Genomic DNA, 56,100 nt, shown 5'->3' on the forward strand with positions numbered 1-56,100 from the left:
CCGCACCCAAGTCGCCGTGGCGCCCGAGGAACTGTGCTCGCGCCGCGTGCCCGGCGGCGCGGGCTCCACCGACTACAGCCGCTCCAGCGCCGCCTGCAACGCCGAAGGCAGCGTGAGCGCGCGCGGCGGCGACATCCAGCAACTGGTCGCCCAGGCGTACCTCGACGTGGCCAACGCCCGCTACGGCGGCGCCGACATCTCGCTGCAAAGCGGCGGCGGCGTGCGCATCCCCCTGCAGGGCACCGTCTCGGCCGCCCAGGTCATCCAGGTGCTGCCCTTCGGCAACATGCTTTTCCGCCTGGACGTGACCGGCACGGAAGTGAAGGCCATGCTGGAAGACGGCATGGAGGCCGTCTTCGGCACCGGCGGCTCCACCGGCCCCTACCCCTACACCGGTGGCCTGCGCTTCGACGTGAACGCCGCTGCCGCGGCGGGGCAGCGCGTCTCCGGCATCGAGGTGCGCAATGCCGCCTCGGGCGCGTGGGAGCCGCTGAATGCCGCGAAGACGTACAAGCTGTTCGTGCTGAGCTTCAATGCCACGGGCGGGGATGGGTACAAGACACTGGCGGCCGTGCCTGCCGCGCGGCGGCTGGATATCGGGGTGCTGGATGCGGATGTGTTTTTCAGCTACATCGAAAAGCAGGGGAAGGATGGGGCGACCGGGTTGCCGACGCTCAAGCGGTTGCCGCGGGACCTGTACAGCACGAAGACGTTCCAGGGGCTTGGCGCAAAGTAAGAGGAGCACCGGGACGGAAGCTACGGATCACCGTTTTTTGAAGCGTCACCACCGAAGCAATACCGCAAAAACGCCTCGCCCCCCGCCCCCAGCGTCCGCTCCCGGTGCGTCACCACCGCCAGCGTGCGCGTCGCGCGGGGCAGCGCGGTCGGCAGTTCCACCAGGTCGCCGCGGGCCAGGGCCGAGGCCACGCTGTGGCGGGGCAGCAGCGACAGCGCGTCCCCCGCGGCCACCAGGGCCTTGACCGCTTCGGGCGTTCCCAGCTCGAAGTCGATCCGCACCTGCCCCAACTGCGCCAGCAGCCAGCGGTCGGCGGCCTCGCGGGTACCGGAGCCGCGCTCGCGCAGGGCCCAGCGGGCGCCGCGCAGGGCAGCCCGGGTGGCCGACGGCTTCTGCGCGAGGGAATGGCCCGGCGCCGCCACGATCACCATCTCGTCAGCCATCCACTCACGCACCACCAGGTCGGCATGCGTCTGCGGCCCCTCGATGAAGCCGATGTCGGCGTCGAAGGCCGCCACGGCGGCCAGCACCCCGGTGGTGTTCGCGATCTGCAGTTGCACCGCGCTCTGGGGGTGCGACACCTTCCAGCGGGCCAGCAGGGGCGGCAGGATGTGTTCTCCGATGGTCATGCTGGCGGCCACCCGCAGGGGCGCGGCATGCCGGCCCTGGAAGAGGTGCTCCAGTTCACCGGCCGCTTCCACCAGGGACGCGGCCCGGGGCAGGAAGGCGCGGCCGTGCTCGTTGAGCACCAGGCGGCGCCCCACGCGGTCGAACAACGCCGCGCCCAGCAGCGACTCCAGTTCCACCAGCGCGCTGCTGGCAGCCGATTGCGAGCGGGCGATGCGCTCCGCGGCAGCCCGCGTGGAGCCGTCGTGCGCGGTCGCCAGGAACACTTCCAGGTGCCGCAGCGTCATGCGCAGCCGGTCCGGCCATTGACCTGATTTTTGGTTCATGGTGATCTGAATTATCTGTTTTTTGCTTTATGCGAAAAACATATGCTCATACGCCATGAAGACATATGGCACGCCCTCCGGTTTCTTCCCCCGCTGGCGCTGGTCCGGGCTCGGCCCCGCGACGGCCCGGGCGGCCGCTCTGTGGCCCGGCCTGCTGGTGTGTGCGGTCATCGCGCTCGCGGCCACGTTCATCGCGGAGCACCAGGGCGGCCCGCAGCTGCTCTACGCCCTGCTGATCGGGCTGGCCTGCAATTTCCTGGCCGGCGTGCCGCGGGTGGCGGCGGGGGTGGCGGCCTGCGCCCGCACGGGGCTGCGCTGCGGCGTCGCACTGCTCGGCGCCCGCATCACGGTGGGCCAGGTGGCCAGCCTGGGGGCGGCCACCGGCATCGGCATCGCCTGCTCGGTGGTGGCGACCATTCTTCTCGGGGTGTTCCTGGCCACCGTCATGCAGCGCCCGCGCGAAGAAGGCGTGATCTCCGGCTGCTCCGTCGGCATCTGCGGCGCCTCGGCCGCGCTCGCGGTGGCGGCCGCCCTGCCCCCCACGAAAGAGAACGAGCGCTTCACCCTGCTCGCCGTGGTCGGTGTCACGCTGCTGTCCACCGTCGCCATGGTGGTGTATCCGCTGCTGCTCAGCGCCGTGCACGCCTCGCCCCGGGCGGCTGGCATCTTCCTGGGCGGCACCATCCACGACATCGCCCAGGTGGTGGCCGCCGGGCTGATCCTCGGCCCCCAGGCGGGCGAGACCGCCACCATCGTGAAGCTCTTCCGCGTGGCGATGCTGGTGCCCATCGTGGCCACCATCGCCCTGATCTACCGCGGCCGCCCGGGCGCGCCGGTGGGCTCGCGCATCCCGGCCGTTCCGCCGTTCCTGCTGTGGTTCCTGTTCTTCGTGGCGCTCACGTCCCTGGGCGTGATCGGCCCCGCCACCACGGCGGTGGCCGACGAGACCTCGCGCTGGCTGCTGGTCGCGGCGATCGGCGCCGCGGGCATCAAGACGCACTTCTCCGACCTGCTGCAGCTCGGCTGGCGGCCCGTCGTGCTGCTGCTCGGCGAGACGGTGTTCATCGCGCTGGCCGTCTTCGTGTGGTCGATGGCGTGAGGCGCGCTTCTGGCCGCCGCTAGCGCAGGTAGTCGCCCTCGGCCTCGGGCTGGTGCTGTATGCCCGCCACGGTGGCCTCGCAGGCCTCGCCGCGCGGCGTGCACCACCGCGCGGTCTGCCCGACGCGCAGACCCAGCAGGCTGCTGCCCACCGGCGACAGCACCGAGACGAAACCCGCCGCGAGATCGGCATCCCGCGGGTAGCAGATCGTCAGCACCTGGCGGGCGCCGGCCGCGGTGTCCACGAGTTCCACCCGCGAGTACATGGTGACCACGTCCGCTTCCACGGTCCGGGAACTGGTGACGTCCGCGTTCTCCAGCAGGTCCGCCAGGGACGGGGGGGCGGGCTGCTGGCTCGCGAGGCGCGACAGGCGCGCGAAATCGAGATCGGTGAGCACGCGCTCGCCGTGAACCTGAACCGCTGCATGCATGGGAAGGCACTCCATCGTGGGGTGCGGCGGCCCGCTGCCATCCAGCGCAAAAGGGGCAGCCGCGTTCGTTCGCGCAAGGCAGGAGCCCGGCGGCGGAGGGTTGCGCAGAAGAACGGTGAAGAGGGGAAGGGAGCGGGCCGCCGGGCTCAGGAATGTGCAGGCAGGAGCGGGCGGCGCATCCGCCTGGCGGCCGCTCGCGCGCCGGCCGCTGCGTGCAGCAGTGCGGCCAGGGTGGCGAAGGCGCAAGCCAGGGAGTTCATGGGCGCCAGTGTAGGCACGATCCGGTCCGCTGGCAGCCAAGCCCCCATGCGCCGTGCCAGTATCCAGGGGTTCGCCGGCGCAGCATGCAGCACCGGCCGGTTCAGCGTGCGGCGCGCGGGTGGGCAAGGAAGAAGCGCAGCATCTCCGCGCTCGCATCCACGCCCGACGGGTCCGTGTAGCTGCCGCTGGCGCTGCCGCCCGACCAGGCGTGGCCGGCGCCGTGCAGTTGCCAGTATTCGAGCGAATCGCGGCCGGCGGCGTCCGTGTAGACCGTGCGCGTGTGCCGCGCGCCGCGGCCGGACTGGCCCCGGGTCACACGCGGGGCGGATGCTGCACCGGAAGCCGCGCCCTGCCCCGAACCGCTGCGCAGCGCCGCCACCAGCGACTCCGCATTGCGGACATGGACAGTGCTGTCTGCATCGCCGTGGAACACGATGGTGGGGAGCGCCGTGCTGCGCGCCCCTGCAGTGGCCCCTGGCGCAGGCCCCGGGCCGCTGCGCATCGCCGACAGCGCGGAGGCGACATCCGCCGCGCAGCCGTATGGCAGGCCGGAATGCACGCCCACGGCAGCGAACACGTCCGGATAGCAATGCCCGACCACATCCGCCATCGCGCCGCCAGCGGACAGGCCCGCGACGTACACCCGCTGCGGATCCACCCGGTGCGCGGTGGCGATGGAGCGCGCGAGGGCGGCGATCACCGCCGGCTCCCCGCGCCCGCGCTGCTGGTGCTGCGGTTTGAACCAGTTCCAGCATTTCTGGGCATTGGCGCGCTGCGTCTGCTCCGGATAGAGGACTACCACGCCGAGCTCCCGCGCGAGCGCGTTCATGCGCGTGCCTGCCGCGAAATCCTCCGCATGCTGGGTGCAGCCGTGCAGCATGACCACCATCGGCCGCGGCGCACCATCGCCCGGCACTTCCGGCGGGAGGTAGAGGCGGTAGGCCAGCGTGCGGTTCTGGTGGCTGAAACTACCGGATTGCCATTGTTCGCCGCTGCCCTGGAGGGGCGCAGTGCTCCCGGGCCGGCGCGCCTCGCGGGCCTCACCTGCCGTGTTCGGATCGTGCACCTCGCGGACCAGTCCATCGAGCACCCTGGGGTCCGCCGCCGGGCCCGCGGCACCGCGGAACACCGCAGCCGACGCGGCAGCCGCCTGTGCGTGTGCGGCCGCCCCGCGCAACGCGCGCTGGATGGCCTCGGTGGCTTCGCCGAGCCGGCCGCCGCGCGTGGAACGCGTGGCATCGGCCATCAGTTGCTGGAAAAGTGGGTTCACAGGGTACTTTCGTGGGGGGGGTCAATGGATGCGTCCGGCCAGCGCGGTCTTCACGGCGCTGCTGGCCTGCAGCGCACCGAGCACGGTGAGGGAATCGATGGTGGCCAGCGCCAGTTCCGGCGTGACGTCGGGGTCGATCGTGGCAAGGCCGAGCACGCGGATCTGCAGCCGCTGGCCCGCAGCGCGCGCGGCCTCCAGATCCGCTGCCGAGAAGCGCTGCAGGCCCAGGACCAGCATCTTGCGTGCCACCACCTGCCGCAGCGCGTCGGCGTGCACCGCGAGCTGGTTGCGTATCGCCGTGCGGATGAAGTCCGTGCGGTTGCCGTAGAAGCTCTCGGCCACCAGCAGGTCGATGTGGCCGAGGTCAACGTATCCGAGGTTGATGGTGATCTTTTCGGAATCCCCGACCTTGGGCGGGCGCTGGGCAGTTGGGAGCGAAGTCATGCGCCATCCTATTACCATCCACATGGATGGTCAATGGATGTTTTGGTACCCATCCTGGACGGTGAACAGCACCGCGGTGATCGCGGCCCCTTCCATAGGGTTGACAGGCCCCAGGGCACGGGCACGGCCTGACCGAAACAGGATCGTCGAGGCCCGGGCGCAGGTCCGACAATCCAGCGTTCCCGCCACCGGCGAACATCCGCACGTTTTCAGGAGACCCCCATGGAAATCGAATTCAAGTTCCTGATCCCCGCGCACCGCCTGGAAGGCGTGGAAGCCGCACTGCAGCAAGGTCCCTTCACTGCGTGCCGCATGGAAGCGCATTACTTCGACACGCCCGAGGGCGACCTCGCCCGCCACGGCATCGCATGGCGCGTGCGCAACGAAGGCGGGGCCTGGGTACAGACCGTGAAGACCCTGGGCGACGGGCCTCTGGCGCGCGGGGAGCACAACGCGCCCGTGCCGCGGCCCGCCGATCCGGCGGGCATTCCCCGCCCCGACCCCGTCCTGCATGCCGGCTCCACCGCAGGCAGGCAGCTCGCCAAGGTGCTGGCGGGCGCCAGGGCCGCGCCTGTTGCGACCTATGGCACCGAATTCGAGCGCGTGGCGCGCGACATCCCCCTGCCCGGCGGCGCGATGGAAGTGGCGCTGGATGTCGGCCGCGTGGTGGCCCGCCGCGGCGGCGCAGACGAGGTGTCCGAACCCCTCTGCGAACTGGAACTGGAACTGAAGCAGGGCTCCGTGCCCGCCCTCGTGGCGGCCGCCACCCAATGGGCGCGTACGCACGGACTGGTGCTGAGCACCCTGTCCAAGGCCGAGCGGGGCGAGCGCCTGCGGGCCGGGCAGGCCGCCGGCCCCGCGGCCAAGGCCGGCCCGGTCCGCGCGCCGAAGGGGCATCTCCCCGCAGGACAGGACCTGCAGCGGACCGTGGTCGCCCACTGCCTGGAACAGATCCTGGCCAACGCGAGCGAGATCGCGCACGGCCACGCCGATGACAGGCACATCCACCAGCTGCGCGTGGGCCTGCGGCGCCTGCGCACTGCCCTGCGCGAGTTCGACCGCGTGGCGCCCGGCCGATTCGATCCCGCGTGGCAGGCGCCACTGCGCACCGCCTTCCGCCGCCTGGGCACCCTGCGGGATGGCGGGCTCGTGCTGGAGCAGATCGGCGAGGCGCTCCGCCAGGCCGGAGCGCCTGCCGTGGACACCGGCGGCGCGCCGTCCGAATCCCCGCAGCACATCGTGGCCGATGCCGCGTTCCAGTCCACCCTGGTCGCGCTGATGGGATTCGCGGCCACGCCGGGCCGCCCGCCACAGGCGCGCAGCAGCGAGGAACGCGGGCTGGACGCGGACGCCACACGGCGCGCGTTGCGCAAGGCCCTGCGCAAGCTGCACCGGGGCATCGCCGAAGATGCGGCCTCGTTCGGCAGCCTGCCGGCCGAACGCCGCCACGGCGTGCGCAAGCGCGTCAAGCGCCTGCGCTACATGGCCGAATTCCTCGCGCCCGCGCTCAAGGGCGGCGGCAAGGATTTCCTGCGCCACCTGGAGCCCGCGCAGGACGCCCTGGGCCGCCTCAACGACGAACAGGTAGCGGAGGCACGGTACCGCCAGCTCGCGGCGAAGCACCCGAAGGCCTGGTTCGCCGTCGGCTGGCTGGCGGCACGGCGCGAGCTGCTGCTGGCGGAGTGCGAGCGCGCGCTGGGGCGGCTGAAGGAGGGGCCGGAGGTGCGCAAGGGCGGGTTCCGCCAGGCCGGAGACGGTGTGAGAATGGAACGATGAGCACTTCGACCTCATCCTTCCCTTCCGATGCCGACGGCACCCCCGTCGCGACGTACACCTGGGCCGACGTGTCCGGCACACCCACGGGCGTGGTGCAGATCGCCCACGGGCTGGCCGAGCACGGCGAGCGCTACGACCGCTTCGCCAAGGCACTGAACGCCGCCGGGTTCCTGGTCCACGCGGTGGACCACCGCGGCCACGGGCGCACCGCGGGCGGACGCATGGGCGACTTCGGCAAGGCCGGCTTCGAGGGCCTGATCGCCGACGTGGCCCAGTTCGGCGCCCTGCTGCGGGCCCGGCACGGGCAGCTGCCCCTGTTCCTGTTCGCCCACTCGATGGGCTCCTTCGCCGCGCAGGCCACCCTCCTCGACCATTCGGCAACGTGGTCCGGCGTGGTCCTGTCCGGATCGACCGCGCTGGACCTGTTCGCCGCCGACCTGGCGAATCCCCCGCCAGGCGCTCCCGCAGGCCTGGCGGCGCTCAATGCGGGCTTCGCGCACCGCACGGGCTACGAGTGGCTGTCGCGCGACGCGGCCGAAGTGGACGCCTACGTCGCCAACCCCTGGTGCGGATGGGACCTTCCCCCCGACGTGTTCCCGGCCTTGATGGCGCCCGCCCCCCGCGTCGCCGATCCGGCCCGGCTGGCCGGCATCCGCAGCGACCTGCCCATCCTCATCGCGTCCGGCGACGCGGATCCGCTCGCCGGCGGCGGCGAGCGGCTGAAGATCCTGGGCCGGCGCTACCGCGACGCGGGCATCGCCGATGTAACCGTGAAGCTCTACCCGGCCGGCCGCCATGAAATCCTGAACGAAACCAACCGCGACGAGGTGACCGCCGATATCGTGGCCTGGCTGCGCGCGCACGCGGCCTGACGCGCCGCCCGGCGGTCAGAAGGCGCCGTACCGGTAGGCGAAGTACAGCGCGGCCAGCACGCCGGCCACCGAGAGGAAAGTCATCAGCCTGGACATCCGGGCTCCTGGGAAAGAAGGACCTGCATCGTCAGGTCGGGTTGATGCTGTGCTGCGCGAGGTAGATCTCGACCAGCATGAGCGTATAGGTGGCCACCAGCCCCAGCATGGCCAGCACGAAAAGGCCGGCCACCGGCCGGTCGAAGGCGATGCCCAGCTCGTTGCCCACGAAGAGCGACACGATCAGGAAGCAGACCAGGATCGCGCAGACGGCAGCCACCGTGATGGCGGCATTCACCACCTTCGCGCGGCGGTTGAGCGCCTGCAGCTCCTGCTGCAGCACCGGCCCCGCCTCGGCGCCGGCATGCTCCAGGTCGTCCCGGCGCTTGATGGTGCGGTCATTGATGCGGGCCAGGCGGTTGGTCAGCACGGTCAGCGTGCTGCCGATGGCGGCCAGCATGAAGGCGGGCCCCACTGCGAGCTGGATGACGTGCGAGGTGTCGGCGTGGATGGTCAGCATGGGTGGACGTGATTGTCCACCGGCTCGGCGACCGGGCCCACCATCCATTGGCCGATCGCTGGACTGCTCAGCCCCCGCACGAGTCCACAGCGCACCAGCGCCCTCCCTCGCACCGCTCCAGCCCCGCATCCCCGAACCGCCACAGATGCAGCCACCCGTGGCCCAGCAAGTGCTGCAGCACCGCATGCCGGGCGATGACCGCCTCGATGGCTGCCGCGGGCGCATCGATGACCACGGTGAGCCGCAGCGGCTCGTGCACCCAGCGCCGGCCGTCGTGCAGCGACTGGCGCGACAGGCCGATGCGCAGGTCGCCGCCGTTGCCCTCGAACACGCCGATGTGCCCGCCCACCACGTTGTGCAGCAGCTTGTTGCCGCTGCCCAGGCGCTCGGGGTCGCAGGTGGAGGCGTGGTACTGCCAGTTGATCCAGTGCGTGACGAGCATGGGCGCCGTCATCAGCAGTTCCAGCAGGCTGCCGTCGGTATCCTGGGCGGGGTCGTAATCGTGCAGGAAGGCACGGCCGCCCAGTTCCGCGCCCCGGGTGCGCGCGCGCGGCGCGATGACGAAGGCGGCATTGCCGGCCAGGCCCCATTCGGGGCGGGTCTGGGCGCCGTCGTTGGCGCGGCGGCGCAGCGTGGACAGCAGATCGCCGGCTGCGGCATGCGGGTCCAGGCCCAGCGAGGGGGCGCGTTCGCGGCGCACGCGGTCGCCCGCGGCAGCGAACACCGGCTGCCAGCGCTCCCAGCGCGCACGCGCCCCGGGCGGCAGCAGATCGAGGTCGAAGCCCTCGATCTCGTCGGTCGTCGTGTTGTGCAGCGCGGCGACGAAACACGTGGCCTCGGGCAGCGCGATGCCCAGGGAAGGCAGCGCGGCACGCACCTCGGCCTCGTTGAGCAGCAGCGCCAGGGCACGTGCATTGACCTCGCCGGTCTGGCCGCAGCAGGCGCCGCAGTCCAGCGCCGCGGCCTGGGCGTTGTTGGCCGACTGGCTGCCATGGCCCACCAGCATCACCAGCGGCGCGGCGCCGCGGGCCAGGCCCAGGGCCTTGAGCACGCGCGCAGCAAGCGCTGCGCGCTCCTCCAGAGACAAGCCGCTCAGCATGGGCCGGCAGACGGGGCGGTAGCGCGCCGGCAGGCCTTCATGGTCGCCGCTGTCGCGCGCATGTTCGCGCGGCCACAGCCAGCCGCCCAGCTTGCCGAGGTAGCCGGCGCCCAGCGCCTCGACAAAGGAGAAGGCCGCGCCGGGCCAGCGCGTGGTGGACTCCCACTGCGCCGCCCAGGCCAGGCGGCGGTGCCGGGCGGTGACGGCGGCCGCGGGCTCGGGCAACTGGTCGGTCACCTCCATCGCGGGCGGCAGCAGGCCCGGCAGCTGGGGCCGGCGCGCCGTGGTGCCCAGCGGCGTGTACGCCGCCGGCACCCCGAAAAAGCCGGCAAAGCCCAGCGTCTGCAGCGTCGGCGCGGTGGTTTCCAGCGCGCGGCGCAGCGGCTCGCTGCGCACGTCGATGCAGAACACGGCCTGCGCCTCGGGTTCGGCGCTCGGCAAGCCGGGCGCCCGGGCCAGCCGCCCGGCCAGCTCGCGCTGGTAACCCAGCTCCAGCGCGAGTTGCCACACCTCATCGACGACCAGCACCTGCTCGGCCCGCTGCAGCCGCTCGGGAGCGCGGCCCCATTCGGCCTGCAGCGCGGCAAAGGCCTGGCGCGCAGCGGCGTCGTCCTTGCACTCCAGCAGCACGGCCCCCCATGCCAGGCGGATGGCCAGCAGGTCGCGCAGGTGCTCGCGCTCCGGCGCGCCCTCGGGCGCCTGCCAGGCGAGGTACGCGCACCACGAGGCCCAGCCGTTGACGGTGAGCAGCACGGCCTCCAGGTAGTCGGCCCAGGCGCCATCGGGCAGCTGCAGGTGGTGCATCGCCCAGGCCTCGGCGTCCTCGCGCGTCGCGGGCAGGGCCTGCACGCCGCGGTGCAGGCCGGGCAGCCCCATCAGCGTGCCGATGCCGTGGTCATGCGTCAGCGTGTCGCGCCAGAAGGCGTAGAGGCCCGGACCGCGCTCGGGCTGCCAGTCGGCCTGGGCCCGGTCGAAGAAAGCGGCGCAGGTCTGGCTGACCTGGTGGGTGATGGCCTGGCGCCATGTCAGGCGCGTATCGCGGGCAGGATCGTTGTCCAGCACATCGATCAGCAGCGGCAGCGGCTGCAGCCCGCCGGAGCGGTCCAGCGCGGCGACGCAGTCGGCCTCGCCCAGGCCGGCCGCATCCGGCAGGCGCTGCAGTGCCAGGGCCAGGTCCTGCGAGGCGATGCGGCCGCCCTGCCAGGCCTCGCGCTGGCGCTCGCGCGGCGGGAAGACCTGGATGCCGCCCAGCAACGCCATGCGCGCGGCGACGCGGCGCAGCGGCTGGCCGGTACGCTGCCAGTGCGGGTTGACGGCGATGGCGCGGTCCAGCGGCCAGGCGGGAGCGATCGCGCCGCAGGCCTGGGCACAGGCGGCCTGGATGCGGGCGTGCGCCCCGGCCCGGGCCAGGGCGTCGTGTTCGAGGGTGTCGGTGTGCATGGTCTTCTTCTTTCTCTGTCAGATCGTGGCGGGGCGCGGTGGGGGCGGCGTGGGTGTCCAGCGGCGCGGCCACAGGCGCAGGCTCCAGCGGGTGTAGAACTCGTCGAGGTAGAAGCCGGCGTAGCTCCAGCGGCGCGCAGTCAGCAGTGCCTGCGGGCGCATCTGCATCGCGACAAGCACGGCGTAGAGCGCCGCCATGCCGGCCAGGGCCAGGCATCCCAGTGCGCCCTGCGGCGCATCGTGCAGGCCCAGCGGCAGCGCGTGGGCGGCGCGGGCCACGGCCGTCAGCAGCGCCGTGGCGGCCAGGCCGGTGGCCAGCTGCCGCAGCGCCGATGCCCACAGCAGCGGCGCCCAGGCCAGCGCCATCACGCCCGTCCACCACAGCGGCCAGCCACCGCCCATGGCCGCGACGACCGTCCCGGCCAGCAACGGTGCGGCCAGCAGGCTGGCGCGGGCCGGCATCTGCGGCGGCCGCAGCGCCCGCGCCCGGGTCTGCCGCACCACGTCGGACGCGGCCAGGAAGGCATGCGCCTTGTAGATGGAATGGCCCAGCAGGTGCAGTGCCGCGAGGGTGTACAGCCCCAGGCCGCATTCCACCAGCATGAAGCCCATCTGCGCGACGGTGCTCCAGGCCAGCCGCACCTTGATGCTGATGCGGGTCAGCATCACCAGGCCGGCGCCCAGCGCCGTCGCCAGCCCCAGCGCGACGAGGAGGGCGCGCGCCGGCATGGCGTGTTCCAGCAACGGCGCGCAGCGGATCAGCACCACGCCCCCCAGGTTCACCACACCGGCATGCAGCAGCGCCGACACCGGCGTGGGCGCCTCCATCACCTGGATCAGCCAGCCGTGCACCGGCATCAGCGCGGTGCGCAACACGACGGCGGCCACCAGCAGCACGGCGGCCACCTGCAGCGGCGCGGACAGGCCCGCAGCCTGCACATGGGCCGCCAGGTCACTCAGCGAGCCGCTGCCCACCGCATGCCAGCTCAGCGCCGCGGCACCAACCAGCAGCCCATCGGCCGCGCGGTCGGCCACGCGCTTCTTGTGCGTGGCCAGCAGCGCGAACGGTCGGTCGGCATAAAAGCACAGCAGCCGCTCCAGCGCCAGGCCGATGCCGGCCCAGGCGGCTATCAGCACGGCCCAGTGGTCGGCCAGCAGCAGCACCTGCACGCCGCCCAGTACCGCGGCCAGCGCGGCGGCGTAGCGGGCCTGGCGCGCCTCGCCGTCCAGGTAGCGGGCAGAGAACACGCCCACCACCCCGCCCAGTGCCTGCACGAGCACCGCGACGGCGGTGCCGGGCAACGTGGGGCGCAGCCAGGGAGCGAGCGGTGTGGAAGCACCCATGGCCACGGCGACCAGCGCGGCCACCGCAGCCACCAGGCCCAGCGCAGACGCCGCGTGCAGCGCCCCCCGGTGAAGCGACAGCCCGGCGGCGGTGCACAGCATCAGCGCCGCGGGCAACAGGGCAGCGATGGAAGGAAGAAAGTCGAGGTCTTGCATGGGTCGCCATGGTGGCCGTGCACACATGTTCTGTAAAATTCATTAAAAGAAACGAATTAATCTTTTAATCAGAACAATGCGTCTCGAGCAGCTCAACTTCCACCACCTCTTCTACTTCTGGCGGGTGGCCAAGCTGGGCCACCTGACACGGGCGGCCGAGGAAGTGCATGCCTCGCAGTCGGCGCTCTCCGCGCAGATCCGCCAACTGGAGGAGCGACTCGGCGAGCCGCTGTTCACGCGCGAGAACCGGCGCATGGTGCTGACCGAGGCCGGGCAGGTGGTGCTGTCGTATGCCGAGGACATCTTCGGCCTGGGCCAGGAACTGCTGGGGCGGCTGCAGGGCCGCAGCCAGGGGATGACCCGGCTGCGCGTGGGCGCGGTCGCCACCATGTCGCGCAACTACCAGGAGAACCTGCTGCGCCCCCTGCTGGCCGACCCCGACGTGGTGCTGACCCTCGAATCGGGCCTGCTGGACGACCTGCTGCAGCGACTGCTCGAGCACCAGCTGGATGTCGTGCTGGCCAACCAGAGCGTGCCCGCCGACCCCGGCCGCCCGCTGCACTGCCGCTTTCTGGCCAGCCAGGCCATCTCGATCGTGGGCCCGGCCCACCGCTGGCCGGCCGGCGGCCTGCGCGTGCCGCAGGACCTGCACGGCATGGACATCGCCCTGCCCGGCCCCCGCCATGCCGTGCGCGGGCCTTTCGATGCACTGTGCGCTTCGGCCGGCGTGGCGCCTCGCCTGCGCGCCGAAGTGGACGACATGGCCTTGCTGCGGCTGATCGCCCGCGACAGCGGCTGGCTGTCACTGCTGTCCGAGGTGGTGGTGCAGGACGAGCTGAAAAGCGGGCTGCTGGTGATCGCCGGCCAGTCGAGCGAACTGACCGAGAGCTTCTACGCCATCACGGTGCCGCGGCGGCACCGGGTGGAGGCGCTGGAGAAGCTGCTGGGGGCGTAAGGCACACGACGCATCCGGCCCAGGGAATGCCGAGGAATCCCCGGGACCGGCATGCCGTATCGAACTCCTGTACAACATCTGAATGACCACCAACGAAGACATCATCAGGCAACTCTATGCACTGGCCGAAGGCACCGGCCGGGACGCGGACAAATTCGCGGCCCTGTTCCATGCCGACGGCTTCTTTCAGGACGAGTCCTCCGGAATGCGGCTGTACGGTCGGGGATGTTGGCCAGCTGATCCATGCCATCTCGGCAGCCTTCCCTGACATGCACCGCGAATTGTTGCGGTTCTACACGGCAGGCGACGCAGTGATCGTCGAACTCAAGCTGCAAGGCACGCACCAGGGTGACTTCATGACCAGTGAAGGCGTCCTGCCGCCAACGGGGCGCACCTTTGACGTACCCTGTTGCGACGTGTTCCGCCTTCGGGATGGCAAGGTGGAGGCATTCCACTGCTATAACCAGTTGTCCGTCTGGTTGAAGCAACTGGGCGCCCTGGGCAATCTGGGCGCGGCGGTGAAACGATGAACGTTGACGGGCGAGCCAAAGCGCCACCGTCCATTCGCTTCCCGGAGCGGCCAACAGGCACTGTTGGTTCTGATGGCCGCCCCATTCCATCAGCCATCAATCGCCCGCTCAGCCGCTGAGCCCTCCGTCCGCCGCCTCTCCCGAGGCGAAGGCGTGCGGTCCAGAAACAGAACCTGAAATGACCACCCGCAGATAGTGAAATCGAGTGCCCCGGCAGTTCGCCAACTCCTTGTCAACAAACATATTTCGAGCATTCTGGGAGTTCACTGCGACCGTTGCGATGAGGTTAGGTACCCCCCTGAACTTCGCTCGATTCGTGAGCCGGTGGCAGCCCCCTCCGCTCGGACGCCTCGCCTTCCAGAAGAACGGCTCCTTTCGCGTCATCGCGCCCAAGGGCCCGAGTCGAAAACGTCGCGGCTATCTACCAGAAGGTGCCTCAGCTCGGCGGTGACGTGCAGGCCGGTGCCGTGATTGCGTATCGAGTCGTCTGTACCTGCCAACACGACAAGGCATCCATACCTTTCACGGGAGTGCAGGCGGTTCCATAGGTTGACCAGGGCGTATTGGTTCAGTTCACGCACGTCAGCGCGCAACTGCTGGATGCTTTCGGTGCCTTTAAGGACCAAAAGCACACCGGGACACCCGGCCAACCGGACGACCCGTGCGAAATCTAGCAACCGGACGACCACGTACGAGCAATCAAGCAGTGACCGGACACCCAGGAACTTGCACTCGTCGCGTGCCAACGTCTCACCGCCAAGCCAGGCGAGACAGAGCTGCTTCTTCTTGTCAGCGTTCGACCTTGCCGCGAGGCAGTACGCACGCACAACGTCCGAGTAGCGGTAGTCACTCACGCCGGTAAGTGATGCTCCGCCGGTGCCAAACAGCCGTTCTGGGTCCACAGCAGCAAGCTGGTCGAGCACACGGCGAAGGCAGCCCCACTCTCCAGCCCGTGTAGCTACGCTCTTCATGAGCTTTACGTTCTTTCGAGTGTACAGCCGGGGTTTTAGCCTGGGCCCCACCGTCTTGCCTTCCGGCGCTTCGAGTCAGCTCGCCTGGCGCACGACGGCGTCCAGAGTCTTGCCGTCCTTGTTCTTCCAAGAAATCCACCCGTTCATGTTGTTGCCGACGACGATGGCTGCCGCGGCGCTGGGCGACTTGAAGACATAGTCCTGCGTGAACACCAGCTGCTGGCCGGCAGGCTTCAGCACTCCGGCCGCTTCCAGCTGCTTGCGAAGCACGTGGAAGCCCTTGTCCTTGAAGCTGTCGGTGACCTGGCCGCGAGCCTTCGAGCCCTTGAGGACGGCCATGCCTTCAGGGGTGTACTGCGCTCTGGCGTCTGTCCCGGAGGCGGTGCAAAAGTACAGATTTGAGGCCTCCGCCGGCTTCACGGGCTTCTCAAAAACCTGGAAGCCGAGGGTGGACATCAACGTCTCCCCCGTCTCGAGTAGCTCTTCGCATTCGGCCTCCATGGGCTTAGTCGTGTTCAGCTTGTTGCCGTTCGTGTCGTTTTCCACGACGTACCGGCTGGCCTCCTTTGCGCGCTGAATGCAAAGGCCCTCCAGGTACAGGGAGTGCGTGGTCGTCAGGCTGTCCGCGCGAGAAAGCATGACCACCGCGCGTTGCCAGAAGTCCTTCTCTTTCTGGTGCTTCACGAGCCGCTTCTTCAGGTCTGAGGTCTGGCCGATGTAAACCTGCGGCTTGACCGACTCCTCGGCGTCTCCGAACAGAAAGTACACCGCACCACCTGCCGACTCTGGCATGGCTAAGAAGTTCTTCAGCAACGCCCGCGGCACTTCGATGAGACGCACGATGCGCGTGGTGATTTCCGCTTGGCGTATTCCTTGGGGGTCGCCGGACGGCAGGAAAATTTGGATGGTCTTTGCGCTGGATGCCACGGTCGTACGCCTCAGTTCCGAGGATGTATTGGGGGGTGGAGGTTCGTGTCGTAGAGGAGGCGTGCCTACGAAGCGGGCAACTGCATACGCACAGACACGCGCTCCGCGGCGTCGACGACGTTCGCAATCAGCGCAGCCGAGCGCCCCGTAACGCACACGCCTACTTCCAGCGAGTACTCGAGCGACCATCGGTTCATGTTGAGAGAACCGACGTAGGCCGTGTGACCATCGGCCAGAACCACCTTGGCGTGAGACGTCTCGTTCCCAGCAAGCCCCTCTCGCTCAAGGCGAAAGCTCAAGACACTGACATTCAGTGCCGCCAAGTCACCCGCGGCATTCCTGAGCCCTGTGGGCAGCTGGTATGCAGCGTCGGCGCGGCAGATGAGGACGCGGCGCGCGCCTCTCGGAACCCGAGCGAACAGATTGACTAGCATCGGCGCGCCTATTTCGTCCACATAGGGTGTCATCACGCAAAACCGCGCACGAGCCGCTTCTGCGATGCCAGGCAGCGCCTCCTTGGTGTCGACTATCCCCCACTCTCCCGCGGTCGCCAGCAGCTCCTTGGTAAACCGGCTCGGCGCCGGTGGTCTGGTGACGACCACCTGTACCATGTCCTCATCAGAGTGGACCTCAGAGCGGTAGAGGCACGCGCCGGTAAACAGAGGGGCAAGTTCAGCGTGAAGAGCACGCGACAGGGGTCGCCACGTGAGTTGCGACGACCTCTCGAACAGTCCGGCAGTTGCACCCGCTTTCAGAAAGTCCTCCACTTCTCCGACGCGTGCCAGCGAGATGCCAGCACCAGTGCAGATTCTCCTGACGTCCGTTGCCTCGTTGAACTGGCCGGCGGCAACACTGGCGCAGACAGCTCCCGCAACGTCGCTGTGGCGGGCCATCCGTACGAACGCCTCCCGGACCTCAGGTCGCAGGTGCATTGAGAAAGTCCAAGAACCCGGGGATGCGCTGTCCCTTGTGAGTCAGGTCTTCACGTGGAGCGTTTCCTCCGAGCAGTACAGACCGGGACAGCAACCGATTCTGCGCAATGCAGGAAGTCTCCGGAACCATAATACAGTCGGGACAAGCACCGCCATGAAGGTCACACAGGCTGCCCGAGTTGCACCGGTGCGTCGACGTCTCGAGCAGATGCCCCAAGAAGCGATTGTGCTCATTTCGCCATAGCGACGAGAGGTTCCCAAGGTCCATCGTGGTGCCGTTCCGGTACACGACGAATGCGAGGTCCGCCGGAAACAAGTACTCGCCCAGTGACCCAACATCGAGGCCGGAGAATTCAGCAATCGACTTCATCAGCACGTGCGCGTAGCTGTGAAGCAGCGTGTAGACGTAGCGATAGGTTGACGCGTCGGCTTCGTGGAGAGCGGAGAAGAACCTGCCGAATGGCTCCGCGACCTCCAGGAGGCGGCCACCGAACTTGACGCTGTCCTTCTGCGACCACTCAGGCAGGTTGGGGATGCCTACCGCTGAGAGCCATCCGTACACCGCCTGCGGGTCCAGCTGAACGTACAACGCCTCGTTGGCCTGGGTGACCACGTAAATCGGCCGCTTGCCACCTTCCAATGGCTCGAACAACCGGAGGCGCACCGGCATGTCGGTGCCGTGCTTCTCGATGGTCGGGGTCGCGCCGACACGGGTGTAGCCGTGTGTGAAGCGGCACAACTCAAAGTCCCGGACCAGGCCGAGCTCCGCCATGCCAAGCTTCTTAATCAATCTAGCCGTCTCGGCCTCTTGCCGCTCCTTGTCTCCGGCGTCTTTGGGCGCCAAGTCTCGGTCGAGATGCTGAAAGCGAACAAAGGGCGAACGACCGGAATCGTCCCGCGTCCTGGAAAGCTTGCTACGCCGAAGCGCCTCATGCTCAACGCTGAGGCTGAACGGGTCATACCGACTCGAGAATTCGGAGCGCCTCGCAATCTGGGCTCGCAGGACGTCTGGGAGTTCCGCCTTCGCTGCCACCAGGCCCGCATCGAACCAACCATTCACCAGCTTCTGCAGCTCTTTGTCGAGCGTCGCCACCATGTCCGCTTGACCAGTCGCCTGGAAGGCCTCACGCATCTTGCTCAGGCTCTCATAGCTCTCCCACTTAGCAGCATGACCACCCTGCAGCAGCACGTCGCGCATTTCTTCAAGGGACGGCTGCGCGCCCCCATATCCGAAGTGGGTTGCGATAAATTCCTGCAGCGCCCGCCGCTTCCCCTCTTGCAGCAGCTCCAGCAGCCCCTGGTCTCTCTCCGAGAAGACGACGAACTGCTCCGACTGCGCATAAAACGCCGAGGACGCACGGTAGGAAATCGGTTCCATGCGCCGGGCGTCAATCACGCGATTGCTGTCCGGGCCCAAGACCTCAGTAGTCCACTTGTCGTTTTGTCTCCAAGCGTCGCGGCGGTCGTTGCATTGAGGATTCGCGCACTGGAACGACCATACACCAATCCGGGGAGACTGGGTGTGGAGCAAGAAGCGGTCTCCGTGGCAGAGACCACAGACCCGCCGAGTGAGCCGAACCTCGGCCGCCTCGTCGTTCCACTCCCACCGGCCCGGCATCGCAGGCGACCACTCCCCGGACCAGTGGACGAAGACGACATCAAGCTGGCGCCATTGGCACGACTTGCCAGGCCTGCCCCTGCACGATGGCGTCTCGAAGCTTGTTCGGTCGCGAGCCAGGTCCCCCGGGGTGTCGTAGGCCTTGAACAGACCACAGTGGTTGCAGACGAACGTGAGCGGCGCAGGCACATACGACATGCGCAGCGGATTCACAAATGTCAGATTCGCGGCGCCCAAGTGCTGAACTCCACCGCCCGGCGCCAGAAGTCGCTGGTCGATGCACAACCGCGGGTCCACGGGCCGCCCGCCGTTCGCAGCGCTGACTGCTCTCGAGAACCAGCTGTCCCACACCTCTGCCAAGCGTGTGATGATTTGGTCCCTCGATGCGCTGGAGATGTCAGCTTCATCGGGTGTCTGTGACTTGTCCGGCACCGCGATGCACGCTCCGCGGCCCCCCTCGAAGGTGAAAAACGCGCCCGGCGCATACGAGGACGCCAGCTGGTTGCGCGAGCGGCTCATCGTCGGGGTGTTCAGGACCTTCTTGAAGTCCTCATCAGGCAAGAACGCTGGGGCATTCATTCTTCGGCTCCTTCTTCACTGCCGGCGACGCCGTGCCTTATCAAGTCCATCACCGTGAGCACATCTTGTGCAGCCAAAGGCCGATTTGCTGAGACCTTTCGTGCCGCTCGAATGAGGCCGGCCTCGTCGACATCCCGCAACGAAGTCATGGGCTTCCGCATCGAATCAGGCTGCGCCTCGAAGTAGCTCTTGAGGGTGCCGTCTTCCCTCCAAGTGTCAGTGTCCCAGACGCCAAGAACATCCCTTGTACGCTCGGAAATCATTCGCCTGTAGTGCTCTTCGCCTTCGGGGCAGTAGCCGTCCTTGAGACCGATGGCGAGCTCAATGAAACCGTTCACTTCAGAGAGGAATGCCCCCTGACGCTCACGATGCTCCTTGAGCATCTCTCGCAGGTAGCTGAATGTGGGCACCAGGTGTTTGGCCGCGGCATCTGCCTCAATCAGCCTACGACTGGGAACGACGCCAGCCAGGTACGCCTGCATCATGCTGGGGTGCACGCGCTCCACAGCGCGCTCAGCCCACCGGTCAATCGCTGCGGGTTGGACCATGCGCTCGAGGAAGCGATGGAAGATGTCGAAGACCTCGATGATTTGGCGGTCGCGCCGGCGCTGTGGTGTCGGAACGAGCACCACGAAGCCGACATGGGTTCGGCCCACGCGAGACGATGCTTGGATGTATTCCGCGATGTCCGACGGCATGCCGGCGAAGAACATGGAGTTCAACTCCTCTACGTCCACGCCGTGCGAGATGGCAGAAGTAGCGATAACCGAACGGAGCACCTTTGACAGTGGAGTGAAGGGTTTGCCGGGCTCATCGCGGGTCTGAGCTGCCTGCACAACTGCTTGGATTTCCCCCTGCTCGACTGAACCGGTGATGAGGCGGGTGTCCAAGCCATCCAGCCTCTGGCCTGCATTTACATGGCGTTTTCGCGTCTCCTCAGCCTCAGCCGCCATGATTTGGTCGCCACCCTTCTTGTTGGTGACGTACGTCAGGGCGATGCGATGAAGGTCCACCGCAGTCGCGAGGTCGGAGTCCTCCGCGCCGCCCAGAGCTTGCTCACTGAACATGGCGAGCGGGCCTGGCGAGATAAACTCAAGCATCAGGCTTCGCGCCGTGGCAGCCCTTGCCGCGTCGCCGGAGGTCAGGCCGTCGAACAGCTTTGAAATCGCGAGATGAAAATTCGACAGCACGGCCACGCTGGTGGCGGTGTGCGGCTTTCCGTTGGTCATGAACGCGCAGTAGATGCGCGCCTGCTTCGACCGCAGCTCCACGTCCTCCAGGCTCCGGCGGGCGTCCTCCTCGGCGAGCTCAGGGAGCGCGTAGAACGACTCATAGAGGCTAGGCCCAGGGTGTGGGAACTGCACGGCAGGAATAGAACGCTGGTACAGGTGCTCCAGCTGGCGCTCCGGCTCCGACACGGTCGCAGAAGCCGCCACCACTTTGGCCCTTCGCCGCTTTCCCGCAGGGCTCTGGGACACCAGGTCAGCCCCCAGCGACTTACCCAAGTGCTCAAAGATGGCGTCCAACGTGGACTCGAACAGCGCGGCAAATGTGCCGAGCGACTCGTCCAGCAGGTGAGCCTCGTCCTGGATGACGAGGCTGGGGAACGGGTCAAAGAACAGCCGCTCCCCGTCGGCATAAGCCGGGTAGAGCCCCCGCATGCCCTTTGCGGCAGGGCCGTCCCTCATGTCCCTGTGCTGGGGAACGACGAGGCGACCTGTACTCGGGTCCATCCACGGGGCCATCCCGAACATCCCCATGATTCGGCGAATGGTCGGAGCGGAGTGCCCGATGAGGGCAAGCTTGTCGACCGTGCCGAGCAGCACAGACGGTGCGAGGTCGTAGATGTCCTCGTCGCAGATGTAGAAGGGCAGCGGCTGCCAACTGCCCTCGTTGGAAGCACAGGTCGGGCTGGAGCAAACGTGGCCCAAGGTGCCGCCCTTATCGGGAAAGCCCCGCAGGGCTGTCCCGGCCCCGCAGAAAGGGCACTTAGGTATCTTGTTCCAGGCGCGCCAGGCGGCCGAGTATCTCTGGTCTTTGTCTCGCAGCGCCTCTTCCGACCGAGCGTCCGGGGCAACTGCGTCAACGGCCGGGATGCTGGCCACCCCTTGAGTTGAGTGCCGGTTCGGGGAGCCCGAGGAGCCAACCCAAAACCCGATTGAGAGGGGCCTCCCTCCGTAGTTGCTCCGCCGACGCACCAACTCGGCGTGGGCCAGCACGCGAGCGCAGCGCTGGGCCTGCTGAATGGTCAGCAGACGCAGGGGGTATCTGAGCATGGCCGTGACACCGGTCTTCTTGCCACGCAGGCGGTCAAGCAGCAGGGTGAACACCAGTAGGCCGAAGAACGCCTCCGATTTGCCGCCACCGGTTGCGAAATACAGCAGGGTGACCGCGTCGTCACGCTTCTCCTGGTACTTGGCCTTGAACTCTGGCACTCGCGTTGCAAAGGCGGGAATGTTCGCCACGATAAACGCGAGCTGAAACAGGCGCCACTTGCTGTCGTCGCGGCGAAAGCGGACGCTCATGAAGTCAGCCATCGCCTCGTTCATGGCCAGCCAGGCTTCAAATACGACGCCACGCCGGTCCTCCTGCGGGCCGCGGCCCTTCCAGTGCTTCCGCGACTCGTCCAGCAGCTCGATTCCGGCCTTGATGGACCCAAGTTCGTTGCGCCACAAACCCAGGTCTTTCTCGAACGCTGCGACCTCTCTCGCACGACCCTCGACGTCCTCCTCTGGCAAGCCGTGGCCAGGGTCGACGCGCCGCGGCTGCGCCTCCAACCACTTCTCGAATTCCGGCACGAGCGGTCGCAACCCGTCGAAGCCAGCAGGTGTGCTCAGCGCCCGGACTTCGCGGTTTACGCCTGGCACCGCTGTGGGAACGATGCGAGGTTGGGCATACCTCGGCGTCCACGTGGTCTTCAGTCGCACATTGCCGTCACGCCCATCGGGCAGCACGTCCACCCCGCAGTTGTGCCCCATGGCGGCGTAGTGAAGATACTGGTTGTATCGGTAAGAAGGGTCCACTCGCTCGAGCAGAAGCGGCCGATGCAAGGCCTGGGGAACAGTGGCAGTGAGGTTGACCTGAAAGACCGCTTCTTCTGTTTCATCGACACGCATTCGAGGCGTAAGACTGACGTTCTCCAGGGCCAGCAACAGGCTCGTCTTGCTTGGGTCCGCCCAGTCGACGCTCGCCTCCAGGTTCCACGCCAACTCGATTTCAGAAACGAGCACGGGGAGGTTGGAGTTGCGCACCCGGGCCAGGAACTCAGCCCACTTGCGGTATTGACTGGCGGGCACTTCGGCGCCGCGGCGGTATCCCCATAGGCGGCCGCCTTCATTCGGCTCCTCGCTTGCGCGCCACGCCTCAAGGCTAGCTCGAATGGCGGCGTTCATTTTGTCTGCATGCGCAGCGACATCGGTCAGCAACTGCTCATGCGACCGCGTCATATCCAACCTAAGTGCCGGCACTTGGACCTCGAGACGCATCCACTTGTGGGGAATGGCCATGGGCTCGAAGTGCGCGTCGCTGAGGACCCTGGCGGACTGCGCCCCGACGACTACACCTTCACCGGCACCCTCGTTGTCTTCGGTAGGCTCCTCCTCATCCAGGGCCCGAAGGTCGGTCGGAACGCCGAGCGCAGCATGAACTTCTGCGACCACTCGCTCCCTGATAGCGCGCCACTCAGGATGCTTCCACCGCGAAGTGTGTGCGCCTTTCACCTTTTCCCATTCCTCGTCGAGGCGGCGGTCCCGCTCTGCCCGGAGCTGGTCATGCGTCGCACGCCGAAGCTTGATGGCCAGCTTGCAGTCCGGCCGCTTAAGGTCCTCCTCGCGAGGCAAGACGCGCACATAAACGCTGAGCGATGGCTGGACCTCGAGCTCGCCAGCGGTGTTGCGCGCGAGCTGGAACTGGAAACCATGCGAGGAAATCCAGATTGGCGACGTGACCTCGTCACCACCCTCTGCGGTTAGCTGAGGAAGCAGGAACCCGGAGTTCAGCAGAGTGCGAGGTCGCGCCCCAAACAGGAACTTGCCGACAGACCCGGCACCACTGACACGGGCATGTGTGATGTTGATAATCGCGTCGGCGACAGCCTCTTTCAGCGTTGTGTTCAGGTTCGCGGGGTCGGCGCGGGTGAGTTCAGGCACGGAGTGCTTCCTCTTTGTTGGGGATGAGCGCTTCTACGACGCAGAGGCTTTCTCTGGCTCGCTCATACAGCATCTGAATCGTCTGCCGGCCAATCTTCGAGTGCACCATGACGGACTCGGGCTGCAGCAACATGTGCGTGTAAATCTCGGAGACGTGGCGGCCGTCTTGACGCCTAGCGTTGCGAATCGGCAGGATGACGCGCTGCCAGTTGGCCGCGGCTTCGATGTCGGACATACCCAGCGCCTTCGCGAACGCGGCGAAGTGCGCCTCCTTCAAGGGAGCTTGGGGCCGCAGGTCCTCGAATGCAGTTTCCGCTGCGTTGCCAAGGTTCACCCAATGACGGACAGCCTGCTCCTCGGGAAAGTCGCCCTTCCATTTCGGGTTCGCCTCGAGGATGGCGGCGCGAAGCGCGCGCACCTTGTCGATGAGGCTCCCTTCCGGAAATGAGCGCACCAGCAACGTCTTGACTTGGCGGTGGTAGTTGCGGAGTGCGGCCTCGAAGACCTTGTCTGTCTCCAGCGGGATGCCGGCCTCTTTGAATACGCCTTCGACCGTGTCGCGCAGGTCTGGCGACATGACGAACAACTTGTCTCCGGGTTCGAGAGTGCGAATCTCACAGCTTCGGAAGCCGCGCTCCGTGGCCTCTCTGCTCGCTGGGTCGTAGACGTAAACACGGTGATTGGGGCGGCGGTGCAATCGGCCGCCCTCAAGCATGACCGTCCAAGCCTCTGGGTCTTTCTCGGCCTCACTTGCATCCGAGGTGTCCTGGCTCAATTCCATGCGGAAAACGGGCATGACCAGGTCAGTGTTGGTCAGGAGACCGGGGTCCTCAGGGAGATGCATCAGAACGCGCAGCATCGACTCCATCCGAGGCTTCAGCGGCTTGAAAGCGGGGAAGTGCTCGACGAGGGGCTTCATGGCCGCCCGGAGGTACTGCCCGTTCTGCTGTGTTAGGAGCAGCGTCGAGTGGCTCGGGATGCGGTCGTCGGTGACAAGCAGTCGGAGAGACTCTTCATCGAGGCCGGCGAAGACAAGCTGTGCGCGGCCAATGGTGCTCAGCACCTCGTCCAGTTGCGGGGTGCAGATGAGCGTCACGTCTTTCGCGAACTCGCCAAAGGAGCGGCCATTCCGAAATTCGGCATACCTGGAGAGAAAACGCACAGCCAAGTGCTTGTGGAAGTGCGACGCCATCACCACGACCACCTGCTTGTTCTTCTCAACGGCCGCGCCGATGTGCCTGGCCAGCAAATGCGCGAACGGAGTCGCGTCGTCGTAGTTGGCCACCAGCTTGTTGGCTGCATCTATGGCCGCCACCAAGGTTTTCTGCTGGTCCGCGGCCTGGCCGCTGCGCGAGTACGAGAGCAGCGACGCGTAGAAGCTGGACCAAGCCCAGCGTTGACGGGCGCGGTCATCTGCCTCGGCGTTCGCAAGCCATTGCGACAGGTCACGCACACCACACGGAAGTGCGGCGACTCGGTTAAGGTAAGCCATTGCGTCCGTGACTGGCTTCGCGGCTTCCCTCCCACCCTCGGCGGCATTGGCAACTCGATTCAGGCGGCTGACCACCTTGGCCGCCTCGGCGTCCACAATCTCCGTGTCAATCTCTCGCAGCGCGGGCACGCGCGTTTCTACTGCGCCGGGGAGCATCAGGCCGTCGGTCTTGACGGCGCACGGAACTCCGACGATGCCGTACTCCTGCCCTGGGCTCCAACGGTCGGACGCCGGTCGCTTCAAATTCTGGGCAAAAAGCTCATCGCGCAGACGGTACGCGGCGTGCGGTTCATCTGCCACGATGAGGACGCCCGGAGCGTCGGCGCCGAACACGGCTTCCAGCTGCAAGCAGAACCGGGCAAGCGCGCCCTTCCAGCCGCGTGATTCGCGACGGACACTTCGTGTCGCGTTCACGATGACGACCTCTGGTGCGCCGACTTTCTTCAGGGCAAGCAGTGCCTTTTTGAGCTCCGGTGTGCTCATTCGGCCATCCAGCGCGAACATCGCATCGGGAGCCGTAGAGGGGTTTCCGATGATTGAGCAGTTCGTCCGCAGCGCAGCGGCCTGGCTGCGCTTTTGCAGCTTCGCGCCGAGCTGCGAGAGGAGTCTGGTCTCGCAGCTCGCCCACGTAGGCTGCGCCGGAGTTGCCAGGAAGTGCGGGAGCAGCTCGCCGAGCGTTGGGTTCGACCATCGGGGGTCCGCAAGGTCCTTCAGGGCGCTGTTGAATGCCGACAGATAGGGGTCTTTCGCCCGGCATGAGCGCTTGACCTTTGGGTTCGGGCTTGTCTCCGCGAATTGGAGGCCGAGACGCAGTAGCGGAGCTCGAGCGAACCGCATGTGGTTCAAAGGGTAGAAGACGTTCGTCTTCACCGGGAAGGTCAGTCCCCGGATTCCCATTTTGTCGCCCTCCGTCCAGCGCTCCAGCGTGGCCAGGGCGTGCACGAGCACGAGAGACTTCGGAGCCGTCGGCCACAGAATCGCGATTTGGCGCTTGCGGGTCACCGCAGCCTCAAGGTAGCGGTCCACGAGCCACGCCAGCGCGTTGGAGACCGTGCCGGTCTCAGTTTCCCCGTCCTTAAGCACCGGCACCTGGGCTGTCCCAAAGCGAGGCGCGTGTGGAGCGGCGGGACCCGCCGGTATCGTCTGGCCAGCCGATTCTGGTGGCTTGGTTTCAGCCGCCAGGTCCGAGGGAGCGACCGTGACCGCGGCGCCATTCGGAGGCGGGCCTGATTTCTTGGGCGTTGTGAACTTCGCAAGCAGCGCGGTCTTGGCGGCTTTTGCGTTCGCCTGGTCTTCCAGGCGCTGGGTGAGTCTGTTGAGCGGTCGCATGACTACGGCTGCACGAGTTTCCATTTACCGTCTAGTCACTTCAGGCCGCGTACGCGAGGTGCACGGCCTGCTGCATCGGGAGCCCGCTCTTGAGAAGAGCCTTGAGGCGGTGCGGGTCCGGCAAGGCTAGTTGCCTGAGCTCGAAAGCCGAGACGTTCGTCGCCCCAGAGATGCATCGGAAGAAGCGGTCAACCGCGGGGACTGCCAAGAGGCTGGCAAGTTCTTCCGCAGTCAGAACGGGAGATTCCACAGTCGGCTCAAGCACCACCAGGTGGTTCTCGCCAACGAAGCCGCCATACTCCTCAAACAAGCGTCGCGGAACTGCCGCGGCAACCAAACGCCTCGCCTGCGTGTTCGACGTGACCCGCTGAAGGACCACGCCGGGTCGAGTCACGACCGAGGTGTGCTCGCGGCTGCCCAGGTCGACGAATCGATGCTCATCTGCCTTCGCGGTCGCACCGTCAAACTGCAGTTGACCATCGAGCGAGATGTCCGCGGACCAAAGCAGCGGGACCGCCGTGCGACAGCGCGCACGTTTCACATCTCGCGCACACTGGAAGGTCGGCCGCTTGTCTCTGTTCCAGACGAAGGCTCCAATGCGTACGCGGTAGCCATAGTGTGAGAGCCGGAAGGTCGACTTCCCCGCCGTGTGCAGCAGCGTCACGTCGTCGACGCCCCGAGGAATGGGCCACACCTCTCCGGAGTGGGGCAGCCGGCATTTGCCGACGCTCTGGTACTTCCCTGTCGCGGATACGACGGACACATCCGCCCACGCTTCTGGCGCTGCAGCGGGCGCAGACCGACGGAGCACAGTGAGCGCGGTCTCCTGCTCGACGTCGATGAAGACCCCAAGCCTGTCGCTCACCATGCCAATGTGCTCAATCGCGGTATTGCGTGACAGGAAGCGGCGCAGCGCGCTGAAGTACTGGCCAGAGAGGAAGCTAGTGGGGGTCACAAGTGCCGCTCGGCCGCCCTCGCGCAGCAGACGGACGGACAGGGCGATGAACAGCCCATAGAGGTTCGGCTGGGACTCGATGACCTCTCCGTACTGGTCCCTAAGGGGGACGAGTTCGTCGCCCCCCATTTTTCGATACGGAGGATTGCAAACGACCACATCCAGCTGACCGAACATGGAGGCCAGCTCGCGCAAAGAGTCCGCGCGATGGACCTTGAACGCCGGCACGTAGCCGCTGGCACGAATCTCTTCGTGCAGCGCCATCCGTAGAAAGTGCGCGGACAAAGCACACAGGGTGCCATCGAGGTCGGTGCCGTACAGGTGGCTTTCGACGTGCTGAAGGATGGCTTTCGGGCCAATTCCCTCGCTGCGTAGCGCATCTCTCATCCGCAACGCGATTGGGGCCAGGAAAGCGGCACCTCCGCATGCAGGGTCAAGGAACGACTGCGAGCCGAACTCGACGCCCTGTTCGGCCAAGTCGTCCAGCAGCCCGCGCGTGAGCGAAGCGGGCGTGAAGAATATCGCGAGCTGCTTACGATGCATCTCGTTGGCGAGCATTGCATAGGCAGAGCTGAGCCAATACGAAGCCTCCAGAAACCCAAGTTGCCGCACGCACTTGACGAACGACTGGAGTGCCGGCGTGGCTGCGAGTGATTTGGAGTACGGCAGACCCGACGCCGGCAATGCTTTGAAGTCGGCTGCGCACCAGGTCGCTATGGCGGTGCCCACAACTGCGGACGGCGAGGCATTGCACGCCTGTCCTGCTAGCTTGAGGCCTCGAATTTGCCGCAAGAGGCTCAGTCGCGAAGGGGCCTTCGGGCTGGCCGAAGCAGACCCCTCCACAACTCGCATGCTGTCGTCGGACTCCGTACCGGTGCGCTCCTCCATCTCCTGCCTTTCTTAATCTTTCTTAGGTGCCGACTTCTTTCTCCGCTTGGCGGTGCGTTCCGGCGCTGCCGTCGTCGACACAACGTTTAGCGTTCTTGCGTACGCCCGAACCATCGTCTCGAACATATTCGTCAGACTCCGGTTCTCCGCGGCCGCGCACTGCTCCCACAAGTCACGAACTTCGGGAGTCATCTTCAGCGACGTGGCAGCTGTCTTTTGCAGCGGGCGGGGCATGTGAGGTGAAGTGACCGCGTTTTAGCCGAACGCGCTCCGCGCGATAGCGCAAACTGATATACGTTATCAGGCGTATCCGCCAAGCACAACCTGGCTAGCCAGGAGAACGCGTACTTTCGACGGGCTCACACCACACCCGTTTGGACGAGGTGCGTCGGCGGAAACGATGCGAGCGCATCGCTTACCCGAATCGCGCCGCGAGTCTCCTTGGCGGCCGCGTCGTCTTGAGCCATCTATAGAGCGCACTTAGGCGCAACGCGGCACACTGGTAGTCAATGGCAACGTACCTAACTGGCCAGCGAGAGCGTGATGCCGAAGCGCTGCGTCACCAGTTCGCGCACGATCTGCCGCGTCCACAGTCCGAAGTCGAAGCCGTACTGCAGCGGGTTCTTGCCGTTGACCCAGACGAAGACCTGCCGCTCTTGTGTGGCGGTGAGGCTGCGCGGGCGCCCGCTGCCCTTGGTCGAGCGCAAAGCTCGTGCGCCCTTGCCTCGACCACGAGCCGCAGCCCGCACCTTGTAGGCCCATGTTCTGTTCATGCCAAACGAGGCTGAAACCGCAGCGGGCTTCTCGCCTTCTCGCATGCGCTGCAGGGCCAGCATGCGCATCTCTTCCAGTGTGTTGTGCGCCAATGTGCGGCCGTCTCGCTTCATGCCGCGAATCAAACCACATCCGCGCCAGCAGTGCATCCGATTGTTCCCTAAATTACTGAGTTGTCAGTAAGACCGTTATCACAGTTTTCTTACAAAAATTCGAAGGTCCTCGAAGGGGGTCTGACCCGCGCTTCACCGGTGCGTGCTGTTGCCGAAAAATCAGACCGCTTCAGAGGAGAAAGCCCCCGACCGTTTCACTAATTGGCGGGGGCAATTTCAAATTCTGTTTCTGGGCCGCAGGCGGTCAGATGCGGGCGCTCGCTCACTCCACCGTCACACTCTTCGCCAGATTCCGCGGCTTGTCCACGTCCGTCCCCCGCGCACACGCCGTGTGGTACGCCAGCAGCTGCAGCGGCACCACGTGCAGGATCGGGCTGAGCGCGCCGTAGTTCTCGGGCATGCGGATCACGTGCATGCCTTCGGAGGTATCGATGTTGGTCTTCGCGTCGGCCAGCACGTAGAGCACGCCGCCGCGGGCGCGCACTTCCTGCAGGTTGCTCTTGAGCTTTTCCAGCAGTTCGTCGTTGGGCGCCACGGTGACCACGGGCATGCTGCTGGTCACCAGGGCCAGGGGGCCGTGCTTGAGCTCGCCGGCCGGGTAGGCCTCCGCGTGGATGTAGCTGATCTCCTTGAGCTTGAGCGCGCCTTCCAGGGCGATGGGGTAGTGCACGCCGCGGCCCAGGAACAGGGCGTTCTCCATCTTCGCGAAGTCCTCGGCCCAGCTGATGATCTGCGGCTCGAGCGCGAGCACGCCCTGCAGGGCCACGGGCAGGTGGCGCATGGCCTGCAGGTGGCGCGCCTCCTGCTCTTCGCTCAGGCGGCCGCGCGCCTGCGCCAGCGCCAGCGTGAGCAGGAACAGCCCCGCGAGCTGGGTGGTGAAGGCTTTGGTGGACGCCACGCCGATCTCCACGCCCGCCCGGGTGATGTAGGCCAGCTTGCATTCGCGCACCATGGCGCTGGTGGACACGTTGCAGATGGTCAGCGTGTGCTGCATGCCCAGGCTCTGCGCATGGCGCAGCGCGGCCAGGGTGTCGGCGGTCTCGCCGGACTGGCTGATGGTCACCACCAGCGCGCGCGGGTTGGGCACGCTGGTGCGGTAGCGGTACTCGCTCGCCACTTCCACCTGCGTGGGGATGCCGGCGATGGATTCGAGCCAGTACTTGGCCGTGCAGCCGCTGTAGTAGCTGGTGCCGCAGGCCAGGATCAGGACGGAATCCACTTCCTTGAACACCCGCCAGGCGGCGGTACCGTCGGCGCCGTCGAACAATTCGGGCGCCACGCCGCGCACGCCTTCCAGCGTGTCGCCGATGGCGCGCGGCTGCTCGAAGATTTCCTTCTGCATGTAGTGGCGGTACGGGCCCAGTTCGGCGGCGCCGCTGTGGGCGAGCACGGTGCGCACCGGGCGGCTCGCGGGGTCCAGGGGCTGGCCGTCCTTGCCGGCGATCCAGTAGCGGCCCAGCTGCAGATCGACGAGATCGCCCTCTTCCAGATACACGATCTGGTCGGTGACGCCGGCCAGGGCCATGGCGTCGCTCGCCAGGAAGTGCTCGCCGTCGCCCACGCCCAGGATCAGCGGGGAGCCGGCGCGGGCGCCCACCACGCGGTGGGGCTCGTCCTTGTGGATCACGGCGATGGCATAGGCGCCATGCAGTTCGGCCACGGCAGCGCGCACGGCCTGGAACAAGTCGCCGCTGTAGTGGCTGTCCACGAGGTGGGCGATGACCTCGGTATCCGTCTGGCTGGTGAACACGTAGCCACGGGCCTGCAGCGATGCGCGCAGCGCCTCGTGGTTCTCGATGATGCCGTTGTGCACCAGCGCGACGCGGCCCAGGCGCAGCGGCTCGTCCGGGCCGGAGCCGTGGCTGAAATGTGGGTGCGCGTTGTGCACGGCCGGCGCGCCGTGCGTGGCCCAGCGCGTGTGGGCGATGCCGGTGGCGCCTTCCACGTGCTCCGTGCGCACCTGCTCCAGCAGCTCCGCCACGCGCGCCGTGCTGCGGGCGCGCCGCAGTCCACCGGTGGGCGCGGTGCCCAGGCTGGCGTCGTGGATGGCCACGCCGCACGAGTCGTAACCCCGGTACTCCAGCCGCTGAAGGCCCTGGACGAGGATGGGAACGATATTGCGCGTGGAGACCGCGCCGACGATGCCGCACATGGAAGAGGTCCTTCAGGAATGGATGAGGAAAAGCCGAGTGGCGAAAGCGGTGCCATCGTAGGCAGGGCCGCATAAAATTTCAGATCGATCGATGGCACGGATTGGACTTTTATTTCATGTATTTTTTATGGAGAAATAAAATTTCATTTATAAATGAATCATGGAATCCATTGAACTCGATGCCACCGATCTCCGCCTGCTCGACTTGCTGCAGACCGACGCCAGCCTGAGCAACCAGACCCTGGCCGGGCTCGCGCACGTCTCTCCGCCCACCTGCCTGCGCCGCATCAAGCGGCTGCATGACCTGGGGCTGGTGGAGCGGCAGGTGGCCATCCTGCAACCCGACCGGCTGGCGCAACTGCAGGGGCACGGGCTCACGGCATTCGTCGAGGTGACGCTGGACCGCCAGGGGGCCGAAATGCTGGACGCCCTCGAAGCGAAGGCCGTGGCCGACGAAGCGGTGCAGCAGTGCTGGCGGGTGGCGCCGGGCCCGGATTTCATGCTGGTGGTCCACACCCGGGACATGCCCGGCTATCTCGCACTGACCCAGCGGCTCTTCACGGGGGACGCGAACGTGCGCAACGTGAAGGCGTTCTTCGGCGTCAAGCGCGCCAAGTTCGATACGCGCGTTCCGATCGTGCGGGACGCGTGAACCAGGCACCGGGGCCGGGCAAGACCGGGGTCGCCGGAGCCGGGCCATGCGGTAGAGTGCTGCGAGCCAATCCGCACCTCCAGCACCGATGGGCCCTCCCAAGCACCCGCTGCGCCAACGCATCTATCCCCTGCGCGCCCTGGGCATGGGGCTCGGCGGCATTGCCGTGGCGACCGTGCTGTGGGAGGACGGCGCATCGCATGCGGAATGGGCGTTCGCTGCGTTCGTCGCGCTGGTCTGGCCGCATGCAGCCTTCGTGCTGGCGGGACGCAGCGCCGACCCGTACCGCGCCGAGATCCGCAATCTGCTCGTGGACTCCGCGCTGGTGGGAGCACTGGTGCCGCTCATGCACTTCAACCTGCTGCCCAGCCTGCTGCTGTGCCTGCTCACGATGCAGGACAAGGTCGCCTGCGGCATCCGCGGGCTGTGGGCACGCTCGCTGCCGGGCATGGCCGCCGCGGGGCTGGCCAGCGCCGCGGCCACGGGCCTGCGCTTCGATCCGCACAGCTCGATGGAGGTCATCGTGGCCTGCATGCCCGTCATGGTGCTGCATTCGATGTCGGTCAGCCTGGCGAGCCACCGGCTGATCCGCAAGGTATCCCACCAGAACCAGCAGCTCGAAGAACTGCGGCGAGTGGACGCGCTCACGGGCCTGTATGGACGCGGCCACTGGCAGGAGCAGGCCGAGGCCGCGCTGGGACGCTTCCATGCCGAGAACGCTCCCACCAGCCTGCTCATGCTGGACATCGACCATTTCAAGGACATCAACGACCGCTGGGGCCACAGCGTGGGCGACGAGGTGATCCGGACCGTGGCCCGGCTGGTGCGCTCCAACGTGCGTGCCACCGACTGCGCCGGCCGCTACGGCGGCGACGAGTTCGCGGTGATCCTGCGGGGCCGGGACCGCGCGGCGGCCCGGTTAGTGGCCGAGCGCATCCGCGCCCAGGCGCAGGAGGCACGCGTGCACGGCATGCCGCAACTGCAGTTCACCTGCAGCATCGGCATCGCTGCCCTGGAAACCGCGCACACCCACGTGCGGGACTGGGTGGATGCGGCCGATGCGGCCCTCTACCAGGCCAAGCGCCACGGCCGCAATGGCATCGCGCTCGGTGCAGGCGGCAAGGACGGCGCGCCTCCCTGCTGAGCGGCTCAGGGCCGGGCCGCCTGCCCACCGCCGGGTGGCCACTCGAGTGTGAGGGTGCAGCCTTCGCCGGGCACTGCGTCGATGCCGATGCGCCCCCGGTGGCGCTGCATGATCGCGCGGGCCTTGGCGAGCCCCACGCCCATGCCGTCGAAATCCGCCTCGCGGTGCAGGCGCTGGAACACGCCGAACAGCGCGCCCGCACGTGCGGGATCGAAACCCGTGCCGTTGTCGCGCACCTCCAGCCGGGCCGTACCGTCCACGGCCACGTCCCCGCTCACCGCGATGCGGGCAGGGGAGCGGTCCCGCGTGAACTTGAGCGCATTGCCCAGCAGCTCGGTGAGCAGCTGGCGCAGCAGCGCGGCATCGCCCGCCACCGTCGGCAGGCCGGGCGCGAACTGCCACTCCACGCTGCGGCCGGCGGCCTCGCCGTCGAGCGTGGCCTGCGCCTCACGCGCCAATGCGTTCAGGTCCACCGGCGCCAGGTGCAGCGGGGCATGGGCGATGCGCGAGAGCGCGAGCAGGCCGTCGAGCATGCGGCCCATGCGGCGGGAGGCCTGGTCCATGGTGCCCAGGAAACTGCACGCCTCCGCACGCTCCTCGGCGGGTAGGCCCTGTGCCTCGTCCTCGACCAGTTCCCGCACCAGCGGGCCGAAGGAGACGATGTGCCGCAGCGGTGCGCGCAGATCGTGGGACACCGCATGCAGGAACTCGTCGTGCGCCGCCGCCATCTCGGCCAGCGCACGGTCGCGCTCGGCCAGCAGCGCGCGCAACGCGGGCGCATCCAGGTGTTCGTACGGAGCCTGCCCTGTTCCGGGCTGCCCCGCGGCGCCGGCGCCTGCTTCGGTCATGCGGGGCGCCGCTGCTTCACCGGCCGCTGCCAGTTCTCTTTGGTGACCTGCTTGCCGCGGGCCACGCTCAAGGCCCCTGCGGGCGTGCTCTTGGTGATGGTGGAGCCGCCGCCCACCGTGCCGCCGGCACCGATGGTCACGGGCGCCACCAGCACGCAGTTGCTGCCGATGTGTGCATCGGCCTCGATCACCGTGCGGTGCTTGTTCGCGCCGTCGTAGTTGGCGGTGATGCTGCCGGCGCCGTAGTTCACGCGCTCGCCCACCGTGGCGTCGCCCAGGTAGGCGAGGTGGTTGGCCTTGGCGCCGTCGGCCAGGCTCGAATTCTTCACTTCCACGAAGTTGCCGATGTGCACTTCGCGCCCCAGCTGTGCGCCGGGCCGCAGCCGCGCGAACGGTCCGACCAGCGCGCCTTCGCCCACCTGCACGCCCGCCGGCTGCTCGCCGTCGATATGGGTGTAGGGGTGGACCACCGCGCCCGCGGCGATGCGCGCATTCGCGATGCAGCAGTGCGCGCCGATGCGCACGCCCTCGCCCAGCTCCACGCGGCCGGAAAAGATGCAGTTCACGTCGATCTCCACATCCTGCCCGCAGGCCAGTTCGGCGCGCGCGCCGGTGCGCGGATCATCGCGCAGGTCGAAGCGCGCGGGATCGGCCAGGCGCACGCCCTGCTCCATCAACGCGCGCGCCTGTGCGAGCTGGTGTGCGCGCTCCAGCTCGGCCAGCTGCAGCGGGCTGTTCACGCCAGCCACCTGCAGCGCATCGGCGATGCGGTGCGCCACCACGGGCACGCCGTCGGCCACGGCCATGGCCACGATGTCGGTCAGGTAGTACTCGCCCTGGGCGTTGTCGTTGGTCAGCCGCGCCAGCCAGCCGGCCAGCAGCCCCGCGGGCACGGCCATGATCCCGCTGTACACCTCATCGATGGCGCGCTGCGCCTCGGTGGCGTCCTTGTGCTCGACGATGCCATGCACCGCGCCGTCACCGCCGCGCACGATGCGCCCGTAGCCCGACGGGTCCGGCAGGGTCACGGTGAGCAGGGCCAGTTGCCCTCCCCCGCCCGCTGCCACCAGTGCGCGCAGGGTGTGCGCGCGGGTCAGCGGCACGTCGCCGGACAGCACGACCACCGTACCGTCGCCCTGCAGCGCCGGCACCGCCTGCTGCACGGCGTGGCCGGTGCCCAGTTGCGGCTCCTGCCGCACGCAGCGCGCGTCCAGCCCGTCAGCCGCACGGGCGACGAAAGGCTCCACCTCGGCGGCGCCATGCCCCGTCACGACCACGGCGCGCCGCGCCTGCAGGCCGCGCGCCTGGTCGAGCACGTGCGCCAGCAGGGGGCGCCCCGCGAGGCGTTGCAGGACCTTGGGAATGCGGCTTTTCATGCGCGTGCCTTTGCCCGCGGCCATGATGATGACGTCCAGTGCGCTCATGGAATATGGATGGGGGATGGGATGGGGATGGCCGATTATCCGCCCCGCCGCACCCGCCACCCCGCGGGCGCGCCGCGGCCCGCCAGCCGCCTGCGGGCGGTCACAGCAGGGGCACGGGCCGGGGAATGGCGTCGTAGTATTCCGCGATGCGCGCCAGCGCCCGCGGATTGAGCAGCCGCAGGCGGCCCCCGGAGATTTCGTGCATGCCCATCTCGGACAGGCGCCGCAGCGTCTTGTTGGTGTGCACCAGCGACAGCCCCAGCGCGTCCGCGATGTGCTGCTGGTTGATCGGGAAATCCACCGATGCGCCCTCCGCCAGGCCCAGGCGGTCCAGGCGGCGGTACAGATGCACCAGCAGCACCGCCACCCGCTCGATCGCGGAGCGCCGGCCGGCCGTGAGCAGGTTGTCGTCCACCATGCCCTCGCCCCGGGCCGCCAGCCACGTGACCCCGTAGGCCAGGCGCGCATGCTCGCGGAACATCGACCACAGGCCATCGGCATCGAACGCGCAGAAGGCGCAGTCCGTGACGGCCTCCACGCCATGCAGGGCGGCATCGGAAAACTCCTGCTGCAGCCCGACCAGGTCGCCCGGAAGCAGGAAATTCAGGATCTGCCGGCGCCCGTCCGACAAGGTCTTGTAGCGGAAGGCCCAGCCGCTGTAGAGCGTGTAGAGCCGGCCGCCGGACTGGTGCTCGCGGATCAGGGTGCCGCCTGCCTTCACCATCTCCACGCCGCAGCGGTAGGACTCGATGAAAGACAATTCTTCGCCCGTCGCCGGGGTGAACGCCTGGGTGCGCTGGCGCAGCCGGCAGGCGCCACAATGGCGCGGGACCTCCGGTAAAGGCCCAGCGGAAACGACATCGGTACTCATACGGCCAGCGCCTGCGGAGGAAATGGAAAGGGTGCGGAACACAACGCGGCGGCGATTCTAGGCAATCGGCGTGCCTGCAGGCTATGTCTTTTGACATTGCGGTCCGACGCCGTGTTCTCTAGAGTGGAAAGTCCATGACGCTTTTCCCTCCTCCGCTGACGGCACCGCTCCAGGAAGTGCTCTATGTCAGCACGCTTGCCCCCGGCCAACCCGTGGGCATCGTGGCCTCCATCGCAGCGCGGGCACGGCTCTCGAATGTGCGGGACGGCATCACCGGCCTGCTGGTTTTCGACGGCCAGCGCTTCTGCCAGCAACTGGAGGGACCGCCGGCCACCTTGTCTGTGCTGCTGGAGCGCATCCGCGCCGATGCGCGCCATACCGCGATGGAAGTGCTGCACCAGGCCCCGCTCATGCAGCGCCGTTTCCAGCGGTTCAGCCTCGCCTTCAGTACGCTGGAAGACGAAGATGCGCTGCCCCGCATGGAATCGCTGGCGGGCAGCGAGGCCATGGCCGCCTTCGAGGCGCTGGCCATCGACCTGGAACTGTGAGCGCCGACCGGCGCCCGGGCCCGGCACACTCGCCGGGCCTGCCTCCTCAGGCTGCGCTCAGGCGCAGGCCGGGGTGTTGGCGGACACCACGCCCTGGCCGGCCGCTTCGCTCTTCACCACGCGCGAGATGTTGAAGCGGTACTGCACCGCATCCTTGCCCAGGGGCTCGATGACGGCATGCTGGCCGGCTGCGATCCAGAGCGTCTGGCCGGCATGCAGGACGATGTCACCGGCGGCCGGATCGGACTCGCCCAGCAGGCCGTCGTCGATGGTCACCCATGCACGGCCCGATGCGATGCGCAGCGCCATCGGCACGCGCGGACGGAGGCTGTGGGCCTGGCCGGAAGCCAGTCGATAGACATCCAGGCCCGAAGAACGGTCACGGACGGCGGATTGTTGAAAATTCAGAACATGTGAAGCAGACATTGCTCTCTCCTGGTTAACCCTGATCTTGCCTAGATTTTTCCTCTGAACCGTTGGGGCCGTCCAATGAAAAGCGGCGCGGGTAACCATGCGTCTTTCGCATCAATGCGCAAACATGGCCGCTTCAATGCGTCCAGCGCATCAATGGGGACCCCGCAGCGCCATGGCCGGGGGCAGCCGTGCGCTGGCATGCCCGCCCGGCCGGCGGCCGATGGCCGCATTCCCCACCGCCCGGGCCAGCGCCAGCAAGGCGCGACCCAGGGCCGCCTGGGCACGGAACATGTCACCCAGGGCCCCGGCCACGGCGCTCCAGGCCGATGCCACCGGCACGCCCTGCAAGCCTTCCTCCGTCCACAGAAACGACACACTGCCCGTCCGGCCCGAGGCCAGCCAGGGTTCCAGCACGGCATGCTGCCCCGCGGCGATCCGGAGCGTGTCGCCCCCGCGCAGGAAGATGTCCTCTTCGCTGGCCGCGGGGCCCGATACCGTCAGCCAGATGCCGCCCTGGACGATTTCCAGCGTCCCGGCGCGCCGTGGCCGCAGCCCCATGGCCTGGCCGCGGGCCAGGCCCCACGTGCCCGCAGGCACGCACCATTGTTGCGAATCCGGAAAATTAGATACATCCATGGTCCGTTCTCCATTGCCTTCAAGCTGTTGCCTGACAAGGAGTTTCTTTTGCGGCAGCCACCCCGGTCCAATGAAAACGCGGCCATAATTTCATGCAGTCAGCTCATGAATCCAGCTGACGTTCCCCGCATTGCGAGCACCATGACCCTTCCCGCCCCTGTCGCACACCTGCGCACGCGGCCCGTGGCAGTCGGCCACTGGCGCGCCTTTCTCGCCGTGGCCCGCCACCTGAATTTCCGTGCGGCCGCCGAAGAGCTGTCCCTCACGCAATCGGCGGTAAGCCGCCAGATCCAGGCGCTGGAGGACGAGGTGGGCGTGCCGCTCTTCCTTCGGCACACGCGCGCGGTGGAACTCACGAGCGCAGGGGCGCAGCTGCAGCGCGCCGTCGCCCCCGCGCTGGAGCGGCTCGATGCCAGCGTGCGGCTCGTGCGCCAGACGGCCGGACGCAAGAGCGTGGCGATCACGACCTGGGCCAGCTTCGCTTCCATGTGGCTGATTCCGCGCATGGAGGAATTCCAGCGCGACAACCCCGACATCGACATCCGCATCGATGCGAGCGACTCGCCGGTGGACCTCGAAACTGCGGACGTCGATCTGGCGCTGCGCTACGCCGTGCCGGGTTCGCAGGTGCATGGCGCGCAGCGGCTGTTCGGGGAGCAGCTCGCCGTGGTGGCCAGCCCCTGGCTGCTCAAGAGCGGCCCGCCCATCCGCAAGCCCGCCGACGTCGCCCAGTTCACGCTGATCGAAGCCGGCGACGCCCACCGCACGGCGCACCTCGAATGGCTGACGTGGCGGCGCTGGTTCGAGCAGAACGGCCAGTCCAAGCTGCAGCCCAAGCGCTGGCTCTACTTCAACTATGCCCACCAGATCGTGCAGGCCGCGCTCACCGGCCAGGGCCTCGCGCTCGCGCGGATGCCGCTCATCGCGGACAGCCTCGCGTCCGGCGACCTCGTCGAGGTGCTGCCCGGCTACCGGCTCGATTCGCCGCTGGTGTACTGGCTGCTGGTGGGGCCGCGCAGCGGGCAGCGCCCCGAGATCAAGGCGTTCTGCTCATGGCTGCTGCGCGAGGCGCAGCTCACCCGCGAAGCCGTGGGCGAAGTACCCGATCCGGACCTGAACGACGACCTGGGCTGAATCGCCACCGTCCCCGGGCCGGGGCCAGCGGCGTCAACCCAGCGTCACGCGGGCGAACTTGCGCTTGCCTACCTGCACCACGTAGGTGCCGGCCTCCAGCTTCAGCCCGCGGTCGCTCACCACGCTGCCCTCCACGCGCACGCCGCCGCCGTCGATGAGGCGGTTGGCCTCGCTCGTGGACGGGGCCAGGTTCGCCTGCTTGAGCAGCGCTCCGATGCCCAGCGGCGCACCGCCCAGCGACACCTCGGGGATCTCGTCCGGCACGCCGCCCTTGCTGCGGTTGGCGAAATCGGCTTCGGCCGCATCGGCCGCGGCGGCGCTGTGGAAGCGCGTGGTGATTTCCCTGGCCAGCATGACCTTGGCGTCCTTGGGATTGCGCCCGCCCTCCACTTCCTGGCGCAGCGCGGCGATCTCCGCCAGCGACTTGAACGACAGCAGCGTGTACCAGTCCCACATCAGGTCGTCCGAGATGGACAGCACCTTGGCGAACATGGTGTTGGCGTCTTCGGTGATGCCGATGTAGTTGCCCTTGGACTTGGACATCTTGTCCACGCCGTCCAGGCCCACCAGCAGCGGCATCGTCAGGATGCACTGCGGCTCCTGGCCGTATTCCTGCTGCAGGTGGCGCCCCATCAGCAGGTTGAACTTCTGGTCGGTGCCACCCAGCTCCAGGTCACTCTTGAGCGCCACGGAGTCGTAGCCCTGCAGCAGCGGGTAGAGGAACTCGTGCAGGCTGATGGAACTGCCGTCCGTGAACCGCTGGTGGAAGTCGTTGCGCTCCATCATGCGGGCCACGGTGTACTTGGCCGCCAGCTGGATCATGCCGGCAGCGCCCAGGGGCTCGCACCACTCGCTGTTGTAGCGGATCTCGGTCTTCGCCGGGTCCAGCACCATGCTCGCCTGGCGGTAGTAGGTTTCCGCATTCACCTTGATCTGCTCGGGCGTGAGCGGCGGACGCGTGGAATTGCGCCCGGACGGGTCGCCGATCAGGGTCGTGAAATCGCCGATGAGGAAGATCACCTGGTGCCCCAGGTCCTGCAGCTGGCGCATCTTGTTGAGCACCACGGTGTGGCCGATGTGGATGTCCGGCGCCGTGGGGTCCAGGCCCAGCTTGATGCGCAACGGGACACCCGTCGCCTCCGAGCGCGCGAGCTTGCGCGTCCACTCCTCCCGGGGCAGCAGTTCGTCGGTCCCGCGCAACGACACCTCCAGCGCCCGTCCTACACCATCGGTGACCGGGAATGTTGTAACAGCGGATTGATTCATAAGGGTTTTACGGGGTTCGGCGGGTAGGTCGGTGGCTATACTTCCTGCCACCTTTGCAGCGGCGAATTCTAGTGCGCCCGCCGGCCACGCCTTCCGGCCCGGTGCCTGTCGCTGCAACCACGGACAGTCCTCGCATGCCGCCTTCCCGGGCCCGCATGCGCTTCACCCTGGGGTACAGACTCTTGAACAACGGCTTGACATCCGCCGGCCTTGCATTGCTGGATCGGCTCTCGCGCTTAGCCCAGACCCATCCCAAACGCATCACCGCCGCGGTCGCGGCCGTCCTGCTCACCGGCGGAGGTGGCGCCTTCGCCGTGGCGTCGTTCGCTCCCGATCCGGGCGACCTGCCCCGCACCACCGTGGAGTATCCGGTCGAGTCCCTCGCGGGCGACCGGCCGCTCTCCGCGCTGGTGGACATCCCCAGCTACTCCCTCTACCGCACCGACCAGACCCGCAGCAGCGACACGGCCGAAGCCATCCTGCAGCGCCTGGGCGTGGCCGACCCGGAAGCCGCAGCGTTCCTGCGCAGCGATGGCCAGGTGCGCCAGACCCTGCTGGGCCGCGGCGGCCGCTCGGTTTCCGCAGAAACCACCGAGGACCACCGGCTCGTGAAGCTCACGGCGCGCTGGGTGCAGGACGACAGCGGCAACTTCCGCCGCCTCGTGGTCGAGCGCCAGGGCAACACGTTCGCCTCGCGCATCGAGACGGCGCCCCTCACCGTGGGCAACCGCCTGGCCGGCGGCATCATCCGCAGTTCGCTGTTCGCAGCCACCGATGCCTCCAACATCCCGGACGGCGTCGCCATCCAGCTGGCGGAAGTCTTCTCCAGCAACATCGACTTCCACCGGGCGCTGCGCAAGGAAGACCGCTTCTCTGTGGTGTACGAGACGCTCGAGGCCGACGGTGAACCGCTGCGCAGCGGCCGCGTGCTCAGCGCCGAGTTCCACAACAACGGCAAGACCTACGATGCCGTCTGGTTCCAGGAACCAGGAGCCGCCAAGGGCGCCTACTACACCCTGGAAGGCGAAAGCATGCGCCGCGCCTACCTCACTTCCCCGGTGGAGTTCTCGCGCGTGACCAGCGGCTTCAAGATGCGCTTCCACCCCATCCTGCAGAAGTGGCGCGCCCACCTGGGCACCGACTTCGCCGCCCCCACCGGCACGGCCGTGCGCACCGTGGGCGACGGCACCGTGGAGTTCGCCGGCGTGCAGAACGGCTATGGCAACGTCATCTACGTACAGCACCGCAACCAGCACGTCACGGTCTACGCCCACCTGAGCCGCATCGACGTGCGCAAGGGCCAGTCGGTCGAACAGGGCCAGACGATCGGCGCCGTGGGTGCCACGGGATGGGCGACCGGCCCCCACCTGCATTTCGAATTCCGCGTCAACGGCCAGCACCAGGACCCGATGACCATCGCGCAGCAAAGCGAGGCCGCGCAGCCCGTGTCCGCCGCATCGCGTGCAGCCTTCAACCGCCTGGCGAGCAACATGCGCGTGCAGCTGGCGTCGGCCGCGCTGGTGCAGCAGGCCAGCGCGCAGTAAAGGGGTACATCCCCCTGAGCGGCTGCGCCGCTTCCCCCTTCTCTCGGCTTGCGCCGGAAGGGGGACGACGCCGACGGCCCGGCAAAGCCGGTTCCGTGGCGCCTGCTGGTCGCAGGCCGCGCCGGCGTGGAAGCCGCGTCAAGTTTTAGAAGACGCGGCATGTTTTCTGCTGTTTTCCCCTTCTATCCCGGCCAGCCCCATGACATCTCTCACGATGACTGAACGCTATATCGGACTCATGTCGGGCACTTCGCTCGACGGGGTGGATGGGGCGCTGGTCGCATTCGAGGAGGGAGCGCCGCTGCGGGTCGAGGGTTTTGCGTCGGCGCCGCTGCCCGATGCGCTCAAGGCCGAGCTGCTGGCGCTCAACGCCAGCGGTGCGGACGAGCTGCACCGCGCTGCGCTGGCGGCCAATGCGCTGACAGGCGTCTATGCCGAGGTGGTCCAGCGGCTGCTGCAGGCCGCACGACTCGGTCCGGCCGATGTGCAGGCCATCGGCGCGCATGGCCAGACCGTGCGGCACCGCCCTGGCCTCTTCGACGGCACCGGCTACACCCTGCAGCTCAACAGCCCGGCCCTGCTGGCAGAGCGCACCGGCATCGCCGTGGTAGCCGACTTCCGCAGCCGCGACGTGGCTGCGGGCGGCCAGGGCGCGCCGCTGGTGCCGGCCTTCCACCAGGCCGTGTTCGGCCGGCCGGACACCACCGTGTGCGTGCTGAACATCGGCGGCATCGCCAACCTCAGCGTCCTCGTCACGCAGGGCGGGGTCCTGGGTTTCGACTGCGGTCCGGGCAACGCGCTGATGGACCACTGGTGCGTTCTCCACACCGGCCAGCCCTACGATGCCGACGGCGCCTGGGCCGCACAGGGCAGCGTACAGCCCGCATTGCTGGAACGCCTGATGTCGGAACCCTACCTGCACCAGTCTCCGCCCAAGAGCACGGGACGCGACCTGTTCAACGCGGCCTGGCTGCAGGCCCATCTTCAGGAGCTGCCCGCCCTGCCTCCCCGGGATGTGCAGGCCACGCTCACCGAATTGACGGCCCGCACCTGCGCGGCAGCCATGGAAAGCCATGGCCGGGGCGGGCGGCAGCTCGCCGTGTGCGGCGGCGGCGCCCGCAACGGCCTGCTGATGCGCCGGCTGGCCGCATTGCTGCCCGGGGTCGAAGTGCAGACGACGGACGCATTCGGCCTGCCGCCACAGCAGGTCGAAGCCGCCGCGTTCGCCTGGCTGGCCCACCGCGCCCTGCACCGCCTGCCCGGCAACCTGCCCCAGGTGACGGGGGCCGCCGGCCCCCGCGTGCTCGGCGCCCTCTACCCCGCCTGAGGCCCGGCCCTGGCGCCTTCCGTCAACCCTGGCCCGACACCTCGGGCCCCTCGCGGGGCGGTGTGCGCGCCTCCCGCGGCAGCTGCCAGAACACGGCCGCCGAAACGATGGTGATGAAACCCACCGTCAGGAAAGTGGACTGGAAGGCGTGCAGCACCGCGCCGGGCACCTCGGCACCACCGTACGCCTGGCTCCACTCCGAGAGGACCGCGCCCGCCACCGCCACGCCCAGGCTCATCGCCAGCATCTGCACCATCGACAGCAGGCCGTTGCCGCTGCTGGCGCTGGCGCCGTCCAGGTCCTTGAGGGTGATGGTGTTCATCGCCGAGAACTGCAGCGAGTTGACGGCGCCGAAGGCCGCCAGCTGCAGCACCTGCCACGCCAGCGGCCAGCCGGGCTCGCGCAGCGCGAAGCTGGCCATCAGGATTCCCAGCAGCGCGGTGTTGGCGACCAGGATGTTCCGGTAGCCACACCGGCGGATCAGGGGCGTCGCCACCCGCTTGATGGCCATGCCCGCGAGGGCCGCGGGCAGCATCATCATGCCGGCATGCATGGGCGAGTATCCCAGCAGCAACTGCAGCGACACCGGAATCAGGAAAGGCATGGCCCCGCTGCCGAGCCGGCAGAACAGGTTGCCCAGCAGCCCGACCGACAGCGTCCGCACGCGGAACAGGTGCGGAGAATAGAGCGGCCGCTCGTGCCGCGCGGCGTGCAGCCAGTACACGACCAGCGCCACCAGGCCGCCCACGCCCAGCGCCGCCGCCCCGCCGCGTCCCACCACGCCCGCGGCTTCGATGGACAGCGAGATGGACACCATGCCGAAGGCCAGCAGCACATAGCCCGCCACGTCGAAGGGATCGGGCCGCTCTGCCCGCAGCACGGGCATGAATCGGGCTGCCGCCAGCAGGCCGATCAGGCCCACCGGCAGGTTGATGAGGAACACCCAGTGCCAGGATGCGCTCTGCACCAGCCAGCCGCCCAGCGTGGGCCCCAGCAGGGGCCCGATGAGCCCGGGAATGGCGACGAAGCTCATCGCCTCCAGGAATTCACCCCGCGGGAACGTGCGCAGCACCGCCAGGCGCCCCACGGGCAGCAGCAGTGCGCCGCCCAGCCCCTGCAGCACGCGCGACGCCACCAGTTCCCCCAGGTGGCGCGATGCCGCGCAGGCCAGCGAGCCGAGCGAGAAGACGGCGATGGCGAACAGGAACACCGTGCGGGTGCCAAACCGGTCCGCCAGCCAGCCCGAGGCCGGGATCAGCATGGCCATGGTCAGCGAATACGCGACGATCACCGACTGCATCCGCAACGGGCTCTCGCCGAGGCTCGCCGCCATCGCCGGCAGGGCCGTATTGACGATGGTCGCGTCCAGCGTCTGCATGAAAAAACCCACCGCCACGATCCACAGCAGGATGCGGCGGTCCGGGGAAGGGCCTGGCGGAAGGGATGATTCGGATACGGCGCTGTGGGACATGGGGGCAGGCGTCTGGCAGGAACAGGCAGGAACAAAAAAGCCGCCCTGGGGCGGCTTGCTGTCACCGGGATGGCGTCAGACCGAGAAGCTCGATCCGCATCCGCAGGTGGTGGTGGCGTTCGGGTTCTTGATGACGAACTGGGCGCCCTGCAGGTCTTCCTTGTAGTCGATCTCGGCGCCCACGAGGTACTGGTAGCTCATGGCATCGATCAGCAGCGAGACGCCATTCTTCGTCATGGTGGTGTCGTCCTCGTTCGTGATCTCGTCGAACGTGAAGCCGTACTGGAAACCCGAGCAGCCGCCGCCCTGCACGAAGACGCGCAGCTTCAGGTCGGGGTTGCCCTCCTCGGCGATCAGGTCGGCCACCTTGGCGGCTGCACTGTCGGTGAAGACGATGGGGGCGGGCATTTCGGTCTGGATGTTCTCGGCTACTGCGCTCATGGGGTGTCTCCGGCTGAGGGGAGGAATGGTCTCCGATGGTACTGCAATGGCATTTTCGCGACGTTCAGCCCGCTTTTGACGCCAATTTGAGTGTGGGCTTTTCCTCGATGAGCACCGTGGTCGGGCTCATCTGCCCGGAGATGGTGGCCCCCTGGTGCATTTCCAGCGCCTTGTAATGCACGTTGCCGGTGATGCGCGCCTTGGGCTGCAGTTCGAGCAGCTCGCCCGCATGCACCGGCCCGACCACCGTGCCGTTGATGATCACGTGGGCGGCATGCACGGCTCCTTCCACGCGGGCCGATTCCGACACCACCAGGATGGTGGCGTGCTCGCCATCCTGCGCGCGCACGTCGCCGGCCACCTCGCCGTCGATGCGCAGGCCTTCGGCGAACACGACCTCGCCGTTGATGCGGGTGCCATGCGCGATGAGGCTCTTGATGGGGGGCTGCTTCTTGCGGGAAAACATGGTGAAACCTCCTTGGCGGGACGGCCGCGCGCCGGCGTCACTGCATCGAGAACTGGTGGGCGGCCCGGACTGCACTGCCCTCCAGGACCCGCGCGGTCACGGTTTTTACCACGGCGCCGGACGGAATTTCCGACACCCCCTCCACGCGGCGGTAATGCTCGAACTGCAGCGCCTGGGAACCCCCGGGCAGCGGCTGCGTCCAGGGCTTGCCGTCCCGCACCCCCTCCACCAGCAGCTCCAGCCGCCCCTTGAAGGCGGGTGCATTGCGCACCGGCTGGATCACCAGCACCTGCCAGCGCAGCTGGCCCGCGCCCATGGTTTCGGCCTGCAGCCCCCGGATGCTCACGCCATCGGCCCTGCCTGCGGGAATGAGCTTCTCGAAGAAGCCGAGATCGTCGCGCAGCGTGCGGTTGTCGGCTTCCAGCTGCCGCATGCGCGCCATCACACGCTCCAGCGCAGCGCGCTCGGCAGTGAGCAGGGAACCCTCGGCGCTGGTGGCCTCGTCGCGCACACGGGTCTCCTCGCGCAACCGCGACACCTCCTCGCGCAACCGCACCAGTTCGTCCCTCGAGCGCGAATCCAGCCCGGCGATGCTCTTGCCGAACTCGAAGGCCCACAGGGCAATGGCCCCGCACAGGCCGAAGAACACGGCCAGCAGGATCCAGCGCAGGGGCCAGGGCATGGCGTTGCGGATCGCCACCCGCGGAGCGCTCACGGTCAGCCTGCGCCGCAGCAGCTTGAGTCGCATGCGTCAACCCTCCTTCAAAAAGCGTTCGCCCAATGCAAAAAACCGCCAATGATGGCGGTTTTTCGTGGCCGGAAGCGCTCCACAGGAGAACCTCGCGGCCGGGTGCAGCGCACCGAAGATCAGCGCTTCGAGAACTGCTTGGCGCGGCGTGCGGAGTGCAGGCCGACCTTCTTGCGCTCGACTTCACGGGCATCGCGGGTCACGAAGCCGGCCTGGCTCAGTGCGGACTTCAGCGTTGCATCGTAGTCGATCAGGGCGCGGGTGATGCCGTGGCGGGTGGCGCCGGCCTGGCCGGACTCACCGCCGCCGTGCACGTTGACCTGGATGTCGAAGGTCTCGACATGGTTGGTCAGCACGAGCGGCTGCTTGGCGATCATGATGGAGGTTTCGCGGCCGAAATACTGCTGAATGTCCTTGCCATTCACCGTGATCTTGCCGGAACCCTTCTTCAGAAACACGCGGGCGACGCTGGACTTGCGACGGCCGGTGCCATTGTTCCATTCACCAATCATGTCGGCTCCTTAGATTTCCAGCGCCTTGGGCTGCTGAGCGGTGTGCGGATGTTCCGCGCCGCCGTAGACCTTGAGCTTCTTGATCATGGCGTAGCCCAGGGGGCCCTTGGGCAGCATGCCCTTGACGGCCTTCTCGAGTGCACGGCCGGGGTGCTTGGCCTGCAGGTCGCGGAAGTTCGTCGCCGTGATGCCACCGGGATAGCCGGAGTGGCGGTAGTACACCTTGTCCAGGGACTTGGTGCCGGTGACCTTGAGCTTCGAGGCGTTGATGATGACGATGAAATCGCCGGTATCGACGTGAGGCGTGTAAATGGCCTTGTGTTTGCCGCGCAGACGGAGAGCAACTTCGCTGGCTACTCGTCCGAGGACCTTGTCGGTCGCGTCAATCACAAACCACTCGTGCACGACCTCAGCGGGCTTTGCGCTGAAAGTGGACATGAGTTTCTCTTGCATGTAAGAGGGTTTGGCGGTCCTTTTCCACGGTCGGTGCTTCTCTGGATGGAAGCCTCTTAGGTGGTATCTTGCGCTCCGCCGCGGGACCAGGAATTCGCTGCGAAGCCCGCCATTATACGAAATACCTGGGCAACGCCGCAAATCCCCCGAATCCGGTGCAGAAGTGCAGCCGGCCCCGGGCACCGCACGGCTCATTGGGGCTGCATCAGCCGGCGGCGCTCCTCGGCCTCCAGGCGGCGGCGGTTCTCCACGCACAGCGGGTGGTTCGCCACCGCGGGACGCTGGCATTCCTGGTGAATGCACATCGGCCGCGCCAGGAAGCCGGCGTCCGCGCACGCCTCGTCCGGGCCGATCACGCGCGGCGCAGGCTTCGGAGGTGCCGCAGGCACCGCAACCGCCAGGGATGCCGCGGGCATGGCGGGTGCGACCACCACGGTGGCCTCCGCTGCCTTGCGGGCGGGCGGGCGGTTGCGCGCGGAAGACGCGGCAGCCATGGCGGCGCCCGGCACCGAGGCCGCAGCGGACCGGGGGCCGGCCTGGGCCGCCCCATGCGGCGCGGGCTCCGGCGCTGCCGGTGTGGAGGATGCCGCCGGGGCCGCAGCGACCGCCGCGGGCGGAGGCTCCACCGTTTCCGTGATGATTTCCTCTTCGGGCGTCCTCGGCACGGCCGTCGAAGCAGCCACGGTGGCCACCACCGGCTTGCCGTCGGTCGAACGTGCGGCCCACCACGCACCGCCGGCCGCCGACACGCCCAGCGCCACCACGGCGATGGCGGCCAGGGCCCACATGCGTGGCTTCCGGCCCGCCACGGGCGCGGCGATGGCCGCGCCTGCCGGCCCGGGCATGGCTGCGCCGTCCGGTCCGTGCGCGGCTGCGGGCCCGAACCAGGAGTCACCGGCATCGGCGGTGCTGTCGAGGAAGACCGTGTCGCCCCCCGCAGCCGCCGCACGTGGCACGCGCTCCGGCTCGGCAGCGGGGGCGGGACTGCGGCGCAGCACCGTGGTGACCGCGGCCGGTTCGGGAACGAGCCCGGGCGCGGCCATGGGCTCGGGCTCCGGCAGGCCCGACATCGGCGCCGGCACGGATGTGATGTCGATCATCGGCACGGCCACCCCCGCTGCGCGGCGATCGGCCGGCTCGACCCAGATGTCGCCGAGTTCGGCGCGGAAGTCGAATTGCTCCATGCCTTCCGGCGGTGCCGCCATCTCGAGGGTGCGCAGGAAGTCGTCGATGCTCTGCGGCCGGTCCTGCGGCTGCAACGCGAGTGCCTGCGAGACCGCGGCGACGAAGGGCAGCGAGTACTCGACGCCGAACTGGCGCTTCACGGTCTTCGCGACACGGGAGAACGGCACCATCCGGTCGCGGATCGCGCGCAGGGTCGCAGGCAGCGGCGTGTCGTTGCACAGGCAGCCGTGCACGACGGCCCCCACGGAATACAGATCGCTCCAGGGGCCCTGGCGCAGGTCGTTGCCCTCGTCGTTGTACTGCTCGATCGGCGCGTAGTTGACCTTGAGCACCGCCGTGAGCCGGTGGGAATGGTCGGTGATGGCATGGCGGGCAGCGCCGAGGTCCAGCAGCACCGGCAGCCCCGAGTCCTGCAGGAAGATGTTGTCGGGCGAGATGTCGCGGTGCAGGGTCTGGCCCTCGTGCAGCACCCGCAGCGCACCCAGCACGGACCAGAGCACCTTGCGCAGCCAGGCCTCGGGCGGCGGCGTGCGCATGTGGGCGCGCGCCTGCTTGAGCGTCATCCCCTGGTAGAGCGGCATCACCATGTAGGCAGTCTGGTTGGCCTCCCAGAAACGGAACACCTTCACCAGCGAGGGATGGTCGAACTGCGCAAGCAGCCGGGCCTCGGCCACGAAGGACGCGAGCCCCGCCTGGAACGACTGCTCGTGCGAGGAGGAACGCACCCAGAGCGACTGCCCCTGCGCACGTGCGGCCAGCGCCGTGGGCATGTACTCCTTGATGGCCACGAACCGGAGCAGCGAATGGTCGAATGCCTTGTAGACCATGCCGAAGCCGCCGACGCCGAGCAGCGAGACCACCTCGAATTCTCCGAGGCGGGATCCCGCGGGCAATGCGTCCACGTGATGGGCTTCGCTCTGGGGTTCGGTGGCGAGGGTGGGAGCGGACATAGGGAAAAAGCAAAAATCCAGGGGGCCGGCACGGCACGGCGGTGTCTGCCGGAGCGGCCGATGGCCGCCATCATGCAGCAACCGGACCGCGGACGGGCAACAAAGCGCGTTCCCGGGCCTGGAAACTGCCGCGCCGCCCGGCCTCGCCCCGTCGGCGGACGCGGGCGGGGCTGGTTACCATCGGGGCCTATGTTCAGCTATCGCCACGCCTTCCATGCGGGCAACCATGCCGACGTGCTCAAGCACACGGTATTGATCGCCACCCTGCAACACCTCACCCAGAAGGACGCCGCGCTCGCCGTGCTGGACACCCATGCCGGCGCGGGCCTCTTCCGGCTGGACGGCGATTACGCGGCCACGAGCGGCGAGGCGGCCGACGGCATTCTCCGCCTCCTGCCCAAGGCGCTGCCCGAGGGCACCGAACTCGCCCCGGCGCTGCAGGCCTACGTGGACCTGGTGCAGGAATTCAATACCGGCCCGGCGGCAAAAGTCTATCCGGGCTCGCCCTTCATCGCCCACCGGTTGCTGCGCCCGCAGGACCGGCTGAAGCTGTTCGAGTTGCACCCCACCGACCTCCGCTCCCTGGCGGGCAACGTCGCGCAGCTCGACGCCGGGCGGCAGGTGGCAGTGCTGCACGAAGACGGCTTCGAGGGCATCCGCAAGTTCCTGCCCCCGCCTTCCCGGAGGGGTTTCGTGCTCTGCGATCCCAGCTATGAAATCAAGAGCGACTATGGCAAGGTGCTGGACATGCTCGCAGAAGCGCTCAAGCGCTTCGCCACGGGCACCTATGCCATCTGGTACCCCATCATTCCGCGGCCCGAGGCCCACGACCTGCCTCGGCGGATGAAGACGCTCGCCACCCGTGCGGGCAAGCCATGGCTGCATGCCACCCTGACCGTGAAATCCAGCAAGATGACCTCGGACGCGGACGGAACGCAGCGGCGCCCCGGCCTGCCCGCGAGCGGCATGTTCGTCGTGAATCCGCCCTACACGCTCAAGGCGGCGCTGCAGCCCGCCCTGCCCCAGATGGCGCAGTTGCTGGCCCAGGACGCGCAGCACGCCGCCCACAGCCTCGAATCGGGCGGCTGAGGCCGGTCACGGCGCCACCGGGTCGTCCCGGGAGCCGGGACAGGGTGCGTCCGGATCCGCGGGCGCCAGGCTGATCGCCACCGGCTTGATGCCCAGCCCCAACAGGCCGAGGGATTGTGCGGCCGCCCGGCTCAGGTCCACGATGCGTCCGGGCGAGTGGGGCCCCCGGTCGTTGATGCGCACCTGCACCGAGCGCCCCGTGACAAGGCTGCGGACACAGACGCGCGTGCCGAAGGGCAGCGTGCGGTGCGCTGCCGTGAAGTCGTTCATGTCGAATCGCTCGCCGCTGGCGGTGCGGCGGGCGTGGAAACGCGCGCCGTACCACGAGGCCATGCCTTCCTCGCCGAAGCCGGCCAGTTCCCCGTTCAGGTCGAGTCCCGTCCCCGAAGAGCGCTCGTCTTCCGGCACCTGCGGTTCCCGCGGCCGGTCGGCCGGCACGCGCTCCGGTGCCACGGCGTCCTGGACAGGCGCGGGCGCCGGAGCCGGACTCCGGGACGGGCGCTTCGCCGGCCTGGCAGGCCGCTCCGCCGGGGCCTTGTCCTGCGCGGCAGGGGCCGGAGCCGGCACTGGCGCAGCCGGAGCGGTGGAATCCCCGGGGGCGGGTGCGACCGCACAGGCGGCCACCAGGGCGCACAGCCCGAATACGGCCAGCCGGCCTCCGGAACGGCGCCAGTCAGCGCTGGCAGCGCGATGCAAAAACCTCTTCAAAACGCTTCAAGTCCTTCTGTTCGCCATCGGTGAGATCGGTGCGCGCCCGCCTCGCTGCAAGGATGCGGCGCGACTCCGCGCACTGCTCGGCCCGCCGGGTGGTTTCCGCACGGGCCGCGAGTTCGGCCGCTTCGGCCTGCCGAAGTTCCTCGCGGCGCTGCTGGCGGACTTCACGCTGCTCGCGGTAGAACCGCGCGGACGCCTCCTGCTCCTCTTCCCTGCAGTCCCTCTCGTATTCCCGGCGCAGGCCATACAGCACATCGGACTGCAGGCCGCGCGAGGGTCCTGACCGGACCGCGTCCTGGAGCGTGCGGCACTGCGCGCTCATGTACTTCCGGTACTCGTTCGCCTCGGGGAAGGTGCGCAGCGGCGGCGGGGACGGCGGCTCGTGACGCGATGGCCCGGGGGCCACGGCGGGCTCCAGCGGACCGGCCGCGGCAGCGGTGGTCACCGTACCCGCCGGGCAGGGCCGAGAGAGAGAGAAGACGTTCCCCATGCTGTCGCGGCAGCTGTAGCGCAGCTGGGCCGAGGCAGAAAGGGGCAGCAGGGCCCACAGCAGGGCTGCCATCAGGGGGGAAGCGAGAGCGGGCGTCATGTCGGGGTCGCGCAGGGAGGCGCCATATTACCCAACACGGCCGAGTACGCCCCCCGGCCTGCGGAGGAAGGTCAGAGCCCCAGGCGCCGGCAGATCTCGAGCGTCGCGGCGCTCTGGTTCATGGTGTAGAAGTGCAGCGCAGGCACCCCGCCGGCACGCAGGCGCTCGCACAGCGCAGTCACCACGTCGAGCCCGAAGGCGCGGATGCTGGCCGAGTCATCGCCGAAGCCCTGCAGCCGCAGCCGGATCCAGCGGGGGATTTCCGCGCCGCATGCGTCGGAAAAGCGCATGAGCTGGGTCGATCCCATGATGGGCATGATGCCCGGCACCACCGGCACATCGAGCCCCAGGGCGCGCACGTCGTCCACGAAGCGCCAGTAGGCGTCGGCATTGAAGAAGTACTGCGTGATGGCCGAATGCGCTCCGGCGCGCACCTTGGTGGCGAACGCCTGCAGGTCGGCCTCGGGGGAGCGGGCCTGGGGGTGGACTTCCGGATAGGCGGCCACCTCGATATGGAAATCGTCGCCCGCCTCGGCGCGGATGAAGGCCACGAGGTCGCTGGCGTAATGGAATTCCCCGCCGGCGCCGTATCCGCTGGGCAGGTCGCCGCGCAACGCCACCAGCCGGGACACGCCCATGGCCTTGAGCTGGGCGAGCTGCGCGCGCACACCCTCGCGGGTAGCTCCGATGCACGAGAAATGCGAGGCTGCCTGCACGCCTTCGGACAGGATCTCGCGCACCGTGCCGAAGGTGCCTTCCTGGGTGGAGCCGCCCGCGCCGTAGGTGACGGAGCAGAACTCGGGACGGCGGGCGTAGAGCTGCTGGCGCACGGCGCGCAGCTTGTCACCGCCCTCGGGCGTCTTGGGGGGAAAGAACTCGAAGCTGACCGGAAGGGCCGCCTTGTGCGTGGAAAGGCTCATGCCTTCCTCCTTGCGTGAATGAAGAATTCGCGGTTGCCGTCGCCGCCATCGATCGGGCTGTCGTGCCATCCGGCCACGTCCAGGCCCACCGCGGCGCAGCACTCGCGCAGGCGCAGCTCCACCTGCGCGTAGAGCGCCGGATCGCGCACGATGCCGCCCTTGCCCACCTGGCCGGGCTGCAGTTCGAACTGCGGCTTGACCAGCATCAGCAATTCGCCGTCCGCCTTGAGCAGCGGCACCACGGCCGGCAGGATCAGCGTGAGCGAGATGAAGGACACATCGCCCGTGACGAAGTCGAACTCGGGCGTGATGTCCACATCTTCACGCCCGGCCCGGCGGCGCAGCTCGGTAGGCAGCGCGCCCTCGGCGCGCGCGCGCTCCCTGGCCTCGCGCTCGGCCTTGAAGGCCTCCACCTCGTGCTCCTTGGCGTCGTCGCTGTCGTCGTAGTCGTCGTCCACCTGGCCGCCGTTGCGCATCCAGGCATAGGGCGCCTCGGGCTGGGTCTCGTTGTCGTCCGGGTCGCGCTCGACGCGCTCGGACAGCGCCTCCTCGCAGGCCTCCCGCAGCGATTCGGCGGTCACGGAACGGGCATTCAGCCCTTCCACGCCCACCACGCGCGGGTCGTCCCGCAGCCGCTCGTGCAGTTGGCCGTGGCCCACGTCCACGCCGATCACCTGCGCCGCACCGTGCTGCAGCAGGCAGTCGGTGAAGCCGCCCGTGCTCTGCCCGACGTCGAGGCAGCGCAGCCCGGCCACCTGCAGGCCGGTCACGCGCAACGCGCCCTCCAGCTTCAGGCCGCCGCGCGACAGGTACCGCGCCTCCGCGCCATCCAGCAACTCGACCTCGGCGATCGCCGGAATGTCATCGCCGTTCTTCGCCACTTTCGTCCACGGCAGGCTGGCCGCCAGCCGCCACTGCACTCCAGCCGCGATCAGGCGCTGGGCCTGCGACCGTGTGGCGGCATGGCCGCGCTCCACCAAAAACACATCCGCGCGCATGGCGCCTTCCTCTCCAACAGCGCGGGCCGCACGTGGCCCGCACATTCAATCCGTTACAGGCAGCTGAGAGAATCGTGACAGCGACGTTGCCGCACGTCACGTCATACCGCCCGCGACATTCGCAACCCGATTCGTTCGACGAACGCTACTTGCCACGCTCGACCGGCAGTCCGTTACGGACAGCCCGAACAGTCCTCGGCACTTGCCATTCGCCAGGGCACTCGCCCTCCCCCAGGCCAGCAGACGCCGCGGAACCGGCTCCGCCGGGCCGCTGGCGTCGTCCCCCTTCCCGCCCCGCGCAGCGGGCGAGAGAAGGGGGAAGGCGCGCAGCGCCTCAGGGGGATGTCAGTACCGATACGTATCGGCCTTGTAAGGGCCTTCCTTCTTCACGCCGATGTAGGCGGCCTGCGCATCGGTCAACTCGGTGAGCTGGGCGCCGACCTTCTTCAGGTGCAGGCGTGCGACCTTCTCGTCCAGCACCTTGGGCAGCACATACACCTTGCCGGCCTGGTAGGCGTCGGGCTTGGTGAACAGTTCGATCTGCGCGATGGTCTGGTTGGCGAAGGAGGACGACATCACGAAGCTGGGGTGGCCCGTGGCGCAGCCCAGGTTCACGAGGCGGCCCTTGGCGAGCAGCGTGATGCGCTTGCCGTCCGGGAAGATCACATGGTCCACCTGCGGCTTCACCTCTTCCCACTGGTACTTCTCGATCGAGGCGACGTCGATCTCGTTGTCGAAGTGGCCGATGTTGCAGACGATGGCCTCGTTCTTCATCGCCACCATGTGCTCATGGCGGATCACGTCCTTGTTGCCGGTGGTGGTCACGAAGATGTCGGCCTTGTCGGCGGCGTACTCCATGGTCACGACCTTGTAGCCTTCCATCGCGGCCTGCAGGGCGTTGATGGGGTCGATCTCGGTCACCCACACCTGGGCGCGCAGGGCGGCCAGGGCCTGGGCGCAGCCCTTGCCCACGTCGCCATAGCCGGCCACCAGGGCCACCTTGCCGGCGATCATCACGTCGGTGGCACGCTTGATGCCGTCCACCAGCGATTCGCGGCAGCCATAGAGGTTGTCGAACTTCGACTTGGTGACCGAGTCGTTCACGTTGATCGCGCGGAACAGCAGCGTGCCCTTGGCGGACATCTCGTTCAGGCGGTGCACGCCGGTCGTCGTTTCTTCCGTCACGCCGATGATCTCGGCCGACTTGCGGGTGTACCAGGTCGGATCCTGCGCGATCTTGGCCTTGATGGCGGCGAACAGGATGCGTTCTTCCTCGCTCGTGGGATTGGCCACCACGGACAGGTCTTTCTCGGCGCGCTGGCCCAGATGCATCAGCAGCGTGGCGTCGCCGCCATCGTCCAGGATCATGTTGGGGCCTTCGCCCGGCGTGCCCTTGGCGCCGAAGTCGAAGATGCGGTGGGTGTAGTCCCAGTAGTCTTCCAGCGACTCGCCCTTGATCGCGAACACCGGCGTGCCGCCAGCGGCGATGGCGGCGGCGGCGTGGTCCTGCGTGGAGAAGATGTTGCACGAAGCCCAGCGCACGTCGGCGCCCAGGGCCTTCAGCGTCTCGATCAGCACGGCCGTCTGGATGGTCATGTGCAGCGAGCCGGTGATGCGCGCGCCCTTGAGGGGCTGCGCAGCCGCGAATTCCTCGCGGATGGCCATCAGGCCGGGCATCTCGGTTTCCGCGATCTTGATTTCCTTGCGGCCCCAGTCGGCCAGGGAAATGTCGGCGATGGCCAGGTCGGCCTGGGGCTTGAGAACTGCGCTCATGGTTTTCTCCGGTGAAGAAGTTGGAAACCACGCAATGCAGGGGGAATGGATCACTCACCGCACAAAAGCGTGGGCGAGCGTCGTTGCAAAATGATGATCCGAGCCTCGCGTCCCTGCAGTACCCGGGCACCGGGATGAAGGACGCTGCAACGCTCCTCGGAAGACCAGGATTATAAGGAGATCGGGCCCGAGCGGCTCGCCACTCCCCATCGCCAACGATATGCCCCGGAAAGGGCCCCCGACAAAGGAAGCAGCGCCCCATGTCCACACCGCACAGGAGCAACCTGTTCGATCTGCTGCGCATCGCCGCGGCGAGCGCCGTGATCTTCAGTCATCACTTCCACATCACGCGCACGGCGCCACCCGCCTGGCTGCACTCCAACATGGTGGGCGGAGTGGCGGTGATGACCTTCTTCACGATCAGCGGCTATCTGGTCACCCAGAGCTGGCTGCGGCAGCCGCAGGTCATGCCGTTTCTCTTCAAGCGATTCCTGCGGATCTGGCCCGGGGTGCTTGTCGCGGTGCTCAGCAATGTGTTCCTCTTCGGTGTCGTTTTCACTTCGCTGCCTGCTGCGGATTTCCTGGCCCATCCGGAAACGCTCGGCTATTTCCGCAACCTGCTGCTGATCAAGGACTACCCCAACCTTCCGGGCGTCTTTGAAAACAACCCGCTCAAGCATCTGATGAACGGCCCCTTGTGGACCATCCCGATGGAAAGCCTGTGCTACCTCGTGCTGGCAGGCGCGGGGTTGCTGGGTGTGTTCAGGTCGCGTGCCATCGCATGCGTCGCCGGGCTGGCCTACATCGCCTTCTTTCTCACTGCACGCAACGCGGACCTGACCGGCGAGATGCGGCACTGGTTCGAATATCCCGCCTATTTCACGTACGGGGCACTCATCGCCGTCTTCCGCCAGGAATTCCATGCCTGCTCCGGCAGGATCCTCCTCGTGCTCGCCCCCCTGGCCGCGCTGCTTTTCTTCGGCCTGCACCTGGAGCATTCGGCAGGCCTGCTGCTGCTGCCGCCGCTGCTGATTTTCCTGGGCTCGTTGAACATGCCCTCCCTGGCCTTCCTGCAGCGCGGCGGCGATCCGTCATATGGCATCTATCTCTACGGATGCCCGGTGCAGCAATCGGTGTATGCCGTCTTCCCGGACATGCCCTTCATTCCAAGCCTGCTGCTGTCG

Annotated in this window: 48 protein-coding genes, 1 pseudogene and 1 riboswitch (2 of these 50 running past the window's edge); of the genes and pseudogenes, 15 read left to right on the top strand and 34 right to left on the bottom strand. The window is 67.8% G+C overall.

The features are described 5' to 3' along the window. Positions 1 to 736, top strand: partial view of a bifunctional metallophosphatase/5'-nucleotidase gene (locus ACGHC0_RS20540; protein ID WP_415266603.1) — the final stretch only. The gene continues 1,220 nt to the left of window position 1, outside the view; 736 of the gene's 1,956 nt are visible here — the last part of the coding sequence; the start codon falls outside the window, past its left edge; its stop codon occupies positions 734 to 736. Positions 737 to 756: 20 nt separating this feature from the next. On the opposite strand, the gene ACGHC0_RS20545 is transcribed toward ACGHC0_RS20540, so the two are convergent. Then, on the bottom strand, positions 757 to 1,689 hold the full coding sequence (locus ACGHC0_RS20545) for a LysR family transcriptional regulator (protein WP_415266604.1): 933 nt from the start codon (positions 1,687 to 1,689) through the stop codon (positions 757 to 759). Positions 1,690 to 1,744: 55 nt separating this feature from the next. Between ACGHC0_RS20545 and ACGHC0_RS20550 the strand changes: the two genes are divergently transcribed. Next, positions 1,745 to 2,788 (top strand): YeiH family protein, encoded by a 1,044-nt coding sequence (locus tag ACGHC0_RS20550; RefSeq protein WP_415266605.1) that lies wholly within the window; start codon positions 1,745 to 1,747, stop codon positions 2,786 to 2,788. A gap of 19 nt (positions 2,789 to 2,807) precedes the next feature. Here ACGHC0_RS20550 and ACGHC0_RS20555 read toward each other — a convergent pair whose 3' ends face one another. The 3 genes from ACGHC0_RS20555 to ACGHC0_RS20565 all read right to left on the bottom strand — a co-directional run bounded on the left by ACGHC0_RS20555 (position 2,808) and on the right by ACGHC0_RS20565 (position 5,193). Next, positions 2,808 to 3,218, bottom strand: a complete 411-nt coding sequence (locus tag ACGHC0_RS20555) for a GreA/GreB family elongation factor (protein ID WP_415266606.1) — start codon at positions 3,216 to 3,218, stop codon at positions 2,808 to 2,810. Positions 3,219 to 3,579: 361 nt separating this feature from the next. Next, entirely contained in the window at positions 3,580 to 4,749 is a 1,170-nt protein-coding gene (locus ACGHC0_RS20560; protein ID WP_415266607.1) for a PHB depolymerase family esterase, read from the bottom strand. A 21-nt stretch (positions 4,750 to 4,770) separates the two neighbouring features. Further along, complete coding sequence (locus ACGHC0_RS20565; protein WP_368352710.1) at positions 4,771 to 5,193, bottom strand: CopG family transcriptional regulator; 423 nt, start codon at positions 5,191 to 5,193, stop codon at positions 4,771 to 4,773. 222 nt (positions 5,194 to 5,415) lie between these two features. Here ACGHC0_RS20565 and ACGHC0_RS20570 point away from each other — a divergent pair, with 222 nt between their 5' ends. Then, the gene (locus ACGHC0_RS20570; protein WP_415266608.1) at positions 5,416 to 6,969 is read left to right on the top strand and encodes a CYTH and CHAD domain-containing protein; all 1,554 of its coding nucleotides are present in this window, start codon (positions 5,416 to 5,418) and stop codon (positions 6,967 to 6,969) included. Then, positions 6,966 to 7,841 carry an alpha/beta hydrolase gene (locus tag ACGHC0_RS20575; RefSeq protein WP_415266609.1) on the top strand — a complete coding sequence of 292 codons (876 nt, stop codon included), beginning with the start codon at positions 6,966 to 6,968 and terminating at the stop codon, positions 7,839 to 7,841. Before ACGHC0_RS20570 ends, ACGHC0_RS20575 begins: the two co-directional genes overlap by 4 nt. 127 nt (positions 7,842 to 7,968) lie before the next feature. On the opposite strand, the gene ACGHC0_RS20580 is transcribed toward ACGHC0_RS20575, so the two are convergent. The 3 genes from ACGHC0_RS20580 to ACGHC0_RS20590 all read right to left on the bottom strand — a co-directional run bounded on the left by ACGHC0_RS20580 (position 7,969) and on the right by ACGHC0_RS20590 (position 12,436). After that, on the bottom strand, positions 7,969 to 8,397 hold the full coding sequence (locus tag ACGHC0_RS20580; protein ID WP_368352713.1) for a DUF2721 domain-containing protein: 429 nt from the start codon (positions 8,395 to 8,397) through the stop codon (positions 7,969 to 7,971). Positions 8,398 to 8,464: 67 nt separating this feature from the next. Next, complete coding sequence (locus tag ACGHC0_RS20585) at positions 8,465 to 10,936, bottom strand: YbcC family protein (protein ID WP_415266610.1); 2,472 nt, start codon at positions 10,934 to 10,936, stop codon at positions 8,465 to 8,467. Positions 10,937 to 10,954: 18 nt separating this feature from the next. Next, positions 10,955 to 12,436, bottom strand: coding sequence for an NADH-quinone oxidoreductase subunit L (locus ACGHC0_RS20590; RefSeq protein ID WP_415266611.1), 1,482 nt, complete (start codon positions 12,434 to 12,436; stop codon positions 10,955 to 10,957). 76 nt (positions 12,437 to 12,512) lie between these two features. Between ACGHC0_RS20590 and ACGHC0_RS20595 the strand changes: the two genes are divergently transcribed. The 3 genes from ACGHC0_RS20595 to ACGHC0_RS20605 all read left to right on the top strand — a co-directional run bounded on the left by ACGHC0_RS20595 (position 12,513) and on the right by ACGHC0_RS20605 (position 13,921). Beyond that, a complete protein-coding gene (locus tag ACGHC0_RS20595; RefSeq protein WP_046059837.1) occupies positions 12,513 to 13,391 on the top strand; it encodes a LysR family transcriptional regulator in 879 nt (292 codons plus the stop codon). 82 nt (positions 13,392 to 13,473) lie between these two features. Next, positions 13,474 to 13,659 carry a hypothetical protein gene (locus tag ACGHC0_RS20600; protein ID WP_415266612.1) on the top strand — a complete coding sequence of 62 codons (186 nt, stop codon included), beginning with the start codon at positions 13,474 to 13,476 and terminating at the stop codon, positions 13,657 to 13,659. A gap of 1 nt (position 13,660) precedes the next feature. Further along, positions 13,661 to 13,921, top strand: a complete 261-nt coding sequence (locus ACGHC0_RS20605; protein WP_415266613.1) for an ester cyclase — start codon at positions 13,661 to 13,663, stop codon at positions 13,919 to 13,921. Between the two features lie 380 nt (positions 13,922 to 14,301). Here ACGHC0_RS20605 and ACGHC0_RS20610 read toward each other — a convergent pair whose 3' ends face one another. The 9 genes and pseudogenes from ACGHC0_RS20610 to glmS form a co-directional block, all read right to left on the bottom strand. Further along, positions 14,302 to 14,892, bottom strand: coding sequence for a BREX system ATP-binding domain-containing protein (locus ACGHC0_RS20610; protein ID WP_415266614.1), 591 nt, complete (start codon positions 14,890 to 14,892; stop codon positions 14,302 to 14,304). A 75-nt stretch (positions 14,893 to 14,967) separates the two neighbouring features. Next, complete coding sequence (locus ACGHC0_RS20615; RefSeq protein ID WP_415266615.1) at positions 14,968 to 15,819, bottom strand: GIY-YIG nuclease family protein; 852 nt, start codon at positions 15,817 to 15,819, stop codon at positions 14,968 to 14,970. A 65-nt stretch (positions 15,820 to 15,884) separates the two neighbouring features. After that, on the bottom strand, positions 15,885 to 16,751 hold the full coding sequence (locus tag ACGHC0_RS20620; RefSeq protein ID WP_415266616.1) for a phospholipase D-like domain-containing protein: 867 nt from the start codon (positions 16,749 to 16,751) through the stop codon (positions 15,885 to 15,887). Then, positions 16,735 to 18,948 carry a hypothetical protein gene (locus tag ACGHC0_RS20625; RefSeq protein WP_415266617.1) on the bottom strand — a complete coding sequence of 738 codons (2,214 nt, stop codon included), beginning with the start codon at positions 18,946 to 18,948 and terminating at the stop codon, positions 16,735 to 16,737. Before ACGHC0_RS20625 ends, ACGHC0_RS20620 begins: the two co-directional genes overlap by 17 nt. Further along, positions 18,945 to 23,096 carry a DEAD/DEAH box helicase family protein gene (locus tag ACGHC0_RS20630; RefSeq protein ID WP_415266618.1) on the bottom strand — a complete coding sequence of 1,384 codons (4,152 nt, stop codon included), beginning with the start codon at positions 23,094 to 23,096 and terminating at the stop codon, positions 18,945 to 18,947. Before ACGHC0_RS20630 ends, ACGHC0_RS20625 begins: the two co-directional genes overlap by 4 nt. Further along, positions 23,089 to 25,917, bottom strand: coding sequence for a hypothetical protein (locus ACGHC0_RS20635; protein ID WP_415266619.1), 2,829 nt, complete (start codon positions 25,915 to 25,917; stop codon positions 23,089 to 23,091). The genes ACGHC0_RS20630 and ACGHC0_RS20635 overlap by 8 nt, the downstream gene beginning before the upstream one ends. Before the next feature lie 40 nt (positions 25,918 to 25,957). Next, positions 25,958 to 27,760: an HsdM family class I SAM-dependent methyltransferase gene (locus tag ACGHC0_RS20640; protein ID WP_415266620.1), complete on the bottom strand. Its 1,803-nt coding sequence runs from the start codon at positions 27,758 to 27,760 to the stop codon at positions 25,958 to 25,960. A gap of 524 nt (positions 27,761 to 28,284) precedes the next feature. Continuing rightward, positions 28,285 to 28,647: pseudogene (locus ACGHC0_RS20645) on the bottom strand (IS630 family transposase); the annotation flags it as partial. Positions 28,648 to 28,909: 262 nt separating this feature from the next. After that, on the bottom strand, positions 28,910 to 30,799 hold the full coding sequence (glmS, locus tag ACGHC0_RS20650) for a glutamine--fructose-6-phosphate transaminase (isomerizing) (RefSeq protein ID WP_415266621.1): 1,890 nt from the start codon (positions 30,797 to 30,799) through the stop codon (positions 28,910 to 28,912). Positions 30,800 to 30,959: 160 nt separating this feature from the next. Between glmS and ACGHC0_RS20655 the strand changes: the two genes are divergently transcribed. Both ACGHC0_RS20655 and ACGHC0_RS20660 read left to right on the top strand, forming a co-directional pair. Beyond that, positions 30,960 to 31,451: an Lrp/AsnC family transcriptional regulator gene (locus tag ACGHC0_RS20655; protein WP_368352718.1), complete on the top strand. Its 492-nt coding sequence runs from the start codon at positions 30,960 to 30,962 to the stop codon at positions 31,449 to 31,451. Positions 31,452 to 31,539: 88 nt separating this feature from the next. Beyond that, positions 31,540 to 32,595: a sensor domain-containing diguanylate cyclase gene (locus ACGHC0_RS20660; protein WP_415266622.1), complete on the top strand. Its 1,056-nt coding sequence runs from the start codon at positions 31,540 to 31,542 to the stop codon at positions 32,593 to 32,595. A 5-nt stretch (positions 32,596 to 32,600) separates the two neighbouring features. Here ACGHC0_RS20660 and ACGHC0_RS20665 read toward each other — a convergent pair whose 3' ends face one another. The 3 genes from ACGHC0_RS20665 to ACGHC0_RS20675 form a co-directional block, all read right to left on the bottom strand. After that, positions 32,601 to 33,443, bottom strand: coding sequence for a sensor histidine kinase (locus ACGHC0_RS20665; RefSeq protein ID WP_415266623.1), 843 nt, complete (start codon positions 33,441 to 33,443; stop codon positions 32,601 to 32,603). Continuing rightward, entirely contained in the window at positions 33,440 to 34,867 is a 1,428-nt protein-coding gene (gene glmU, locus ACGHC0_RS20670) for a bifunctional UDP-N-acetylglucosamine diphosphorylase/glucosamine-1-phosphate N-acetyltransferase GlmU (protein WP_415266624.1), read from the bottom strand. The genes ACGHC0_RS20665 and glmU overlap by 4 nt, the downstream gene beginning before the upstream one ends. A 100-nt stretch (positions 34,868 to 34,967) precedes the next feature. After that, positions 34,968 to 35,738, bottom strand: a complete 771-nt coding sequence (locus ACGHC0_RS20675) for a Crp/Fnr family transcriptional regulator (protein WP_368352721.1) — start codon at positions 35,736 to 35,738, stop codon at positions 34,968 to 34,970. A gap of 134 nt (positions 35,739 to 35,872) precedes the next feature. Here ACGHC0_RS20675 and ACGHC0_RS20680 point away from each other — a divergent pair, with 134 nt between their 5' ends. Beyond that, complete coding sequence (locus ACGHC0_RS20680; RefSeq protein WP_368352722.1) at positions 35,873 to 36,286, top strand: BLUF domain-containing protein; 414 nt, start codon at positions 35,873 to 35,875, stop codon at positions 36,284 to 36,286. A 57-nt stretch (positions 36,287 to 36,343) separates the two neighbouring features. Here ACGHC0_RS20680 and ACGHC0_RS20685 read toward each other — a convergent pair whose 3' ends face one another. Further along, positions 36,344 to 36,712 (bottom strand): DUF2917 domain-containing protein, encoded by a 369-nt coding sequence (locus ACGHC0_RS20685; protein WP_415266625.1) that lies wholly within the window; start codon positions 36,710 to 36,712, stop codon positions 36,344 to 36,346. A 138-nt stretch (positions 36,713 to 36,850) separates the two neighbouring features. Continuing rightward, entirely contained in the window at positions 36,851 to 37,336 is a 486-nt protein-coding gene (locus ACGHC0_RS20690; RefSeq protein WP_415266626.1) for a DUF2917 domain-containing protein, read from the bottom strand. A gap of 141 nt (positions 37,337 to 37,477) precedes the next feature. On the opposite strand from ACGHC0_RS20690, the gene ACGHC0_RS20695 reads away from it, so the two are divergent. Beyond that, on the top strand, positions 37,478 to 38,470 hold the full coding sequence (locus tag ACGHC0_RS20695) for a LysR substrate-binding domain-containing protein (RefSeq protein WP_368352725.1): 993 nt from the start codon (positions 37,478 to 37,480) through the stop codon (positions 38,468 to 38,470). 33 nt (positions 38,471 to 38,503) lie between these two features. Here ACGHC0_RS20695 and tyrS read toward each other — a convergent pair whose 3' ends face one another. Then, a complete protein-coding gene (gene tyrS / locus ACGHC0_RS20700; RefSeq protein ID WP_368352726.1) occupies positions 38,504 to 39,736 on the bottom strand; it encodes a tyrosine--tRNA ligase in 1,233 nt (410 codons plus the stop codon). A gap of 182 nt (positions 39,737 to 39,918) precedes the next feature. Between tyrS and ACGHC0_RS20705 the strand changes: the two genes are divergently transcribed. Continuing rightward, entirely contained in the window at positions 39,919 to 41,280 is a 1,362-nt protein-coding gene (locus tag ACGHC0_RS20705) for a peptidoglycan DD-metalloendopeptidase family protein (RefSeq protein WP_368355676.1), read from the top strand. Between the two features lie 214 nt (positions 41,281 to 41,494). Continuing rightward, on the top strand, positions 41,495 to 42,607 hold the full coding sequence (locus tag ACGHC0_RS20710) for an anhydro-N-acetylmuramic acid kinase (protein ID WP_415266627.1): 1,113 nt from the start codon (positions 41,495 to 41,497) through the stop codon (positions 42,605 to 42,607). Between the two features lie 22 nt (positions 42,608 to 42,629). Here the strand turns inward: ACGHC0_RS20710 and mdtD are convergent, their stop codons facing one another. The 7 genes from mdtD to ACGHC0_RS20745 form a co-directional block, all read right to left on the bottom strand. Next, positions 42,630 to 44,078 (bottom strand): multidrug transporter subunit MdtD, encoded by a 1,449-nt coding sequence (mdtD, locus tag ACGHC0_RS20715; protein ID WP_415266628.1) that lies wholly within the window; start codon positions 44,076 to 44,078, stop codon positions 42,630 to 42,632. 75 nt (positions 44,079 to 44,153) lie between these two features. After that, entirely contained in the window at positions 44,154 to 44,519 is a 366-nt protein-coding gene (gene erpA / locus ACGHC0_RS20720; RefSeq protein ID WP_011797076.1) for an iron-sulfur cluster insertion protein ErpA, read from the bottom strand. A 64-nt stretch (positions 44,520 to 44,583) separates the two neighbouring features. Continuing rightward, positions 44,584 to 44,985: a bactofilin family protein gene (locus ACGHC0_RS20725; protein ID WP_107133591.1), complete on the bottom strand. Its 402-nt coding sequence runs from the start codon at positions 44,983 to 44,985 to the stop codon at positions 44,584 to 44,586. Between the two features lie 37 nt (positions 44,986 to 45,022). Further along, positions 45,023 to 45,733 carry a DUF6776 family protein gene (locus ACGHC0_RS20730; RefSeq protein WP_415266629.1) on the bottom strand — a complete coding sequence of 237 codons (711 nt, stop codon included), beginning with the start codon at positions 45,731 to 45,733 and terminating at the stop codon, positions 45,023 to 45,025. Between the two features lie 119 nt (positions 45,734 to 45,852). After that, positions 45,853 to 46,245 (bottom strand): 30S ribosomal protein S9, encoded by a 393-nt coding sequence (gene rpsI / locus ACGHC0_RS20735; RefSeq protein ID WP_011797079.1) that lies wholly within the window; start codon positions 46,243 to 46,245, stop codon positions 45,853 to 45,855. 9 nt (positions 46,246 to 46,254) lie between these two features. After that, positions 46,255 to 46,683 carry a 50S ribosomal protein L13 gene (gene rplM / locus ACGHC0_RS20740; protein WP_011797080.1) on the bottom strand — a complete coding sequence of 143 codons (429 nt, stop codon included), beginning with the start codon at positions 46,681 to 46,683 and terminating at the stop codon, positions 46,255 to 46,257. Positions 46,684 to 46,889: 206 nt separating this feature from the next. After that, positions 46,890 to 48,833 (bottom strand): serine/threonine protein kinase, encoded by a 1,944-nt coding sequence (locus tag ACGHC0_RS20745; RefSeq protein ID WP_415266630.1) that lies wholly within the window; start codon positions 48,831 to 48,833, stop codon positions 46,890 to 46,892. 189 nt (positions 48,834 to 49,022) lie between these two features. Here ACGHC0_RS20745 and ACGHC0_RS20750 point away from each other — a divergent pair, with 189 nt between their 5' ends. Continuing rightward, a complete protein-coding gene (locus tag ACGHC0_RS20750) occupies positions 49,023 to 49,922 on the top strand; it encodes a 23S rRNA (adenine(2030)-N(6))-methyltransferase RlmJ (protein ID WP_368352731.1) in 900 nt (299 codons plus the stop codon). 6 nt (positions 49,923 to 49,928) lie between these two features. Here ACGHC0_RS20750 and ACGHC0_RS20755 read toward each other — a convergent pair whose 3' ends face one another. The 5 genes from ACGHC0_RS20755 to ahcY all read right to left on the bottom strand — a co-directional run bounded on the left by ACGHC0_RS20755 (position 49,929) and on the right by ahcY (position 54,916). Next, positions 49,929 to 50,375: a septal ring lytic transglycosylase RlpA family protein gene (locus ACGHC0_RS20755; RefSeq protein WP_368352732.1), complete on the bottom strand. Its 447-nt coding sequence runs from the start codon at positions 50,373 to 50,375 to the stop codon at positions 49,929 to 49,931. Positions 50,376 to 50,595: 220 nt separating this feature from the next. Continuing rightward, the gene (locus ACGHC0_RS20760) at positions 50,596 to 51,198 is read right to left on the bottom strand and encodes a hypothetical protein (RefSeq protein ID WP_415266631.1); all 603 of its coding nucleotides are present in this window, start codon (positions 51,196 to 51,198) and stop codon (positions 50,596 to 50,598) included. A 98-nt stretch (positions 51,199 to 51,296) separates the two neighbouring features. After that, positions 51,297 to 52,145 (bottom strand): methylenetetrahydrofolate reductase [NAD(P)H], encoded by an 849-nt coding sequence (gene metF, locus ACGHC0_RS20765; RefSeq protein ID WP_415266632.1) that lies wholly within the window; start codon positions 52,143 to 52,145, stop codon positions 51,297 to 51,299. Beyond that, positions 52,142 to 53,143 (bottom strand): TlyA family RNA methyltransferase, encoded by a 1,002-nt coding sequence (locus ACGHC0_RS20770; protein ID WP_415266633.1) that lies wholly within the window; start codon positions 53,141 to 53,143, stop codon positions 52,142 to 52,144. The genes metF and ACGHC0_RS20770 overlap by 4 nt, the downstream gene beginning before the upstream one ends. 345 nt (positions 53,144 to 53,488) lie before the next feature. Next, entirely contained in the window at positions 53,489 to 54,916 is a 1,428-nt protein-coding gene (gene ahcY, locus ACGHC0_RS20775; RefSeq protein ID WP_368352736.1) for an adenosylhomocysteinase, read from the bottom strand. A 68-nt stretch (positions 54,917 to 54,984) separates the two neighbouring features. After that, positions 54,985 to 55,079, bottom strand: a riboswitch (S-adenosyl-L-homocysteine riboswitch). Positions 55,080 to 55,176: 97 nt separating this feature from the next. Here ahcY and ACGHC0_RS20780 point away from each other — a divergent pair. Next, positions 55,177 to 56,100 carry the 5' portion of an acyltransferase family protein gene (locus ACGHC0_RS20780; protein ID WP_368352737.1) on the top strand. 114 nt of this gene lie beyond the right edge of the window, so 924 of the gene's 1,038 nt are visible here — the first part of the coding sequence; it begins with the start codon at positions 55,177 to 55,179; the stop codon falls past the right edge of the window.

Origin of the sequence: Acidovorax sacchari, from assembly GCF_042847045.1 — a bacterium.
Lineage (GTDB): Bacteria > Pseudomonadota > Gammaproteobacteria > Burkholderiales > Burkholderiaceae_C > Paracidovorax > Paracidovorax sacchari.

Excerpts from the sequence above, each read along its gene's own strand:
- ACGHC0_RS20555 (WP_415266606.1), bottom strand. The coding sequence starts at position 3,218 with ATGCATGCAGCGGTTCAGGTTCACGGCGAGCGCGTGCTCACCGATCTC.
- ACGHC0_RS20595 (WP_046059837.1), top strand. The coding sequence starts at position 12,513 with ATGCGTCTCGAGCAGCTCAACTTCCACCACCTCTTCTACTTCTGGCGG.
- ACGHC0_RS20770 (WP_415266633.1), bottom strand. The coding sequence starts at position 53,143 with ATGCGCGCGGATGTGTTTTTGGTGGAGCGCGGCCATGCCGCCACACGG.
- ACGHC0_RS20635 (WP_415266619.1), bottom strand. The coding sequence starts at position 25,917 with ATGCGACCGCTCAACAGACTCACCCAGCGCCTGGAAGACCAGGCGAAC.
- ACGHC0_RS20750 (WP_368352731.1), top strand. The coding sequence starts at position 49,023 with ATGTTCAGCTATCGCCACGCCTTCCATGCGGGCAACCATGCCGACGTG.
- rpsI (WP_011797079.1), bottom strand. The coding sequence starts at position 46,245 with ATGATTGGTGAATGGAACAATGGCACCGGCCGTCGCAAGTCCAGCGTC.
- ACGHC0_RS20695 (WP_368352725.1), top strand. The coding sequence starts at position 37,478 with ATGACCCTTCCCGCCCCTGTCGCACACCTGCGCACGCGGCCCGTGGCA.
- ACGHC0_RS20685 (WP_415266625.1), bottom strand. The coding sequence starts at position 36,712 with ATGTCTGCTTCACATGTTCTGAATTTTCAACAATCCGCCGTCCGTGAC.
- ACGHC0_RS20760 (WP_415266631.1), bottom strand. The coding sequence starts at position 51,198 with ATGGCAGCCCTGCTGTGGGCCCTGCTGCCCCTTTCTGCCTCGGCCCAG.
- mdtD (WP_415266628.1), bottom strand. The coding sequence starts at position 44,078 with ATGTCCCACAGCGCCGTATCCGAATCATCCCTTCCGCCAGGCCCTTCC.
- metF (WP_415266632.1), bottom strand. The coding sequence starts at position 52,145 with ATGAGCCTTTCCACGCACAAGGCGGCCCTTCCGGTCAGCTTCGAGTTC.
- ACGHC0_RS20690 (WP_415266626.1), bottom strand. The coding sequence starts at position 37,336 with ATGGATGTATCTAATTTTCCGGATTCGCAACAATGGTGCGTGCCTGCG.
- ACGHC0_RS20580 (WP_368352713.1), bottom strand. The coding sequence starts at position 8,397 with ATGCTGACCATCCACGCCGACACCTCGCACGTCATCCAGCTCGCAGTG.
- ACGHC0_RS20600 (WP_415266612.1), top strand. The coding sequence starts at position 13,474 with ATGACCACCAACGAAGACATCATCAGGCAACTCTATGCACTGGCCGAA.
- ACGHC0_RS20675 (WP_368352721.1), bottom strand. The coding sequence starts at position 35,738 with ATGAGTACCGATGTCGTTTCCGCTGGGCCTTTACCGGAGGTCCCGCGC.
- glmU (WP_415266624.1), bottom strand. The coding sequence starts at position 34,867 with ATGAGCGCACTGGACGTCATCATCATGGCCGCGGGCAAAGGCACGCGC.
- ACGHC0_RS20725 (WP_107133591.1), bottom strand. The coding sequence starts at position 44,985 with ATGTTTTCCCGCAAGAAGCAGCCCCCCATCAAGAGCCTCATCGCGCAT.
- ACGHC0_RS20590 (WP_415266611.1), bottom strand. The coding sequence starts at position 12,436 with ATGCAAGACCTCGACTTTCTTCCTTCCATCGCTGCCCTGTTGCCCGCG.
- ACGHC0_RS20640 (WP_415266620.1), bottom strand. The coding sequence starts at position 27,760 with ATGGAGGAGCGCACCGGTACGGAGTCCGACGACAGCATGCGAGTTGTG.
- tyrS (WP_368352726.1), bottom strand. The coding sequence starts at position 39,736 with ATGAATCAATCCGCTGTTACAACATTCCCGGTCACCGATGGTGTAGGA.
- ahcY (WP_368352736.1), bottom strand. The coding sequence starts at position 54,916 with ATGAGCGCAGTTCTCAAGCCCCAGGCCGACCTGGCCATCGCCGACATT.
- ACGHC0_RS20665 (WP_415266623.1), bottom strand. The coding sequence starts at position 33,443 with ATGACCGAAGCAGGCGCCGGCGCCGCGGGGCAGCCCGGAACAGGGCAG.
- ACGHC0_RS20550 (WP_415266605.1), top strand. The coding sequence starts at position 1,745 with ATGAAGACATATGGCACGCCCTCCGGTTTCTTCCCCCGCTGGCGCTGG.
- rplM (WP_011797080.1), bottom strand. The coding sequence starts at position 46,683 with ATGTCCACTTTCAGCGCAAAGCCCGCTGAGGTCGTGCACGAGTGGTTT.
- ACGHC0_RS20680 (WP_368352722.1), top strand. The coding sequence starts at position 35,873 with ATGACGCTTTTCCCTCCTCCGCTGACGGCACCGCTCCAGGAAGTGCTC.
- ACGHC0_RS20660 (WP_415266622.1), top strand. The coding sequence starts at position 31,540 with ATGGGCCCTCCCAAGCACCCGCTGCGCCAACGCATCTATCCCCTGCGC.
- erpA (WP_011797076.1), bottom strand. The coding sequence starts at position 44,519 with ATGAGCGCAGTAGCCGAGAACATCCAGACCGAAATGCCCGCCCCCATC.
- ACGHC0_RS20605 (WP_415266613.1), top strand. The coding sequence starts at position 13,661 with ATGCACCGCGAATTGTTGCGGTTCTACACGGCAGGCGACGCAGTGATC.
- ACGHC0_RS20625 (WP_415266617.1), bottom strand. The coding sequence starts at position 18,948 with ATGAATGCCCCAGCGTTCTTGCCTGATGAGGACTTCAAGAAGGTCCTG.
- ACGHC0_RS20655 (WP_368352718.1), top strand. The coding sequence starts at position 30,960 with ATGGAATCCATTGAACTCGATGCCACCGATCTCCGCCTGCTCGACTTG.
- ACGHC0_RS20610 (WP_415266614.1), bottom strand. The coding sequence starts at position 14,892 with ATGAAGAGCGTAGCTACACGGGCTGGAGAGTGGGGCTGCCTTCGCCGT.
- ACGHC0_RS20565 (WP_368352710.1), bottom strand. The coding sequence starts at position 5,193 with ATGACTTCGCTCCCAACTGCCCAGCGCCCGCCCAAGGTCGGGGATTCC.
- ACGHC0_RS20545 (WP_415266604.1), bottom strand. The coding sequence starts at position 1,689 with ATGAACCAAAAATCAGGTCAATGGCCGGACCGGCTGCGCATGACGCTG.
- ACGHC0_RS20620 (WP_415266616.1), bottom strand. The coding sequence starts at position 16,751 with ATGCACCTGCGACCTGAGGTCCGGGAGGCGTTCGTACGGATGGCCCGC.
- glmS (WP_415266621.1), bottom strand. The coding sequence starts at position 30,799 with ATGTGCGGCATCGTCGGCGCGGTCTCCACGCGCAATATCGTTCCCATC.
- ACGHC0_RS20730 (WP_415266629.1), bottom strand. The coding sequence starts at position 45,733 with ATGCGACTCAAGCTGCTGCGGCGCAGGCTGACCGTGAGCGCTCCGCGG.
- ACGHC0_RS20570 (WP_415266608.1), top strand. The coding sequence starts at position 5,416 with ATGGAAATCGAATTCAAGTTCCTGATCCCCGCGCACCGCCTGGAAGGC.
- ACGHC0_RS20585 (WP_415266610.1), bottom strand. The coding sequence starts at position 10,936 with ATGCACACCGACACCCTCGAACACGACGCCCTGGCCCGGGCCGGGGCG.
- ACGHC0_RS20575 (WP_415266609.1), top strand. The coding sequence starts at position 6,966 with ATGAGCACTTCGACCTCATCCTTCCCTTCCGATGCCGACGGCACCCCC.
- ACGHC0_RS20710 (WP_415266627.1), top strand. The coding sequence starts at position 41,495 with ATGACTGAACGCTATATCGGACTCATGTCGGGCACTTCGCTCGACGGG.
- ACGHC0_RS20745 (WP_415266630.1), bottom strand. The coding sequence starts at position 48,833 with ATGTCCGCTCCCACCCTCGCCACCGAACCCCAGAGCGAAGCCCATCAC.